Raw genomic sequence first — 57,092 nt, forward strand, 5'->3', positions numbered from 1 at the left:
AGTCGCGCCACTTGCACGACCCGCAAGCGGTGGCCGCCATCCGTGAGAGCCAGAACCGGGTGCAGGTCATGGCCCTGCTGCACCAGAAGCTCTACCAGGCCGACCACCTCGGCCGCGTGAACCTGGCTGACTACGCCCGCGAAATCGTCACGTACCTAGTCGAGTCCTTCGACCGCCAACGGTCAGTGCAGGTGCAGCTCGACCTGGCTCCCATTGAGCTGGAAACGACGGTGGCTACTCCCTTAGGGCTTATTATCAACGAAGCGGTGACCAACACCCTCAAGCACGCCTTTCCACCACCCCGGCGCGGCACGCTCACGGTCAGCCTGGTCAGCTTAGGTCCGCAACAATATCAGTTGACCATCACCGATGACGGAGTAGGCCTGCCACCAGGTTTCGAGCTGACGCGCAGCCGCAGCCTGGGTATGGTCATCATCAAGGGCTTGAGCCGGCAACTCGATGGGCAGCTGGCCGTCAGCACAGCCGGGGGCGTGCATATCAGTCTGCAGTTTGACATGACCAAGAAGCCCGTTCATGCCGAAGCTATGGCCTAGGTATTGGCTACTTAGGCTACTCTGCGCGGCTTTCTTTGCGCGTGGCGATGCCTAGCTTTTTCATGCGCGCTTCCAGCGTAGTGGCTTTTACGCCCAACAGCACGGCGGCCCCGCGCGGGCCCCGGATGCGGTAGTTCGTTTGGGTGAGAGCGGCCAGAATGGTATCGCGCATGGTATCCTCCATGGGTTTCACTTCGCTGCGTGGGGCAGGGCCTGCTACTAAGGGCTCGGCCAGCACCAGAGTTGGCGGCGCGGATAAGATGGCGGCGCGCTCCAACACGTTTTCCAGCTCCCGGATGTTGCCCGGCCAGGCATAGGCCTGAATCTGCTGCAGAGAGGTGTTAGCAATGCTGGTAAACGGCTTGCCTAGCTTCTGGCTGAGCTTACGCAGAAAATACGTGGCGAGCGGCAGCAGATCGTCGGGGCGGGTACGCAGCGGGGGCAGCACCAGCGGGAATACGTTAAGTCGGTAGTAGAGGTCGGCCCGAAACCGGCCCGCGGCCACTTCGGTGGCCAGTTCCCGATTAGTAGCCGCGATGATGCGCACATCTACTTTAAGCGGGCCTTTACCGCCTAAGCGCTCAATTTCTTTTTCCTGCAGCACGCGCAGCAGCTTGGCCTGCAGTTCCAGGGGCAGCTCCCCAATTTCATCCAGGAACAGGGTGCTGCCGTGGGCCAGCTCAAACTTGCCCACGCGCCGCTCGGTGGCCCCCGTGTAGCTGCCTTTTTCGTGGCCAAACAGCTCCGACTCCATCAGCTGCGGCGGCAAGGCGGCGCAGTTTACCTTGACCATCGTGCGCGCGGCCCGGCCTGAGCGGTTATGCACGGCGCGGGCAATCAACTCCTTGCCAGTGCCGGTTTCGCCCAGCAGCAGCACGGTGGCATCGGTGGGGGCTACCTGGCCTACCCCCCGCAGCACGGAGAGCAGCGCCGGACTCGTGCCAATGATTTCCTCAAAGTTGTGGCTGGTTTTCAGCTCCTCGCTGAGGTAGGTTTTCTCCTGTTCCAGTTGCTCACTCAGGCGGCGGATGCGCTCGTAGGCCAGTAGGTTTTCCAGGGACCCGGCCAACTGATTGGCCAGCTCCTGCAGCACCTGCAAATCCTTGCTGGTAAACGCATAAGCGGCTTTGCTGGCCACTACAAGCACGGCTACGGGCTGGGCTTTCAGCGTGATGGGCACGTACATGGACGACTTCAGCTGCAGCAGGTCGCGGTAGTAGCGGGTTACTGCGTTCAACTCACTGGCCTGAGTTGCCGCTTCACCCACATTCAGCGTGGGTTTGAGCAGGGCAGGTTCCATGGCGGCCACTGCCTGCTCCCGCTCGGCCGCGCTTTCGGGCAGCGGCAGGCTATCTAGGGGCAGCAGGTGAAACCGGCCGTCCTGCTTGCCAACGGTGGCATCCATAACGCTGGTTGAGCCCAGCACGCGCCCTACCCGGTAGAAGCTAAGCAGGTCGATGGGCAGCAGCTCGCTGATAACGGAGGCGACCTGAGGGGCTATATCGGCCATATCTCGCCCGTTGCGGAACGCACTAGCTACGGCTAGCTCGGCGGCCTTAAACTGCCGCTGGGTTTCTAAAGCTTCATACGCCAACAGGTTGTCCAGGGCCAGGGCAATTTGCGGCATGATGAGACTGATGGCGGCGTAGTCTTCTGCCGTAAACCCAGCGGCGGCCGTGGTGCCCAGTTGCAGACTGGTAAACGTGCGCTGCTGCAGCGCGACCGGAAAAAACGCCATGGATTGAATCCCGAAGGCCTCATTGATGGCCCGAGCCATGCTAAACTCTTGGCCTAGGACCTCAAATGCTGCCCCAGTGAAAATACCCTGGCGCTCCCCCGGATCGGCGGCCATGGGGTGGGCGAGCATACTCAGCCGCTCGGCGGGAGTATCGGGCCCCAGGAGCTGGGGCAGGCGCACCCGCTCAAATGTACCTTGAGGCGTGCGGCGCAGCAGAAGCCAATAAAAAATCTGCTCTTCGGGCTGGCTCAGACACAGGTTGAGCACGTCAATGGGTACAAACTGGTTGACCTGCGTAGCAATGGCGCGGCACAGCTGCTCGCGGTCGTGCAGCGAGGCAATGGCCTCGTTCACGGCCATCTGGGTTTGCTGCTGCTGGCGCAGCTTGGCCTCCTGGCTGTGGGCGTGGCGGTAGCGAGCAATTTCGAGGGCAGCCAGCACGTCCCGCTCTCGGAAGGGCTTGTTGAGAAAGCCATAAGGCTCCGTCACTTTCGCCGCGGCCAGTACGTCGTCGCTTAGGTTGGCAGACAGAAATACGAAGGGAATGCGCTGCTGATTGAGCCAGTGGGCTAGTTCAATACCCGTCTCTGCCCCTTTCAGAAATATATCCAGCAGTACTACGCTGGGCCGCGCTTCATTCACCAATGCCCGGGCCTGCGTGCCCGACTCAGCTAGGCCCACGACCCGGTAGCCCGCCCCTTCCAGAATATCCCCCAAGTCATTGGCAATTAGAAACTCGTCTTCTACAATGAGCACGAGGGCGGCGGATTCAGTGGGAGTAAGCATAGACGGCTGGTGAAGGTTTGCAACTCGCTACCTAGGTGCCGTTGAGGCAAATGACGCGGTTTGGCTGGGCTTGGGGGCGGCAGTCTCACCAGGGAAAGGTACGCCGCAAAGCTGCCAGTTAAGGAAGGTTTATCCAAAAAAAACTCCAATATATTGGATAATCCAATACACTGGGGATTTCTCCAATGACCTTAACGCTACGCAACTCGACACATAACATATTGATATAAAGATAATTAATTACCATACATGTTACATAATTAGTGCGTTGGCACCCATTTGGCAACCAATGGAGCAGCTATGATCCTTTCCGCTCTACGTCCACGCCATGCAAGCCTTACGCAACTATATTGACCACCTGACCCGCTCAACCATTTCTGATGCGGATTTCGCCTTGATTACGGCCGAGCTGTTGCCCTACAAGCTTTATAAGAAACAATATCTGCTACAAGCGGGGGAAGTCTGTCGATATCAGGCCTTCGTTGTGGAGGGAGCCCTTCGACTGTATACCCTGGATGCGCGAGGTAACAAGCAGGTTCACGTGCTGGGGGTGGAAAACATGTGGATTGGCGACCGGCAAAGTTGGTCGCAGCTGATGCCTTCGCGCTACTACATTGATGCCGTGGAGGATTCGCAGCTCCTACTCATCAATTGCCCCCAAGCCCAGGAGCTCGTGCGCCGGGTACCGCTGGTGGCCGAGTTGGTGCGCATTCAGGATGAGCGCAACGCCATTGCCGCCCAGCAGCGCCTGCACGATGCCATTGCCTGCACAGCTGAGGAACGTTACGCCGCCTTTGTCGCCCAATATCCTGGCTATGTGCAGCGGTTTTCGCAGCTCATGATTGCCTCTTACCTGGGTATTTCGCCCGAAACTCTGAGTCGCATTCGCACCAAGCTGCCGCACATTCATTCTCGGGCTGGTTCCTAAATCGAGCCGGAGTTCTGTGTCAGGCCTCAGCCTTCCTTTGCTACCTGCTCCGCTATGCAAGCTTTTCGCACCTACATCGATGCCAATATCTCCGCTCCTGTTTCCGACGCGGATTTCGCCCACATATGCGCAGCGTTTGCCCCAAAGAGACTCAAGAAAAGAAGCTTTTTGCTCCGGGCGGGCGAGGTGTGCAAGCACTTCGCCTTTGTGCTGAAGGGCGCACTCCGAATGTACAGCGTAGACAATAAGGGCATTGAGCACGTGCTCAGCCTGGGCGTCGAAAACTGGTGGGTGGGCGACCGAGAAAGCTGCGTGCTGCTCACCCCATCTCGCTACTACATTGATGCTCTAGAAGATGCCAGCTTACTGCTGATAACCCATACTCAAATGCAAGAGCTACTAAGGACCGTGCCAGCCATGGCCGAGCTGATGCGGGGGTTAGACCAGCGCCACGAAACTGCCACCCGGCGGCGCTTGGAGGCCGCCATATCCTGCACGGCCGAGGAGCGTTACGTAGCTTTTCTGGCGCAGCACCCTCGCTATGTGCAGCGGTTTCCGCAGCACCTGATTGCGTCTTACCTCGGCATTCTGCCTGAGACCCTGAGCCGCATTCGCACCAAACTGCACGCTAAGCACCAGTCAACTGAATTGCTTTCTTGATAAAAGTCAACGGAACCCCCTGGCCTAGGAGACCACCTTTGCAGTAGCAGCAGCCTAGCGAAGGCGCTGCCAACTAGTACGCACGCCATGACCAAATCCATCATCGCGCAAATTGGAGGCACCAACGCCACAGTAGGAAAGCTGCTCGTCAACCGACTGTTGCCCAGCCGGATGGTGGCCGCGGTGGGCCCGTTTGTTTTCCTGGACCACGTGTACCCCACCCACCTCGAGCCCCAAGTGCCGAAGGCCCCAACGGGCGAAACCGCCCACCCGCACCGAGGCATTGCCACCTTCACCTACGTGCTAAGCGGCGCCCTGGAACACTACGACAGCGCGGGCCACCACGGGGAGGTAGCAGCTGGCGGCGCGCAATGGATGAAGGCCGGCCGGGGCGTGCTGCACGATGAAAACCCCAGCCTAAATTTTCAAGCCACCGGCGGCGTGCTGCACGCTTTACAGTTCTGGATTAACCTGCCGGCCCGCTATAAAGCAGAAGCCCCCGCCTACCTAGCCCTGCAACCCACGGCCGTACCCGAGGTGCTGCTGCCCGAGTCGGCTGGCAGATTGCGGGTGCTACTCGGGGCCCTGGGCGATGCCGCTTCGCCGGTACCTACCAGCAGCCCCCAGTTCCTGTACCACTTACAGCTGAGCCCCAAGGCTTCCTTCTCCCTAGCTACCAAGGCCGGCTTGGACTACGCGGCTTTTGTGCCCGCTGAGATAGTGCAGATTAATGGCCAACCCTTCGGCCAGAGTGAGCTGGTGTTGTTTGGCCATGAAACCGGCCCTATCACCTTCACTAATCCCAGTATCGGGCCGGTGAGCGTGCTGGTTTTTGGCGGGGAGCCTTCCCCCGAGCCGATGGTGGCCCAAGGACCTTTCGTGATGAATAGCCACGCCGAAATAGCCACGGCCTACGAAGACTTTTTCGCCGGTGACTACGGCCAGATTTACTATGAGCCAGTCACCCTGCCCCAAGATCTAGCGCCTCGCACTACTCTCCTATGAACCCTACTTATCATCCCATCCCCCTCACCGATAACGCCTACGACCAGCAGTTTGAGCTGGCAGTTAACGGGGCTACGGCGCTGCTGCAATACCAACTTCATCACCAATACCTTAGCCTAATTCACACCGAAGTGCCTGCCGCCCTGCAGGGTCAGGGAGTTGGCAGCGCCCTGGTGGAAAAGGTGCTGCTGTGGGCGCAGGAGCGTCACCTGACCATCATTCCGCTGTGCCCGTTTGTGGCGCACTATATCCATCGGCACCCTGCCTGGTACCAACTGGTGGCCCCCGGCTACCGGCCCGCCGGCGCGGCGCAATAGCCCCTGTCTGGCGCCCCCTATTTGCTTGTTTCCATCCTTACATTTTACAACCCTATACTCCATGAAAATAGGAACCATCGGCGCGGGCAACATTGCCCAGGCGTTTGTTCGCCACGCCGCCCAAGCCGGCTTCGAGGTTGTCATCAGCAGCAAATCCGGGCCGGCGGCGCTCCTCGACCTGGCCGCTGCCCTCGGGCCAGGGGTTAGGGCGCGCACCGTAGAGGAAGCCGCGCAGGCTGACCTCGTGCTGCTGTCGGTGCCGTGGGATGCGGTAGCGGACGTCCTGGACCGCGTGCCGAGCTGGAACAACCAGATCCTCCTGGACACCACCAACGCCATCCAATTTCCCGACTTCAAACCCCGGGACCTGGGCGCCAAAACCTCGTCGGAAATCGTGGCCGAGCTAGCGCCCGGCGCGCGGGTCGTGAAGGGGTTCAACACCCTGGCCGCGGCCGTGCTGGCGGCCAGCCCGAGCGAAAGCGGCGGCCAGCGGGTCGTGGTGGTTTCCGGCGACGATGCCGCGGCCAAAGCCGACGTGCTGGCGCTAATCAACAAAATGGGCTTTGCGGGCCTCGACCTGGGCGGGCTCTCAACCGGGGGGCGGCTCCAGCAGTTCGGCGGGGCCTTTTCGGGCGTCAATCTGGTAAAGCTGCCGGCGTAGTAGCACGCCCTGCCCGCTGTTCAACTCGCATCACCACCATAACCACTTAACTCCTTTCCGTATGCAAGCACCTCCTTTTGCCACCGACCAGCACCTCGACCCGCAGGTCATCGAGTTCCTCAAAGCCCTGAATACCGGCGGCCCCGGCCTCGAAACCCTCCCCGTGCCCGACGCCCGCCAGGTGCTGGTCGGCGCGCAAGCCTCTGCTACCGTGGACCTCTCGGGCGTGGAAACCACCCAGCGCACCATCGAGGAAGATGGCTACACCGTGCCCCTGCACATCGTGCGCCCGACGGGCACCTCGGGTACGATACTGCCCGCGTTCATCTTCATTCACGGCGGCGGTTGGGTGCTGGGCGACTTCCCCACCCACCAGCGCATGGTGCGCGACTTAGTAGTAGAATCGGGCTTCGTGGCCGTGTTCGTGGACTACACGCCTAGCCCGGATGCGCAGTATCCGCAGGCCATCAACGAAATCTATGCCGCCACCAAGTGGGTAGCCGAGCACGGCGCGGAAATCAACGTGGACGGAAAAAACCTAGCGGTGGTGGGCAACAGCGTGGGTGGCAACATGACCACCGTAACCTGCCTACTGGCCAAGGAGCGAGGTGGCCCGCACATCAAGCTGCAAGTCCTGCTGTGGCCCGTGACCTCCGCCGCCTTTGATACCGAGTCGTTTGAGCTGTATGGCCAGGACCGGTTCCTGACTGCCCCGCTCATGAAGTGGATGTGGGACACCTACACCACCGACCTAACCAAGCGGAAGGAAATCCACGCGTCGCCCCTCAACGCCTCGCTGGAGCAGCTAGCCGGCCTCCCGCCGGCTCTGATTCAGGTGGCCGAAAACGACATCCTGCGCGACGAGGGCGAAGCCTACGGCCGCAAGCTCAGCGAGGCCGGCGTACCCGCCACCACCATCCGCTACAACGGCATGATTCACGACTTCGGCCTGCTCAATGCCCTGGCCGAGGTGCCGGCGGTCAAGTCGCTGTTTGTGCACGCGGCCGGCGAGCTCAAGAAGTACCTCGGCTAAACGCCTCGCTTTGCCGCCAATTCTTTCAGCCCCTGCTTTTTACCCGAGTTAGGGGGAAGGCAGGGGCTGTTGAGTGAAGAGCAGACCGCAACATAAGTACTTGAGCCTCTTTGCTGGGCTCTTCCTGTTAATCCATCAACTCCAACGCATGAACCAGTCTTTCTGGCTTTTGGGCACCCTCACGCGCATTCTGGCCGACCACGAAGCCACCGAAGGCCGCTACGACCTCATTGAGGGCACTTTCCAGCCCGGGGTAGTCACGCCGCTGCACCGGCACACCACCTATTCCGAGCACTTAGTTGTGCTGGAAGGCGAGTTTACCGTGCATACCAAAACCGAGGTAGTCGTGTTGAAACCAGGGCAGGACTTATTTATTCCGCTGGGTACTGCCCATGCCGTAGTGAGTGGCCCGGCGCGGACCCGGGGGCTGGTAGTAGCCTCACCTAGTGGCTTTGCCAGGCTCATTAAAGCGGCGGGTACCGCGGCCGACGCTACTGGCCTACCCCCCACCACGCCGCCCGACATGGAGGCGTTTGCCCGGGCTTCGGCCGAGATAGGTGATGAAATAGTGGGACCACCTCCAGCAGCAGGCCGCGAATAGGCTGGCCTTTCCCTGCCATTCGCTTAGGGCGCGCAGCAACTGGCTGCTTGCTTATACCCTCACCAAACGCTTCACTGATGACGCTATCCATGAAATCCTTGCCTTTGCTTTCATTCCTGGCTGCTACGCCCGTGGCGGTAGCGCAGGCGCAAACGCATGACCACCACGGCATGTCGGCGGTGAAAAGCAGCTCGCCGCACGCCAGTCCCGCCGTCGCTGGCCTGGCGCCGGGTACGCCCGCGGCGGCTTTTCATCGGCAGATGGATTCGGTGATGACGGTGATGGACCGCGGCATGCAGCAGATGGGAGGCGTGCCGCCCACCAATATCGACGCCAGCTTCGCGGCCATGATGGTGCCCCACCACCAGGGGGCGGTGGACATGGCCCGCCTGCAGCTGCTCTACGGCCAAGACCCGGCGCTGCGCCGCCTGGCCCAAAGTATTATCGCCGAGCAGCAAGTCGAGATTCAGCAGATGAACGCTTGGCTGCGCCAGCACGGGGCCGCCGCTAAACCCTCGTCCGCGCCGGCGCAGCACTGATTTTTCTTCCTAGCCCTTCCCTATGAAATACCTGCTTTTCGGCACCCTCCTATTATGGGGCCGGCCGGGCTACGCGCAAACCGTCAGCCACCGCGACCGGGTGTACACCGCCGACCAGATTTCTAACACCGTGTCCGTCATCGATCCGGTCGATAACAAGCTGCTGGGCCAGATAATCTTGGGCAAGCCGCAACCCGATATCCTGACGCCGCTTTACCGGGGTCAGGCGCTGGTGCACGGCCTAGGCCTGGCTCCCGACCACCGAACGCTGGCCGTGGTGTCGGTGGGCTCCAACAGCGTGACCTTCATTGACCCGGCCACCAATGCCATCAAGGGCAGCGTGTATGTGGGCCGGGCCCCGCACGAGCCCACCTTCCGGCCCGATGGTAAGGAGGTATGGGTAACGGTGCGGGGCGAGGACTACGTATCGGTGATTGACGTGGCCACGCTGCGCGAAACCCGCCGCATTCAGGTCGCCAACGGGCCCGGCATGGTGGCCTTCAGCCCCGACAACAAGCGGGCATTCGTGTGCTCCAGCTTTTCGCCCGAGCTGACGGTCGTGGATGCGGCCACCTATGCAGTTATCAAGCACGTACCGGTGGCGAGTCCGTTCTCCCCTAACATCTTCGCCACCAAGGATGGGAGCCAGGTCTGGTTTACGCACAAGGATGTAGGCAAAGTGTCAGTGCTGGATATAAAGACGTTGAGCATTGCGCAAGTGCTGGATACGGGGCCCATCACCAACCACGTCACCACCCTGGACACCAAGCTGGGCAAGGTGGCCTACGTGAGCGTGGGCGGCGAAAATGTGGTCAAGGTGTTTTCCCGCGAGCCGGGCTTTAGGCAGCTCGCTACCATTCCGGTGGGGGCGCTGCCGCACGGCATCTGGGCCTCCGGCGACGCCAGCCGCGTGTACGTGAACCTGGAAAACGCCGACTCGGTGGTGGCCATCAGCACCGCCACCAACCAGGTACTCGGGAAGGTGAAAGTCGGGCAGGCCCCCATGGCGCTCGTGTACGTACCAAACGCCGTGCCCGCCGGCGCCACGGGCCTCACCAACCTCGGCCGGCAACTCGTGGACCAGCCCACCGTGGTGCGCGAGCTGAAGGCCGTCGGGGGCGGGGCGGCCGCCGGTTCGCTGGTTTCGCGCTCCGAGGGGCTGGTTGACCTCGCCTCCTTCTCGCTGATGCACCTGCAGCCCGACACCGAATATGACATCTACCTAAGCCGGGCTACGCAGGCTCCTTACTCCCGCGACTACCCCCTGCTGACCGTGCGCACCGACGCTAAAGGCGGCGCCATGGCCCAAACCCTCGGCCCCGTGCAAGCGGTGCCGAACACCGACCAGGCTAGCGGGGGTAAGCCGTACCAACGCGTGGTAGTGGCACCCAAGGGGGCAGGCAGCGCCCCGGTGCTGGTGAGCTGGTAACCCACTGGTATTCGGGCCTCCTACAGTTTGTTGGAACTAGGTCAGTTAAAGGCCCGGGGCAGAGTTGGAGTAGCGCCGCACTCATGAAAAGGAACTACTCCCTAACAAGGGGCAGGTTTAGCCCTTGACAATTGTCAAGGGCTTTTCTTGATAATTATCAACGCGGGCGGGGGAGGAGTGATGAGACCTTTGTCCTATCAAACAGCCCGGATAAACAGGGACAACGCATCCTTTAACCCGCCGCAAGTCAAGCTGGAACCCTTGCGGCCCCTACCTTCTCATTGTATGAATCATATGAATCGCCTAGTAGATAAAATTGCTTTTGTAACGGGTGGCAGCCGCGGCATTGGGGCCGGTATTGTACGGCGCTTAGCTACGGAAGGAGCCGATGTGGCCTTCACTTACACGCACTCCGCAGCTCAGGCCGAAGCTATTGTGGCCGAGCTAGCCAGTACGGGTCGCCGGGCCTTAGCTATTCAAGCCGACAGCGGCGATACGGCCGCTATTCGGGCGGCCGTGGCCGAGACGGTGGCCCAGTTCGGACGCATTGATGTGCTGGTGAACAACGCGGGCTTGTTTATTACGGGTACCGTCGATGATGCCGCCGCCGACCTGGCCGCCTTCGACCGGCAGCTGGCCGTGAACGTGGCGGGCGTGGCGGCCACCGTGCGGGCCGCCGTGCCTTTTATCGGGGAGGGCGGGCGCATTATCTCCATTGGGTCTACGGGCGGCAGCCGGGCGCCCTTTCCCGGCATTGCCGACTACGTGGCCACCAAAGCAGCCGTAGCGGCCTATACCCGCGGCTGGGCCCGGGACCTAGGGCCCAAAGGCATCACCGTGAACGTGATACAGCCCGGCAACATCGACACGGACATGAACCCGGCCACGAGCGACTTTGCGCCGGCGCAAGCCGCTGGCACGGCACTCGGGCGCTACGGCCGGGTAGAGGAAATTGCCGCCACGGTGGCATTTCTCTCCAGCGCCGAAGCCTCCTACATCACCGGGGCCACCATCAATGTGGATGGCGGGCAAAGCGCCTAGCCGGCGCGTAGTTTAGTCTTCGCCTTCTTTCGCCAGTAGCTCTATGGAACCACTTTCATCCGCCGCCCCCGCCGGCGTCGTGTATATGCAAGCGCCCGGACCGCCTTCGGTCCTGGTGTATGGCCGGGAAAAAATTGGGGCACCCGGGCCGGGGCAGGTGCGGGTGCGCCAGGCAGCCATCGGCGTCAACTTCGTCGATACCTACTTCCGCAACGGCAGCTTCGCGGTGGCCTCCTTTCCCTTCGTGCCCGGCGTCGAGGCGGCGGGCACCATTGAGGCCGTCGGACCAGATGTGACCAGCTTCCGAGTCGGCGACCGGGTAGCGTATCACTTTGTGGTGGGGGCCTACGCCGAAGTACGGCTGATGCCCACTTCCGGCCTGGTGCGTATACCCGATGGAATCACCTTTGCCCAGGCGGCCGCCGTGACTACCAAGGGGCTGATGGCGTGGGCCCTGCTGCGGCGTATTTATCCGGTGCAGGCCGGCAGCGTGGTGCTGGTGCACGCCGCGGGCGGCGGCGTGGGCTCGCTCACGGCGCGCTGGGCCCGGGCGCTGGGTGCTACCGTTATCGGCACGGTGGGCACGGCCGCGAAGCTGGCCGCGGTACAGCCCTACCTGAACTATGCCATTGCCCTCGACCACGAAGACTTGGCGGCGCGCGTGCTGGAAATCACCGCCGGGCAAGGTGTTGATGTGGTGTATGATGGCGTTGGGCAAGCAACGTTTGGCGCCTCCGTGCCCGTGGTAAAGCCCGGCGGTACGCTCGTGCTCTACGGTTCGTCGTCGGGGCGGCCCCAACCGCCGGCGCCCGCCGTGCTCGCCCAACGGCAGCTTACCGTTGTTTCGCCCGTGCTGGGCACCTACCTGCCCACCCAAACTGCGCTGGAGCAAGCCGCGGCAGATGTTTACGCGGCCCTCCAACAAGGCTGGTTTGGGGAGCTCACGACGCAGACTTATCCCCTTGCCGACGCCGCCCGGGCCCACGCGGACTTGGAAGCCCGGCGCACCACGGGCTCGGTGCTCTTGCTGCCTTAGGGCCGCCTAGGTGGGCCGTTGTTCAACCAACAGCAGCGGAGGCTAGGATGGAGCCAAGCAAAAAGTCTTTCTTTTGCGCTTGGTACCATCCTAGCCTCCGTCCATGTTTGCCGTGTTTGAGCAGTATTTGCAGAGTAAAGCGTTCTTCACCCCGGCCGAAATCGAGCAGATACAAGCGGTAAGTGTCGTGCGTGCGCTGCGCAAGCGGCAGTACCTACTCCAGGCCGGCGACGTGTGGCAGGCCAATGCCTTCGTGGTCAGCGGCTGCCTGCGCACCTACTCGGTCGATGCCAAAGGCCTGGAGCACATCATCGGGTTTGCGGTTGAAAACTGGTGGGCCAGCGACCAGGAAAGCCTGCTTTCCGGGCAGCCCTCCCGCTATAATATCGAAGCCACGGAGGATTCGACCGTGATAGTGCTGAAAAACGACGACTTTGAGCGGCTGCGCCGCGAAGTACCGGCCTTCGACCAAGTAGTTAAGGCCTTGGTGCTCCGCAGCTTTATGGCCTCACAAAGTCGGGTGCACTCGGCGATTAGCTATTCGGCCGAGGAGAAGTACCGCGAGTTTCTGCAGAAGTATCCGGGCCTGGCTCAGCGCATTCCGCAGCACATGGTCGCCTCCTACTTAGGCCTCACGGCCGAAACGCTCAGCCGCATCCGCCGCCAAGCGTGAATACGCTTCTTTAAGGGGTCGACGTTCTGGCTTCCTGGAAAGAGCGCTTTGATGCCCCGGGCGCTGTCCATCGCCTGCAAACGAGCTCACTCCGCCGTCAGCGGCACTTGCGCGCAGGTAGTTTTCGAACGGCTCGTTTATGGAATAGGCTCTAATAGCCAGCAAAATCCGAGTACCGGCAGCGGGGGCCCAGGCGGCGGCTTTTGCCAATCTAGTGGTTTTAAACGGGGTCTTGCCTGATTAGTGACCCGGGAAGACCGGCTCTGTGGCCTCCGGGCGGTTGCTGGCCTGAGATGAGGCGCCTCCTAGTCTAACTGCCGCGGTGGGTGATGTGTAGTTTTCCCTGACTACCCCGGCAGAGGGCATACCTAGTGGCCTAGCCCTCTTATTGGCTTCGTTAGAGCAAGGGAGCAAGCGGCGCAGCTGGACTTAACCGTGATGGATTATTGACATAAGTCAATGCGGCGGCCTAGCCCGGAGCGCCACCTTTGTCGGAGGATTTGCTGCCCAACTCTATTCTCCAACCTCTACACGTTTGGTAACATGACAGCCACCCACTCACCCAAAACGGGCTCTGACGCGCTGCTGACTCCCCAAAATAGTTTGCTGCTATTGATTGATCATCAGCCGTTTCAGTTTGCCAACTTGCACAGCCACGAGCCGACCCTACTGGTCAACAACGTGGTAGGCTTGGCCAAAACGGCGAAGGTATTCGGCCTGCCCACCATTCTGACCACGGTGGTGGAAGAGCGCGGCGGCCTGCTGCTCAAAGGCATCCGCGATGTTTTCCCGGGACAGGAAATCATCAACCGCACCACGATCAACACCTGGGAAGACCCGCGCGTGGTAAAGCAGGTGGAGCAAGCGGGCCGCCGGAAGCTGATTATGGCGGGCTGGTGGACGGAAATCTGCCTGGCCATGCCCACCATTCAGGCGCTGGGCGAGGGCTACGAGGTGTATATCGTGACCGATGCCTCGGGCGGCGTGTCCACCGAATCCCACGAGCGGGCGGTGCAGCGCCTGGTGCAGGCCGGGGCTGTGCCCATGACCTGGATGGCGGTGCTCTCGGAGCTCCAGCGCGACTGGGCGCGCACCGAAACAACCGAAGGAGTAGCCGACATCTTATTCGAGCACGGCGGCGGCAGCGGCACGGCCCTGCAATGGGAACGACAGCTACTGGGCGTGGGGGCGGGAGCCTAACCGAGCCATGGTCCGGCGGTAGTGTTGAAGCAGAGAAACCCGGCCGCCCCGGCCTAGCCGGCGCGCATGTTATTAGTTGATCGCCTTATGCAACAGTTCCTAGATGTTTCGTACCGCCGCCAGGAAAATGTGCTGGTAGCGCGCTGGATTCAGCAAATGCGCACCGGTGCCGACTTTGAGGCTGGTTACCGCTACTTGCTGAAAATGGCGCAGCAGCACACCTGTCCGTTTTGGCTGCTGGACGTCCGGCGCTGCCCCCCCAACTGCGCGCAACAGGCGCGGTGGCTGAGGGAAGAGTTTTGTCCGCTGGTTGCCACGGCGTTCGGCACGATGGCCCCAATCTTCGGGGCTCACTTGGTGTATCCTTCTCATCTCGCCCATTATCAAAGCGTCGTGCTACCCATTCTCACGCAGGGCAGCACGAGCAGTTATCAGGTGGCCGCTTTCATCGACGAGGGTCCGACTATTGCGTGGCTTCACCGCCAGCAGCTCTCCTAAGCAGCCTCTAAGGCTTAAGCAAGCACTTATGTATCAGCATCGCATAACGAATTGCTGAGCAGCAGCAGCGGGGTTCGCGCCAGTGCAGCCCGTATTACAGCTCCCTGGTGGCCTTCTAATTCGTCGATAATCTTGACAAAAGTCAAGGCATTCGTGGCTGGCCGCCCATCACCTTTGCCCTGGCTCAAACCACGGGGTGGGCCGTTCGGCCGCCCGCTGTTGACCCGAGGTGCCCCAACGCTCACTTCACCCTTTCCTAAGACATTTTGTTTCCCCTACCTCCCTTACGGATGAAAACTACCATTAGTATTGCCGCGGAACACCGCGAAGTCGTGGCCCATCAACTCGCCACCTTGCTGGCCGACGAGTTTGTGCTTTCCACCAAAACGCTGCGCGCCCACTGGAACCTGGAAGGCCCCGACTTCCACAGCATGCACCGCTACTTCGAGGAGCTCTACCAGCAGGCCACCGACCGGGCCGACCAGGTAGCCGAGCGCATCCGCCAGCTAGGCCACTACGCACCGGCTTCGCTGAAAACCTTCCTGCAGCTCACCCACCTGACCGAGCAGGACGACGCCGGCAACGACAGCCTCAGCCTAATTCGGGTGTTGCTCCAGGACCACGAGAGCATCATCGAATTTATCCGGGGCACCCTCGGCGAAATGCAGAGTGCGCATAAAGATGCGGGCACGAGTGATTTTGTGACGGCCCTGCTCGAGCAGCACGAGAAAACAGCCTGGATGCTGCGCGCCCACCTCCAGTAGGGGCCGCGGAGTAGCTGGCGTGTCGCCCGCCGCGAGCTGAATAGCCCGGAGCAGGATGCCGGTCAGGTTAGGCCACGCTGCCGAGGTCAAGATCTTATCAAGCCGTTACTATTCAGCAGACTAGCACGCTGATTATCATTAAAGTATGATCTTCCAGGCCGGCTCCTCCCTGCACTCCCGACTACCAACCGGGACGCCGAACGTCGGACCCTAGGCCTCCTGGTCTTTCCAACTGGTTGTTTTCTCCTTTACTGTTCTCCCTCTATGAAAACCATTGCCCTCTATGGATTTGGCCGCATTGGGCGGCAGTTCCTGCGCGTCGCGCTGACCGAGCGCCTGTTCGTGCCGGTGTCGGTGTCCGACATTCGGGATGAGGCGACCCTGGCGGCCCTCTTCGCCGTGGACACCAACTATGGGCGCTGGCCTGAGCCCGTGGCGGGTACCCCGGGCCAGCTGCGAATCGGCGAGCGGGACATCCCCTACCTGAATTCAGCCACCGAAATTCCCGATTGGGCCGCGCTGGGCGTGGACTTAGTCGTAGACTGCACCGGCCGGGCAACCACCCGCGCCGGCGCGCAGGCCCATCTCGACCGCGGAGCCAAGTACGTGCTGGTAAGTGCGCCTAGCAAAACGCTGGCCGACTGCGACGCGGTGCTGCTCAAGGGCATCAACTTGGAAACGTTCGACCCGGACCAGCACCACCTTATCAGCATGGGCAGCTGCACCACCAATGCCCTAGCGGCGCCCATCAAGGTGATTCTAGAGAACTTCGGTATTCAGTACGGCCTGTTCTCGACGGTGCACTCCTACACCAACAGCCAGTCGCTGACCGACCAGCCCATGAAGGACCGGCGCGACTCGTGGGCCGCCGCCGAAAACATCATTCCCTCGTCGTCGGGGGCCGCGCGGGCCCTGCAGTTCATCTGGCCCGACCTGCACATCACCGGCAAAGCCTACCGCGTGCCCACCCGCACGGGCAGCATTGCGGAGCTGAACCTGGTGACGGAAAAGGAGTGTACCGTGGACGAAGTAAAGGCCGCCTTCCGGCGGGCGGCGCAGGAAGGACCGCTGCACGGCGTGCTCGACGTGCTGGAAGACGAGTGGGCGTCCTGCCGCATCGTGGCCGACCCGCACACGGCCCTCATCGACCTGCCGCTCACGGCCAAGCAGGGCCAGCTGCTGTCGGTGGCCTCGTGGTACGACAACGAGTGGGGCTTCTCGAACCGCCTGGCCGAAGTGGCGGCCTACCTGGCCGAGCGCATCTGAGCAGCTCGCCTTCTGCCCGGGCTTCTTATCACCCCTTTTCAACTTTCCCTATGTCCTCCGTTTGCTCTCACCTCGCGGCGCTCGATCCGGCGCACTTGAAAACTGCTCCGCAGCACGTCTGCCCCGAATGCGTGGCCCTGGGTGACACCTGGGTGCACCTGCGCACCTGCCAGGAGTGCGGCCACGTGGGCTGCTGCGACCAGTCCAAGAACACGCACGCCACCAAGCACTTCCGCGCCACGCAGCACCCGGTGGTGTCGTCGGCCGAGCCCGGCGAATACTGGGTGTATTGCTACCCCGACCAGGAGTTTGCCGAGTACTAGGCGCTTCGTCGGTCGTTCACTCGTATTTGCATGGCTCAGCTGCTGCCCGCCGACCCTACTGCCCTAGGCAGCATCCCCGCCTTTCAGGGCTTGCCGCCCAACGTACTGGCCTGGCTGCGGCAAGCAGGGGAGCTGCGCCAGTACGCCGACGGGGAAACCGTGGTGCTGGCCGGGGCCCCCGCCGATAAGCTGCTGGCCGTGGTGCGGGGCGGCACCTACACCCAACTGCCGGGCGATGCCAGCGCCCGCGGGTTCCGGCTGGCGGCCGGCGACGTGGGCGGCTTGATGCCGTATTCCCGGCTCCAGTTTTTTCCCGCGCAGGGCGTGGCCGTGGGCGACACGGTGCTATATGAGTTGCCTAGCCGCCACTTTCCAACCCTGGAGCAGGTCAGCCCCGAGCTGGTGCAGCGCTTGGTGGGCATCATGAACGACCGGGCCCGCGACCTGGTGCGCACGCAGGAGCGCGACGACAAGCTCCGGGCCCTGGGCAAGCTCTCGGCCGGCCTCTCGCACGAGTTGAACAACCCGGCGGCCGCCATCAGCCGGGCCGCGGCTGCGCTCACTACGGCGCTGCAAGTTATTCCGGCGCAACTGATTGAGCTGCTGGCCACCTGCCCACCCGCCGAAACCCTGACGGCCCTCACGGCCCTGGCCCTGCTGCCGGCGGAGCTGCCCCCGCCCGTATCGGCCTTGGAAGCTGCCGACCGCGAAGACGAGCTGGCCACCTGGCTGGAAACGCAAGGCTGCCCCGATGGCTATAGCTTGGCCGCGGGCTTGCTCGACGCGGATTTGGGGGTGGCGGCCCTCGCCCCGCTGGCCGGCCAATTGCCCGCCCACGCCCGGCCCGCCGCCTTTACCTGGCTGAGCGGGCACCTGACGGCCGCGCGCCTCACCCGCGACATCAGCGAGGCCTCCCGGCGCATCAGCACGCTGGTGGGCGACGTGCAAACCTACTCGCACATGGACCGCGCCACCGGCCCCGAAAAGCTGGCCGTAACCATCGGCCTCGACAGCACGCTCCACCTGTTTGCGCCCGCGCTGCGGGAGAAAAACGTGCTCCTCACCCGTGCCTACGCCCCCGACCTGCCGCTGATAACGGGCCAGGCCGCCAGCCTCAACCAGGTTTGGACCAACTTGATTGACAACGCCCTGGACGCGCTGCCCCTAACCGGCGGGAAACTGACGGTGCGCGTCGAGCAGCGCGAAAATTGCCTGTTGGTCAGCGTGCAGGATAACGGCACGGGCATCAACGCCGAGGTGCTGGCGCACTTGTTCGAGCCCTTCTACACCACCAAGCCCCTGGGCGAGGGCAGTGGCCTAGGGCTCGACATTGCCCGGCGCATTGTGCTGGAGCACGGCGGGCGGCTGGAAGTAACCTCCGAGCCGGGCCGCACGGAGTTCACGACCTGGCTACCCATTGGCTAGCCCTCCTACCCCTAAGGGCCGTCAACTCCCGCGTCAGCAGCATCCCCGGCGAGTCGTTGGCCCCGGGTTAGTCGCCCCACGCGCCATCGGTCTTGCAGTGGCTGATGGCCTGTAGGGCAGCTGAAATTAAGTTACCCATCCGCTAGTTACCTCCTACTTTTCTATATGCCGGATTCATCCGCCTTTGCCCCCGCCTACAGACCTACCCCGCAGCAGCCCCTAGGATCCGGTTTTACCGCGGCCAGCACCGCCGCCGACGTTATCCGGGGGCTCGACCTTACCGGCCAGGTGGCGCTGGTGACCGGGGGCTACGCCGGCCTCGGCCTGGAAACCGTGCGGGCGCTGCACGGCGCCGGGGCCCACGTACTCGTGCCGGCCCGCGACCCCGCCCGGGCGGCCGAGGCCATGCGGGACCTGGCCGGCGTCGAGCTGGAAACCCTGGATTTGCTCGACCCCGCGTCGATTGATGCCCTGGCCGCCCGGTTTCTGGCCAGCGGGCGGCCGCTGCACCTGCTGGTGCTTAGCGCGGGTATCATGGCCAACCCCCTCGCCCGCGACGCCCGCGGGTACGAGTCGCAGCTGGCGACCAATCACCTCGGGCACTTCCAGCTAACGGGCCGCCTCTGGCCGGCGCTGGTACAAGCGCAGGGCGCGCGGGTGGTGGCGGTGTCGTCGCGGGGACACCGGCTCTCGCCGGTTTTGTTTGACGACCCCAATTTCGAGCGCCGCCCCTACGACCCCTGGGTGGCCTACGGCCAGTCGAAGACCGCCAACGTGCTTTTTGCGCGGGGGCTGGACCAGCGCGGGCACGCCGCCGGCATCCGGGCCTTCTCGCTGCACCCGGGCAGCATTGCGGGCACGGGGCTGAGCAAGTACGTTACTCCGGAGCAGCTGCGGCAGATGGGCGCCGTGGATGAGGCCGGCAACATTGTGGTGGAGCCCGCCCGGGGCCTGAAAACCGTGGCCCAAGGCGCGGCCACCAGCGTGTGGTGCGCTACCAGCCCGCAGCTGGCGGGCCTGGGCGGGGTGTACTGCGAAGACAATGACGTGGCCACCACCTACTCCCCGGACAGTTCCCCTACTCCCCGCCCCATGACCGGGGTGATGCCCTACGCGGTGGCTGCCGCGAATGCTGACCGCCTGTGGGCCCTGAGCGAGCAGCTCACGGGCACTATCTACCCGCTAGGCCACCGTAGCCCGTCCGCCGACAGCCCTGTAGCCCTTAAGTGAACGATGAAAAAGCCCGCCATTCTGGTAGTTGACGACGACCCGCAGGTGCTCGCGGCCATCAGCCAAGACTTGCGCCGCGAGTTTCGGCAGGACTACCGCATTCTGAGCGCTAATTCTGGCCCGGAAGCGTTGACGACTCTCGCTGAGCTGCGCACGCGCGCCGAGCCCCTGGCCCTGGTGCTGGCCGACCAGCGCATGCCCGAGGTGGAGGGTGTGGAAGTACTAACCCGCGCCCTGGCCCTGTTTCCCGAGGCCAAGCGCGTGCTGCTGACCGCCTACGCCGATACCGCCGCGGCCATCCGGGCCGTCAACGCGGCCCAGCTCGACTACTACCTGCTCAAGCCCTGGGACCCGCCCGAGCAGCTGCTCTACCCCGTGCTGCACGACTTGCTGGCTAGCTGGCAGGCCACCTACCGGCCGGCGTTTGAGGGTCTGCGGCTGATTGGATTTCAATGGTCGCCGCTTTCGCACGAGCTCAAGGATTTCCTGAGCGGCTACCTAGTGGGCTACCAGTGGCTGGATATCGAGAAGGATGCCGAGGCAGCCCTGCTGCTGGCCACTACCAAGTTTACCGCCGACGACCTGCCGGTGGTTGTCTGCCCCGACGGACAAGCCCTTGCCCACCCCGACAAAGCCGACCTGGGCCGGCACCTGGGGTTGCTGGTGGCGGCGCAGCACGAGCTGTACGACGTTGTGATTATCGGGGCCGGGCCGGCGGGGCTGGCGGCGGCCGTGTACGGTGCCTCGGAGGGCCTGAAAACCCTGCTTATCGAGCGGCAAACGCCGGGCGGGCAGGCCGGAGCCTCCTCGCGCATCGAAAACTACTTGGGGTTTCCTACCGGCCTGAGCGGCAGCGAGCTGGCGCACCGCGCCTGGGCGCAGGCCACGCGCCTCGGGGCCGAGTTTATGGCCCCGCAGGAGGTGGTGAACCTTCAGGTGCAGGATGGCTACAAGCTGTTGACTTTGCGCGACCAGTCGGTTATCCGCACCAAAGCCGTGGTGCTGACGACCGGCGTCAGCTACCGCACCCTCGACGCGCCGGGCCTGGAGCGCCTGAGTGGGGCGGGCATCTACTACGGGGCGGCCCGCACCGAGGCGCGCAGTTGCCGCAACCAGCCGGTGTACATCGTCGGCGGGGGCAACTCGGCGGGGCAGGCGGCCATGTTTTTGTCTACGTACGCCTCGCGGGTGTTCATCGTGATTCGGGGCGAGCACCTGGCGGCCAGCATGTCGGCCTACCTTATCACTCAAATCGAGCAGACGCCGAACATCGAGATTCTGCCCCGCACCCAGCTGCGCGAAGCCTGCGGCGGCCAGTCGCTGGAAGCCGTGGTGGTGCAGCGCGACGGGCAAGCCCCCGAAAAGCACCCGGCCCGGGCCGTATTCATCTTCATTGGCGCCAAGCCCAGCACAGAATGGGTGTGCCACCTCGCCCTCTGTGATGCGAAGGGCTACGTGCTCACCGGCCGCGACCTGGTGGCTGACCCACGCTACGCCGCCCACTGGAAAGTAAACCGGGAGCCCTACCTGCTGGAAACCTGCGTGCCGGGCCTGTTCGCCGCCGGCGACGGCCGGGCGGGCGCTATGGCCCGCGTGGCCTCCGCAGTGGGCGAGGGCAGCATGGCCATCAAGTTCGTGCATCAATACTTAGCTGAGTAGAGACTTCCTTGCTTCTGAGCAAGGAAAACTACTCCCGAACGTCATGCTGAGCGGAGGCGCAGCCGAAGCATCTCGCTCGAATCGTTGCAATGGCAAAAGGGTGTACCACACTAGCGAGATGCTTCGGCTTCGTTACACTGCGCTCAGCATGACAGTTGGTTTGGCAACATCATCTGTCCAACGTTAGCAAGCGAGAGGCTTCGGCCAGCGGACGCCAGATCAAGCAGGACAGATGGTTTTCCAGACCATTAAACAGCTGGGTGGCCTAGCTTTTCTCCATCAGCTCCTTGAGCTTGCTCATTTCCTGCTCAATCAGCTCGACGGCTTTGTAGAACGGCTCGTCGGGCATAACCGCGGGCTTGGTGAAGCTCATCATGAAGTGGGCGCCTTCGCTGCCCGCCACCACCCGGCACGGCACCAGCCAGTTGCCTTCCACGGGGTCGTTGAACTCCTGGTCGAGGATACCAAGCTCTTTGTTCGACACCATTTTCACGTGCTGCGTGCCGCGGGGGCCTTCCATGAGCCAGTAGCCATCGGGGCCGGGCGTGGCGCTGAACACGTTATGAATGGCCCACTGCGGCCAGTTGGACAAGTCGTTGATGAACTCCCACACCCGCTCGGGGCTCGCCTGAATGTTGATGGTTTTGGTGACGGTATTAGCCATAGAAAGAAGAAGTTACGGCCGCCAGCTGGGATCAGCACGGCCAGGTGAAATTCAAATACCTTTATGCGCTAAGCCAGTGCTCGGGGCGTCATTGGGTGACGACCCGCTGCGTGGCCGGCCCACGCCAGCAGCGCCCCTACCTCCCGGGCTGCTAAGCCACAGGCGCCCACGGCAGAATGCCCTTGCTGGAGGCCGCCGCCCGGGGTACCTAGGGTCACGCCCCGGTGGGCAACTCAGCCCGCCTGGCCATTGGCCAACGACCCGGCTTCCGGCACCGCCGCGCTGGTAAGCGTGGAGCTATGCCGAAAGCCGGGGGCGGACAGCAGCACTTAGGCCCGAAGCCACGGGGCCACGCGCGTGCCCAGCAGCACAAGGGCCCGCAGGAGCTTGGCGTGGGGTAAAGTAGCCACGTCCAGCTGAAAGGTTACCCGCGTGATGCCGCCCAGCGCCTCGCTGTGGCGCAGAATCTTGGCGGCCACATCCTCGGGGCTACCCACCAACAGGGCTCCCAGCGGTCCTATCTGCGCGTTGAACTGGCCCCGGGTGACGGGCGCGCCGCCCCGCTCACGGGCTCGATTGGTGAAGGTGCGGGCGTAGCCGGGATAAAAGTCCTCCACGGCCTCGGCGGTGGTGTCGGCCACGTAGCCCAAGGAATGCAGCCCCACTTGCAGTTTCTCCGGATTATGCCCGGCCCGCTTTCCAGCTTCCCGGTAGAGATCTATCAGGGGCCGGAATTGCTGCGTTTCGCCCCCAATAATGGCTACCATCAGGGGGAGGCCCAGCGTGCCGGCCCGCACGAAGGACTGCGGCGTGCCTCCTACCCCCAGCCAGATGGGCAATACCGGCTGCTGGGGGCGCGGATAAATGCCCTGCCCCCGCAACTCGGGCCGGAATTTACCCTTCCAGTGCAACTGCTCGGTGCCCCGAATGGCGAGCAGCAACTCCAGCTTTTCCTTGAACAGGGCGTCGTAGTCATCGAGGGCAAACCCAAACAAGGGAAACGCCTCAACGGATGAGCCGCGCCCCACTACCATTTCGGCCCGACCCTGCGAAATCAAGTCCAGGGTGGCAAACTCCTGAAACACGCGCACCGGGTCGGCCGCTGACAGCACGGTCACCGCGCTGGTGAGACGAATGCGCCGAGTGCGGGCGGCCGCGGCCGCGAGAATGACGGCGGGGGCCGAATCCAGAAATTCGGCCTTGTGGTGCTCTCCAATGCCAAACACATCCAGCCCAACCTCATCGGCCAGGACGATCCGGTCGAGCAGTTGCGCCATGGCCTCGGCGCTGCTGGGCAGGCGGCCCGTGCCGTTGTCGAGCAGCGCGGCGGCGAAACTATCAATTCCAATTTCCATACAATCCTTGCTTGAGCATCCGGTGCCTTCATCGCTGGCCGGTTGGGCAAGGGCTGCTTGCTTGCTACCGGCCATGATCAGGGCACAGGCAAAGGTGTACCGCGGCAGCCCGCCATTGCCTTGATATTAATCAATAAAATGGGTGGGCTGGCGGCTGACCATACCGCTGTTCGGCCTTGGGGGTTACCCCAACGGCAAGGGGCCGGGTGCCAGCCAATAATCTCACCTCTCTGCTGGGAGCTGGTAGTGAAGGCAAACTGCTCGGTTGGCCGCACGGATACTACCTTGCACCAACTGGCAACCTGCCTTAACTAGCTCGGCTGGGCTGATTCGCTGCGCGCCGGCCGGCACCTGCTGCTAGCCCTGCTGGCTTCCGGTGGTGCGCCCGGGCGAATACCCGCTTGGCGGGGGTAGCTGCCGACCGATGATAACGTCCGCCGCAAGCGCGGGTTCCCTTCCTCCGGATGCTCCCCTCAGCCACCGCCCCTCGGATAAATGCCGCCCAACCACGGCCCTTGGCCCTGGGGCTAGCCGGCCCAGCTCGTGTATTATTACGAGGGCAAGGTGGGGATGTACACCCGGAACGTTGAGCCTACTCCCAGCTCACTTTGCACTTCCACCCGGCCCCCCAGATTCTCCACGATCTTCTTGACGGTATAGAGGCCTAGGCCGGAGCCCTCGACGTGGTTGTGGAAGCGGCGGAACAAAGCAAACAGGGAGGCCTGCTGGCTCGTATCGAGGCCTAGGCCATTATCCTGCACCGTCAGACACCAATACCCATCCACGGTGCGGCAGCTTAGGTAGACGTGCGGGGCCGGTCGGGATAGCGATACTTAATGGCGTTGCTCAGCAGGTTGTACAGCAGGGAGCGCAGGCTCTTGGCGGGCATGGCCACCAGGGGGCAGGCCGCCGCGTCAACCTCCAGTACCCCGCCCGTTTGCTGCAGGGCCGGCAGCAAGTCTTGGCGCAAGTCCTCCACCACGGCCGCCAACTCAATGGGGGGAGCGGTGGGTTCGTAGGCCTGGTGCAGCTGGAGCACGTCGTTGAGTTGGACCAGCGTCCGTTGGAAGCGCGCCACCGCGCCCTGCATCATCTCCAGCAGCGCCGCCGCGTCCGAGGGAGGCGGGGTTGGCAGCGCTTCGCCCAGGGCCTGCACCAGCCCTTCCAGGTTGTTGATGGGTCCTTTCAGATCGTGCGCGGCCATGTAGACAAAGCTGTCCAGGTCGGCATTGACGCGCGTCAGATGCCGGTTGGCCTGGTCCAGCTCTTGATTAAGCACCTGAACCTGCTCCCGGGCCTGTACCTGCGCGGTTACCTCGAAGGCAAATACATACACGGCGTCTACCCGCCGGTGTTCATCCAAGCGGGCCTGCAACGTGTAATTGAAATACGAGTCCTCCAGCCCTGCCTCCGCCCGGCGCAGCAACGGAATGCACATGTCCAGCTCTTGGTGGGTCTGGCCCGTGCGGAATACCTCCTGCAGTTGCTCCCAGACGGGCGTGCCCCGCATTTCGGGCAGCGCCTCCAGGAACGGTTTACCCAGCAACTCACGGTCAGGAAACAGCTGCTGGTAGCTGGGGTTGACCAACTCATAAACCATGTCGGCCCCCTGCAACAGGCAGATGGCGGCCGGGGCTTGCATCACGAGGTGGCTCAGGCGCCCCCGCTCCCGCTCGGCTTCGGCCAGGGCGTCGTGCTCCCGGCCCTGGGCTTGCACCATGGCCCGGCGTGCCCGCACCTCCTCCGTGACGTTGACCGAGCTGTGAATGATATAAGACAGGTTACCCTGCGCATCGAAGACGGGCGTATTCAATGGCTTCCAGTGGCGCTCAACAAAATGGCCCGGGCGGTCCGGGTCGAGCACATCGTAGTGCTGCAGGGCCATTTGGTGAGGCTGCCCCGTGGCAATAACTCGCTCCAGCGAAGCCCGCCAGTTTCGCACGGCATTGGCCTGCGGCGCGGCGGGGTTGTCGGGAAAGGCATCGAACAGGTAGCGGCCGATCAGCTCTTCGCGCCGTTTCAGGGTGTCGGCCAAGTACGCGTTGCTGGCCGTGAGAATGATGAATTCGGGCGATACGACGATGTACGAATCGGGTACGGTTTCGAGCGGTTTAAGCTGCTGAGCCAAGGGGGAGGTGGGTTCGGTAGCGTGCATACCTCACCGTAACGAGGCTGAGCAAAAAAAGCTGCACGACCATTCACCTCGCCCCAGCCCCACCCCGCAAGGGCCTTGGTGTCGCCGGCGAGGTATCCCAGGCCCGCAAAGACCCGGACATGTCCCCTTATCCCCTGCTTAGCTGAAGGCGGCTTCCTGGCACCTAATCGCCCACTGACCAGCCCGCTGCATCTCGGCAGCGTAGGCCAGGTCAGCCAGGTATCGTTCCGGCCACACTGCCGTGAGGATCCCCTGCCTTTACTGGCGTGTGTCAGGCGATACCCCAACCAGCCGGGCGGGGTTGTTCCGGGGAGCCATCCTGTACCCGGGCGGGCCCACCCCCACGGGTGGGTTCCACCCCACCGGCCCAAAATCAACTGTCCCCTCCCCTGCCTCCCCAGCACAACCTCGCCCGCCCGGAGGAAGCGGAACCATAACCTCCGCCGCATTTACCAGTACGTAGGCAAGTGAAACCACTGAAACAGGCCCTCGTCACCGAACTCACGGCCGCCCTCGCTGCCATTCTACCGCCGGCCGCCGGTACCCTCCCCAAAGGAGTTGCCCACGCCCTGGATGACTTAGCCGACAGCATCCTGCGCTGGCGGGCCAGCCAGCAGCGCCCCGCCCGCTCTTTCCCCGGCAAAACGGGCTCCTCCGAGTCCGACGCGCTGGCCCGGCTCATGGACAGCCGCCTGCACGAGGAGGAGGAGCCCGCTCTTGCCCCCGAAGCGCCGGTGGCCCTCCCCGAACGGTCGGGGCAGGAACGCAAGCGCCGTCCTCGCCTGGGCGCCGGGCGCTAGCCCGCTCGCAGGAGCTCACCAGCCCAGCAATTGCCGGTGACAGAAGTTGCCCGGCAGACCGGACCCGTCGGGAGGAGTAAGGTTATCCGACGACGGGGCCGCGAAAGCAAACCGCCGGCTTCCCCTACTCGACCGGGAGCACCGACCTGGGTCGATCGGCGGCGGCCACGCCCCAGGTAGGGCTCGGTGCAGGCCCCATTTCGAAGATAAGGTTGCCGCCCTGCAGCAGCTCCCGGTGCGTGATGTAGGACTTGGTGTAGGCTCGGCCGTTGAGCGTAACCGCCTGGATATACTTGTTGGTGGAGCTGTTGTTTCTGGCTTCCAGGGTCAGCGTTTTGCCGGCGGGCAGCCGGATGGTAGCGTGCTGCACGGCCGGGCTGCCGAACACGTAGGCCCCATTGGCCGGGTTAAGGGGGTAAAAGCCCAGGGTGGAGAAGACGTGCCACGCCGACATCTGCCCGACATCCTCATTGCCGATGATGCCGTCGGGCCGGGCGGTGTAGAAGTTGTCCGTGATGAACCGGACTTTGTCGGCAGTCTTCCAGGGCTGGCCCACGTAGGTATACAGGTAGGCAATGTGGTGGCTGGGCTCGTTGCCGTGCGCGTACATGCCAATGAGCCCCGAAATGTCGTTGGAGGCTTCGGCCCCCATGTCACCCCGCGCGGTGAACAGGGAGTCCAGCTTCTGGCTGAACCGCTTCTCGCCGCCGAGCAGGCGGATGAGGCCCTCCACGTCCTGGGGCACGAGCCAGGTGTACTGCCAGGGGTTGCCCTCCGTGAAGTCGCTTTTCATGTGCACCGACGTAAACGGGTTGAAGGGCGTGCGCCACTCCGTCTGGCTCAGGCGGCCGCGCATGAACCCAACCCGCTTGTCGAAGTAGTTTTCGTAGTTTTTGGCGCGCTTGCTGAAGTAGGCGTAGTCGTCGGCCTTGCCCAGCTGCCGGGCCATTTGGGCAATACACCAATCATCAATGGCGTATTCCAACCCTTTGGATACGCTTTCCACCTCGCCGCCCGCGGGAATGAAGCCCAGCTCCTTCACGGCCTTTAGCCCCAGCTCGTCGCGCATAGCCGTGGCGCGAACCGCCTCGTAGGCCAGGGCGGCGTCGAACCCCCGGAAGCCCTTCAGGTAGGCATCCACCACCACGGGCACGGCGCTGTAGCCCACCATGCAGTTGGTTTCGTTGCCCATCAGGTGCCACACCGGCAGCTTGCCCTGCTGCTGGTAGATGGCCAGCATGGAGCTGACCATGTCGTTTACCCGCTCGGGCTGCAGGATGGTGAACAGGGGGTGGGCCGCCCGGTAGGTGTCCCAGAGGGAGAACGTGGTGAGGTTGGTGAAGCCCGCGTGCGGGTGCACCTGCTGGTCGGTGCCCCGGTAGTCGCCGTTGTGGTCGTTGAAGATGGAGGGCGCAATCATGGTGTGGTAGAGAGCCGTGTAGAAAGTTTTCAGGCGGGTTTCGTCGGCCTGAATCCGTACTTTCTGCAGCTCCTGGTTCCAGGCCGCATCGGCTTTCGCCACCACTTTGTCAAAGTTCCAGTGCGGAATCTCGGCCCGGATGTTGGCCAGGGCTCCCTGGGAGCTGACGGGGGAGATGCCCACCTTCAGCCGTACCTTTTCCCCCGCTTGGGTTGCGAAGGTGATGACGCCCTTGAGGCGGGTGCCCGTGGCCGCGGGCGCGGTGGTGCCGAGCGTATCCAGCACCTGCACGCTGCGGAAGCTACGGATGGGCTTGGAGAGCACCGCCGCGAAGTAGAGCCGCTGGTCCGCGGCCCAGCCCTTGGAGTTGCGGTAGCCAATCAGGGTGCTGTCGTTGAGCTGCTCGATATGGGTGTCCGTGGCCAGGTCCCAGCCAATGCCCTGCTGCAAATCGAACACCAGGTGCGCCGCGCGGGACTTGGGGAAGGTATACTGGTGGAAGCCCACCCGCTCGGTGGCGGTGAGCTCCGCCTTGATATCGTAGCGCTTCAGGCGCACGGCGTAGTAGCCGGGGCGGGCTTGCTCTTCCTGGTGGGAGAACAGCGACACCAGGCCGCGCGCGGGGTTCTTCACCCGCCCTTCCGTTACCCGCACCTCCCCGGTGGTGGGCATCACCGTCACATCGCCCAAATCCCCGATGCCCGTCCCGCTCAGGTGGGTGTGGGCAAAGCCGACGATGGTGGAATCGGAATAGTGATACCCCGAGCACCAGTCCCAGCCCTCGGTGATGTTTACCGGCCCGAGCTGCACGGCCCCAAACGGCACGTTGGCCCCCAGGAAAACGTGCCCGTGGAAGCCCGTGCCGATGTAAGGGTCCACGTAGCGGGTGAGGCTGGCGGCCTGCGCCCCCCCCGCCGGCGCCGGCCGGGAACTGGCGCAGGCCGCCAGCAAAACGGCGCCGCAGGTGAGGGTGGCGGCGGGTAGGATAAATTGACGGTAGATGGGCTTCATCAAATGATTTTCTAGTACCGGGAAAAGGAGTAACCCATGGCCCTACTGCCGGGCCTAGGGTGAGGAGGATTGGCCTACCACTGATCTGGCGGGGCGAGGCCGGTAGTTAATGCACCACAGTTTCATCGGCAAACAGCCGGGGGTCGGGTTGCTGGGCTCCGGCCGGCGGGGCATTTTTCACCGTGATTCAAACAAATCGGGCCGGGGTGGGCTCCGCGTCAACCCGGCGACTTCCACGCGGGCCGGCAGCCGAATTCCGGAACCCGCGGCCTGCAGAAACGTGCTTTTCACCGAGTTGATGGTGGCAACCGGCTCCAGGTCGAGCGTCGCCAGCAGGTCGGGGCAAAAAAAGCCCAGCCACTGCTCATCGGTGTGGCTGGGGGCGCCCTGCTGCCCAGCCACCAGGGGGCGGGGCCCCGCCCCCCGGTAGGTTTTGTGGGCTGCCTTAGCCAGCTCCCGGGGCCGGGCAAAGCCTATGTGCAGGGTCAGGTGCCGCGGCGGCCGAATAATCGATTTAGCACTGCGGAATTGGGGCAGTTGCTGGGCGGTGGCTGGCACCCAGGCCCAGCTACCACCCCTGCCCAGGCCTAGCGCCAGCCCGAATGATACCCGGAGGTTTTTTTTCACAAGGAAGACGCGGGATAAGGATTAGTAAGCTGCTCCTGCTTCATGTGGCACAGGGCCGCGGCCCCCAGGACGGCCGCATTGTCAATCGTCGAGGGGGCAATAACCAGCTGCTCAACGACCCCAGGGAACGGGAACTCCCGCAAGCTTTCGTGCAGGCCTTCCCGGAAATACTCGAAGCACTTGCTGACCGAGCCGCCCAGGAAAATGGCCTGGGGCGCCACCGTAAACAAAATGATTTTGATGGCGTTGCCCAGGTGGCGCCCGAATTCCCTCAAGACGGCCTGCGCCGGGGCATGGCCCTGCTGGGCCAGCGCGTGCCACTCCGCGCCGGGCCGGTCGGTTTGCTGGGTGAAGAACTTGCCGCTGCAGTACTCCTCCAGGGTTTTGTCGCGGTACGGCACGCCGCCAAACTCCCCGGCCCCGGAGAGGGCCCCCGCGTACAGGGCGTGGTTGAGGATGAGGCCCGCGCCCACGCCGGTGCCCAGGATCAGGCCTACTAGGTGGGCAAAGGGCCGCCCCTGCCCGTACATTTTCTCGCCCACGGCGAAGGCATTGGCGTCGTTGGCCAGGTACACGGGCTTGCCAAAGCGACGGGTGAGGTACTGCTTCAGGGGCACCTGCCGCCAGGAGGGGATGTTCTGCACGTTGTAGACGATGCCATTTTCCTCATCCAGCAGGCCCGGCACCCCGATGCCGATGCCGGCCACGTCCTCGTCCACCACGGATTCGAGGTGAGCCGCCAGCTCCGCCAGAATCTGCTCCTGCGGGGCCGTGGCGGCCGTTTCAAACCGCTTTTCCCAGATGATAGACCCGTGCTGCACCACCCCAATGTGGATTTTGGTGCCCCCGATATCTACCCCAATGTACGTGGTGTTGCGCATGCAGTGCTGGCGCCGGCCCGTGGTTTTACTGGCGCTTGGAGCCTCAAAGTACTGATTAAGGCCCGGGGCGCCGCTAAAATATTTTTGCCAGCGCCCTGGGCTGGCAGCGCAACCCAGCCCTCGCCCCTAGGCCCGGCCCGGCCCGGCAAGCTAGGGGGAGGGTCAGCCGGCAAGGCCTGCCGGGTAGCCCCGCGCCCACCTACGGGCGGCCGCTAAAGCTCCGGCGCGGCCCGCTATGCCGACCTACCGCCCGGCCGCCGGCCGCGTACTGGCTCCCGTCACGGTAAACTGCCCTCGCAACCGGATGTCCTCCGATGAGGCGCCCACCAGCACCGTGAAAACTCCCGGCTCCACGGCCCACTCCAGCTGCTGGTTGAGCAGCTGCACATCCTCCGCGCCGAGTTCAAACACCACTTCCTGCTGCTGGCCCGCCGGCAGGTGGAACCGCCGGAATTTCTTGAGCTGCTTCAGGGGCGTAACCACGGAGCTCACCTCGTCGCGGAGGTAGAGCTGCGCCACTTCGTCGCCGGCGCGGGCGCTGGTGTTTTTCACCTTGAAGCGCACCTCCACTTTCAGGGGGCCGGTGCTTTCCCGGGTTGTAACCTGCAAGTCGGAATACGCAAACTGGGCGTAGCTCAGGCCGTGGCCGAAGCAGTACAGGGGGCGGGCATCCATTTCCACGTACTCCTGCCGGGCGGGACGCGGGGCGTTGTAGTACACCGGCAGCTGGCCCACGTGCTTGGGCACCGAAATGGGCAGGCGCCCGGCGGGGTTATAGTCGCCGAACAGCACATCCGCCAGGGCGTGCCCCCCCTCCTGACCGGGGTACCAGGCGTCGAGCAGCGCCGGGACGTGGGCCTGCATCCAGCTTAAATTCAGGGGCCGGCCCTTGATGAGCACTACCACTACCGGCGTCCCGGTTTTCACCACGGCCTGCAGCAGCTCCTGCTGCTTGCCCAGCAAATCCAGGGTGGCGCGGTCGTACCCTTCGCCGCTTTCCATGTCGCTGATGGCCGTACCCCCGGCCGGGGGTACGGTTGCCGCGCCGGTGCTCTGGTACTCGGTTCTAAAGTCGCGGGCGCTGGAGCCCCCCAGCACCACGACGGCCACCTGGGCTTGCCGGGCGGCGGCCACGGCCCCGGCAATGTCGGCGCTGGTGGTATCGCGAATGGCGCAGCCCCGCACGTACGTGACCTTCGTGGCCGCCGACACCTTGCCTTTGATGCCCTCCAACACCGTGACGATGCGGCCGGCGGGCTGGGGCGCGGTGTAGTCGCCGAGCTGGTTGTAGATGTTGTCGGCGTTGGGGCCAATAACCGCAATGCTGGTCAGGGACTTGGCCAGCGGCAGCAGGTTGTGCTCGTTCTTGAGCAGCACCAGCGACTCCTGCGCCACCTGGCGGGCCAGCTGCACGTGGGCCGGGCTGTTCACCTGGCGGGCGCCCTGGCGGGCATTGACGTAGGGGTTTTCGAACAACCCCATCTCCACTTTCAGGCGCAGTACCCGCCCCACGGCCCGGTCCAGCCCCGGCCCGGAAACGAGCCCCTGCTGCACGGCCTGCAGGAGCGCCTGGTCGTAGCCGTAGCCGCTCAGATCGTCGTCCAGCCCGGCGTTGAGGGCCAGGGCCGCCGCCTCGGCCGGGGTGGCCGCCACGTGGTGACTCGTAACCAGGCCGCTGATGCTGCCCAGGTCGGACACGGTGAAGCCCTGAAAGCCCCATTGCGTGCGCAGCACGTCGGTCAGCAGCCCCTGGTTTGCCGAGGAGGGCACCCCGTCAATGGAATTGTAGGAGGTCATGACGGACTGGGCCCCGGCCCGCACCGCGGCCCGCATTGGGGGCAGGTAGCTCTGGTGCAGCTCCCGGTAGCCCGGGCTGCTGCTGCCGCCATTATGCCCGCCCTCGGGCACCCCGTAAGCGGCAAAGTGCTTGAGGGTGGAAATCACGTTGACGCCGCTTTTCAGGCTGCTGCCCTGCAAGCCCTTGACCATGGCCACGCCCAGCTCACTGGTGAGGACGGGGTCTTCGCCGTAGGTTTCCTCAACCCGGGACCAGCGCGGCTCGCGGGCCAGGTCCAGCACCGGGCCGTAGCCAATGTGGCCGCCCTGCCCCCGCACTTCCAGGGCAATAGCCGCGGCCATGCGCTGCAGCAGGGCGGGGTTCCAGGTGCTGCCCTGGCCGATGGCCGTGGGAAACACCGTCGTGCCGATGGCCATGTGGCCGTGCGGGCATTCCTCCGCCAGAAACAGGGGGATGCCCAGCCGGGTATGCTCCACGGCGTACTTCTGCAGGGCGTTGGCGGCGTGGGCCGCTTGCCCGGGGTGTAGGCCAGTGGTCAGGGTTTTCTTGGTCCAGGGGTCGGCGCGCAGCGTGGCCCAGAGGGCGCCGATGTGGCGCTCGTCGACTGCTTTCCGGTAGGCCGCACTGGTGGTAATCCGCGCCCCCTTTTTCTCGTACATCTCCCAGCCCAGCACCGTCGAGAGCTGGCCGACCTTCTCCTCCACCGTCATGCGGGCAAGCAAATCCCGAACGCGCTCTTCCGTCGGGGCCTGGGGGTCTTGGTAGACTGGCCTGGCCGTTTGAGCCCGGGCGGCCGCCCCCATCAAATACAGGCCGAGGATAAGGTATGCGCGCATGGAATACAGGAAGGAGAGGACGACGTATTGGGCTAACTTGGGCAAGCGGCGGGCCACTGGCTGAGCCCGGGACTACCCAGGCGGCTGTGGCCTTAGTTCGCCGTAAAGGCAAATGCCAGGGCCGGGTAGGAGCCGGCTTGCTGGGTGAGGGAAGCGGGCAGCGTAACCCGCACCTTGTCGCCCTGCCGGGTCCAGGGCACGCGCCGGCCCGTTTGCAGCAGGGTCATTGCGCTTCCCTGCCTGGGGATATTGCCCGTCCACTCGATGACGGCGGGCGCGGCTTCGTTCTCGGGCAGGCAGGCAATGGCGTAGCGCACATTTCGGGGGCCCTGCGTGAAGTAGGTGCGCCCATCCTGGTAGTGCGCGGTGGGGCGGGTGTTGTAAATGGCCGCCCCGTTTACTTTCAGCCACTGGCCAATTGTCAGGAGCCGCGTCACGGCTTCGTCGGCCAGGGTGCCATCGGGCTTCGGCCCCACGCCCAGCAGCAGGCTGCCGCCCTTGGCAACGACTTCCACCAGCGCGTGGACGATGCGAGTGGGAGACTTGTACTGGTCGTGCGGCACGTAGCCCCAGTTGTTGGCCAGGGTCAGGCAGCTCTCCCAGGGGGTGCTGAGCTGGTGGTCGGGCACGCGCTGTTCGGGCGTTTGGTAGTTTTCGTAGGGGCCGTGCACGGTGCGGTCAACCAGGAGCAGGCCCGGCTGGGCCTGCCGGGCCATGGCAGCAATGCGGGGCATGTTAACGTCCTGGCTGAACTCAGGAATTGGCGCCCCCCAGGCGCGCACCTCGGCATTCACCGTTTCGCGGGGGCGCACCCAGCCCCCATCCAGCCACAGAATGTCAAGGGGCCCGTACTCGTGCATCAGCTCGCTGATCTGGTTGTAGGTGAACTCCTGGTACTGACGCCAGCGCCCCGGGTACTTGCGGATGTCGTAGTTCACGTTGCGGTCGGGGGTGGCGTACTTGGGCCACCAGAAGCTCGGCGAGTGCCAATCGGGCTTGGAGAAGTAGGCCCCCACCATGAAGCCCTCCCGGCGGAAGGCCTCGAACACGTGCTTGGCCACGTTGGCCTGCGGGTGGTCTTGGAAGGGGCCGTTGGTGATTTTGAAGTCGGTCTGCTTCGTGTCGAACAGGTTGAAGCCGTCGTGGTGCTTGGTGGTAAACACCACGTAGCGCATGCCCGCCCTTCGGGCCACCCCCGCCCACTGCGCCGGGTTGAACTGCACGGGGTTGAACTCCCTGCTCAGGCCCCAGTACCACTTCTTGTAGTCCTCGTAGGCCAGGGTGCTGTCCCGCTCAATCCAGCTTTCCGAGCACAGCTGCCACGACTCAATAATGCCCGGCACCGCGTACAAGCCCCAGTGCAGGATCAGCCCGAACTTCTGGTCGCGCCACTTCTCCAGCTTTTGCCTGACCAGCGGATCGGTGGGCACCTCGTACTGGGTGGACTGCGGGTGCAGGCCCGGCTCCTGGGCCCGCAAAGGCCTCGCGAAAGCGGCCACCAGCAGGCCTAGGCAAAGGGTTGCGTGACGGAACATCATAGCCGTGAAAGAGAGGGAACGTCAAGAGGCCGGCGGCACGGCCGCGCCCCGGTCAGCTCCGGGGCGGGTACGGGGAGCGGGCCGGAGCTCACCCTAGGGACCGGAGCCGCCCGACCAGGTCCTGCACAATGGTTGGGTCGGTTTCCCAGCGGGGCGCATCAAACTCCGTGGCTTTTGCCGCGGGCAAACCCGGAAGCCTTCGTTTCGCGCTGGCGTGAAACTCGTGGGCCCCCGTGCGCTGCGCCAGCCCCTGAATTGTGGCGGGCGTTACGCCCGAGCCCGGCATAATGCTGAGGCGGCCGGCCGCCTGCCGGACCAGCGCCGCCAGCTGCGCTTGTCCCGCTTCGGCCGTGGGCTGCCCCCCGGAGGTCAGCAGGCGCTGGCACCCGAGGTGGATAACGTCTTCCAGGGCCTGCTCCTGGTCGGGGCAGGCATCAAAGGCCCGGTGAAACGTAACCGACAGCGGCCCGGCCGCTTCCACCAGCGGCCGGCAAGCCGCCAGGTCTACGCGGCCCGCCTCGGTTAGCGCCCCGAGCACAACTCCCGCGCACCCGAGCGCGCGGCACTGCCGGATGTCGGCGGCCATAATGGCTTGCTCCTCCGCATCGTAGCAGAAGTGGCCCGGCCGCGGCCGAATCAGCACAAACACGGGGATGGTCAGCTGGGCCAGCACCCATTGGATGGTGCCGAACGAAGGGGTAGTGCCCCCTTGCTCCAGCTGCTGGCACAGCTCAACCCGGTCGGCGCCCCCCACCTGGGCCGCGACGGCCGAGTGTCCCGACCCCGCGCAGATTTCCAGCACCCGCGTCCTCATTTCAGCAGGTAGTCGGCTTGCAGGAGCTGCTGCTGATTCTGGGCGTTGCACACGGCGTAGCTGAAGCCCTTCTGCAGGGCGAAGGCCCCGTACTGGCCCTGGTTGTTAAGGGCAATAAAGCACACCTGAATGTCGCGGGCCTTGGCTCCCTTGATGCGGGCTACGCGCTCCACGGCGGCTTTGCAGGCCGCGGTGGGGGAAAGGCCCTGGCGCATGAGCTCCACCACCGTGTGGGAGCCGGCAATGCGAATCACGTCCTCGCCCTGCCCCGTAGCGGCGGCGGCCCCCACGGCGTTATCCACGAACAAGCCCGCGCCAATGAGGGGGGAGTCGCCGAGGCGGCCGCGCATTTTAAAGCCCATGCCGCTGGTGGTGCAGCTGCCGCTGAGGTTGCCCTGCGCGTCCTGGGCCAGCATGGCAATGGTATCGTGGTTGTTGGCGCCCCCCACCGGTCCCACGGGCTTTTTGTTGCCGGAGTTCTCGATATTGACAATGGGCTGGTACTGGCTGGTCTTGAGCCACTCCCGGTAGGCCTTCGCCGCATCGGGGCTGAGCTGCTGGGGCTCCAGGGCAAAGCCCTGAGCCACGGCAAACTGCTGGGCCCCCTCCCCCACCAGCATCACGTGGGGGGTGCGCTCCATGATGCGCCGGGCTACGCTCACGGGGTGCTTGATGCGCTCCAGCGCGGCCACGCTGCCGCAGTTGAACTGCTCATCCATGATGCAGGCATCCAGCGTCACGATGCCGTCGCGGTCGGGGTTGCCGCCCAAACCCACGCAGCAGTTCTGGGAGGCTTCCGTCACCATGACCCCGGCCTCCACCGCATCCAGCGCCCGGCCGCCCTGGCTGAGGACTTTCCAGGCCCCCAGGTTGGCGGCCAGCCCGTCGTTCCAGGTGGAAATAACCAGCGGCTTACTGGCCAGGGGCGGCGGGGGCAGCGCCAGCGCGTCGGCAACCGGGCTCGTGGCCAAGGCCGCCAGGCCAGCGGCGGAGGAGGAAAGAAACTTGCGGCGAGTAGGCATAGAAACAGAATACGAGGTGGACTTCGGCAATGAGACTGCTAGACTACTGAAAAGTAGGGGTAATTGAGGTATGGTTTCGCAAAGTATGCGCAGCCAACGGTTTCGGGCGCGCCGAAACCCTGAGTAGCACCGCTTCGGCCGCGGCGCCGGGGCGGGGCTACTCAGGGGCCCGGGAGCGGCCGTTCCGGGAGGAGAAGGCAGCGAGCGAAACCCCGGTTCTGACGGACTAGGTCGGGGACGCGGCGCCCGGGGACGAGGTAATGGCTACTTTTGGCCCGGTATTCTACTCCTGAGGGCCCTTGCTTGGTCTTCAAATTCTTAGCCTACATCCTTGAACCATCCCATTGAGGTCACCGCCCCCGGCCGCCGGAACACCTGCTCCCTGGTCGTGGTGTCAACCCTGAGCCTGCTTACGGCCCTGAGTCTGACGCCCGCCCGGGCCCAAACCCGCGTTACGCTGAGCGGCACCGTCAGGGATACTAAAACGGCGGAAATCCTGAGTGGCGCCACCCTGCGCGTGGTAGAGCTGCCGGGCGTGGGCACCAGCGCCGACGCCCAGGGGCACTTCACGCTCACGGTTCCCGCGGGCCAGTACACCCTCGAAGCCAGCTTCTTGGGCTACCAGACGAGTAGGCGCCCGGTGCCGGCCACCAGCAGCCAGCTCCTGGACCTGCGGTTGGCCGCGGACGGCCAGCAGCTGCGCGAAGTAGTCGTGACGGCGCGCCGCCAGGAGGCCACGATCAGCCGGGCCCAGGCCGGGGTGGAAACCCTTGACACCCGCCAGATTGCCAAGGTGCCGGTACTGTTCGGGGAGAAGGACGTCATCAAGACCCTCACCCTGCTGCCGGGCGTGAAACCGGCCGGGGAAGGCAGCAGCGGCTTCTCCGTGCGCGGGGGCAACGTGGACCAGAACCTGGTGCTGCTGGACGAGGCCCCCATCTACAACGCCTCCCACCTGCTGGGCTTCTTCTCCACCTTCAACTCCGACGCCGTGCGCGACCTGACCATCTACAAGGGGGGCATGCCGGCCCAGTACGGCGGGCGCCTTTCCTCCGTGGTCGACGTGCAGCTCAAGGACGGCAACGCGCAGCAGCTGCACGGCAGCGGCGGCATCGGCCTGATTGCCTCCCGGCTGGCGCTGGAAGGGCCCCTGGTCCGGGACCAGGGCTCCTTTATCGTTACCGGGCGCCGCACCTACGCTGACGTGTTTCTCAAGGCCTCCCCCAACGAGGACCTGCGGGATGCCCGCCTGAACTTCTACGACTTCACGGCCAAGGCCAACTACCGGCTGGGCGAACGCACCCGCCTGTACTTTTCGGGCTACCTGGGCCACGACGTCATGGGCACCAGCGGCTTCGGCTTCAGCTACGGCAACACCACCGGCACGCTGCGCCTGCAGCACCAGCTCAGCGGCAAACTCGCCTCCAACACGGCCCTGATCTACAGCAAGTACAACTACCAGATTGAGCTTAACTCCGAGACGGTCGCTTTCGCCATTGCCTCCCGGATTCAGGACTGGAACCTGAAGCAGGACTTTGAGTGGGACCCCGCGGCCGGCCAGAAGCTGCGCTTTGGTGCCAACCTGATTTACCACACCATCACCCCGGGCCGGGTGGAGGCCGACGCCGACGCGGCGATTAACGCCACGGCCGACAAAACCAGCTACGCCCTGGAGCCGGCCGTGTACGCTTCCCACGAGTGGGCCGCCACCCCGCGCCTGGACCTGACCACCGGCCTGCGCTTTTCCGGCTTTAGCCTGCTGGGGCCCGGGCAGTACGCGCGCTTCGACGCGGCGGGCCGCCCCCTGACCACGAGGAATTATGGCGCGGGCGAGGTGGTCAGAACCTACCTGAACCTGGAGCCACGCCTGGCCGCCAGCTACCAGCTCACGCCCAGCAGTACGGTGAAGGCCGGCTACGCCCGCAACGTGCAAAACCTGCACCTGCTCAGCAACTCCCTGGCCTCCTCGCCCACGGACCGCTACATCCCAACTTCGCCCACCGTCAAGCCCGAGCTGGCGGATCAGGTGTCAGCCGGCTACTTCCGCAGCCTGGGTTCCAGCCGGGCCTACACCTTGTCGGCGGAAGTCTACTACAAGTCGCTGCGCCACCAGATTGACTACCGCGACGGGGCCGCGCTCAACCCGACCGGCGACGTGGAAGGCGACCTGCTCTCGGGGCGGGGCCGCACCTACGGGCTGGAGCTGCTGGTGCGCAAGGAAACCGGCCGCCTAACCGGCTGGGTGGCCTACACCCTGAGTAAGTCGGAGCGGCAGTTCGCGCAGATAAACCGCGGGGCCTGGTTTAATGCCCGCCAGGACCGGCCGCACGATGTGTCCGTGGTAGGGGTGTACCAGCTCACGCCGCAGTGGAGCATCTCGGGCACGTTCGTGACCAGCAGCGGCTCCCCGGTTACGTACCCGGTGGGCAAATACGAAACCATGGGGCAGGTGGTCAGCCTCTACGGCCCACGCAACGCCGAGCGCCTGCCGGTGTACCGGCGCCTAGACCTGGGGGCCACTTTCGAAAAGCAGCGCCCACCGGGTCAGCGCTTTCACAGCAGCTGGAACTTCTCGCTCTATAACGCCCTGGGCCGGGAGAACCCCTACAGCATCAACTTCCAGACGGTGGAGGACGACCCGACCCGCACGGAAGCCGTGCAGACGGCCCTGTTTCGCTGGATTCCCTCGGCCACCTACAACTTCAACTTCTAAGGCACTCCTAGCCCGCTGGCTCATGCGTCCCCCGTTTCCCAAATTTGCGTTTGCGCGTTTCACCCTAGGCCTCGCCGCCGCACTGCTGGCCACCGCCTGCACCAAAGTCGTGGACCTCGACCTGCAGGATGCGGCGCCGCGCCTGCTGATTGAGGGTCAGCTGGCCAACGACGGCCGCCCCTGCACCGTGCAGCTCTCGCGCAGCACCAGCTACCAAAACCCCAACGTCTTCCCGCCCGTGGTGGGCGCCGTCATTACGCTCAGCGACGCCGGCGGCGGCCTGGAAACCCTGCGGGAAACCAGCCCCGGTCAGTACCGGGGAAGCACGATTACCGGCCAGCCCGGCCACCGCTACACGCTGCGGGTGGAGACCGAGGGCCAGAGCTACGTGGCCCAGTCCACCATGCCCGCCGTCGTGGAGCTGACCGGCCTGCGCGTGGAAAAAGGCTTCTTCGGCGACCTCCTCTCGTGGTGCCGCAGTTTCTGGACCCGGCCGGGGAGCGCAACTACTATGTATTCCGCCAGTACCGCAACGGACGGCTGAACCCGAGCCTGTTTCTGCGCGATGATGAGCTGACGGACGGTAAACCAAACGCGCGGCCCCTGGTCGGGGGCGGCGGCCGGGAGGAAGACCAACTCGTTGCCGGCGACAGCGTGCGCGTGGAGATGCAAACCATTGACGCGGGAGTGCACGAGTACGTGCGCACCCTCAACGAGGTGCTCGGCGGCAACAGCGCGGCCCCGGCCAACCCCACATCCAACTTCTCCGGGGAGGTGCTGGGCTACTTCAGCGCGTACACCTTGCAGCGGCGTAGTCAGCGCCTGCCGTAGCTTCGGTTTCAGCGGCCAAGTAGGCTAGGCCTGCTCCCGGGGTGGGCCAGCCTATTTGGCCGCCGGGTACCAGTTGCGCAGCCGAACGTCTATTTTCTGGTTGGCCGCGCGGACGGCTTTTTTAAAGCCCTCCACGTCACTCAGGCCGTTCTGCCCCCGGTAGTGGTACGGGTACACGATGCCCGGCTTGAAGGCCAGCACGGCCTGGGCGGCCTGCTGGGTGTCCATGGTGTAGGGCAGGTTCATGCACACGAATGCCACGTCGATGTTTTTCAGGGCGCGCATTTCGGCAGTGTCTTCCGTGTCGCCGGAGAAGTAAACGTTTTTGCCGCCCAGGTGCAGGACGTAGCCATTGCCCCGCCCCTTCGGGTGCATGGCATCGGCCGCCTCGGGCAGGTTGTACATCGGGATGGCCGTAATGCCCAGGCCGAGGGTGTCGAGCCGCTGGCCGTTGCGCAGCACGCGCACGCGGGCTTTATATTCCGCCGGCAGCTTCGCCGCTACCGCGCTGGGCACTACCAGCAGGGCCTTGCCAAGGGAGAGGCCCGCGAGCGTTTTCGGGTCCAGGTGGTCGCCGTGAATGTCCGTAATCAAGACCACGTCGGGCGCGGCCAGCCCGGCGTAGGCCTCCGCCCCGCCGTAAGGGTCCACGTAGATGGTCTTCCCGCTTCCCGTGAGCACCACGCTGCCGTGGGTGATGGGCTGGACCGTGAGGGAACCGGTGGGGGTCGTAATCTGGTCAGCGGCGGCGCGCGGGGTAGCGGCGGTTTGGGCCTGCGCCTGAACCGCCAACGCCGTCAGCGCGGCCGTGAGAAGGAAGGTAGCGTTCATCTGATTCAGCCGGTGAGGGAGTGATAGTCGTGGGTTTTGGCAGGAGGTGGCGCCCGAAGAAGGAGCCCGCCTGCCAGGTGGGACAATAACGAGCTTTCTGCGCGCAAGTTGGGGGCGCCAACCCCCGCGGCCCGCGCGGGTCCCGGCCGCCTAGGCCTCCTCCGGGCTGAGTCCCTGAGCTTGTTGCGCAGGAAGCTTCCGGCCCCAGCGAGCCCCGGGCCCCGGCCGGGTACTGGCGGCCCCAACTGGTACTGGTAACCAGAGTAGGCCGGCAAGCGCCTATAGAGCTTTATTTCAGGGGTGTCCCGTTTCTGTCCAGCAGGGTGATGTTGCCGTTGGCAAACTTTTTTACTTCCTCGTACTGGGTGGCTTTGTCGCCCACGACCACGTAAACCAGCTCTTTTTCCGGCATGTATTTGCCGATGGTGGCCTGGAAATCCGTCACTCCCATCTGCAGCAGCTTCTGCTGGTCGTCCTCCAGGAATTTCGGTGACCTGTTGAACTTGCTGATGCGGCGCAGAATGCCCAGCTTGGCGCCCTGGCTTTCGTACACCAGGGTGTTGCCCTTCAGGATCTTGCTTTTGGCAATTTCCACGTCGGCGGGGCTGAAGGTGGGCCCGTAGTCGGTCAGCAGCTGGCGGATAAGCTGCAACGAAGCGCCGGTGGCATTGGCGCGCACGCTGGTGGTAACTACGAAGGGCGCCATTTCCTTGAGCTCCAGCACCGACGAATTTGCGCCGTAGGTGTAGCCCTTCTGGATGCGCAGCAGCTGAGTCAGGCGCCCGCTGGCGCCGCTGCCCAGCACGGCATTGGCAAACGTGGCCTTGCTCAGGTCGGGGTCGGTGCCGGTCAGGGCCAGCTTACCGATGTAGAGCACCGACTGCTTGGCGTCGGGCACATCAACGAAGTACACGTGGCCCCCCCGCGTTTGGGCGGGAAGCTCCTGCTTGGGCTGGCTGACGGCTTTCGCCGCCCAGCTCGCGCCCAGCGGCTGCAGGGCCGCGGCTACCGTACTCTGGTCAATGGCGCCCACCACGTGCACCGCCGCCCCGGCCGGCGAAATGTTCGTGTTGTAGTACGCCTTCACGTCATCCAGGGTGATGCCGGCCGTGGTTTCCAGCGTGCCGATGCTCGGGGTGCTCAGAATATGGTTCGGCCCGTATAGCAATTTGAAAAAGGTGAGGCTGGCTACCGACGCCGCATTCGCCTCCTGCCCCTTCAGGTTGGTGGCCAAGGAGCTTTTCAGGCGCGCAAACTCGACGGCATCCCACCGGGGCTGCAGCAGCATTTCCTGCACCAGCGCCAGCGTGGGCCCGAAGTTACGGGCCAGGCAGCGGGCCTGCACCCGGATTTCTTCATTGGTGCTGGTAACCGCAATGGAGGCCCCCAGCAAGTCAATGGCTTCCTCAAGCTGGGCCGGGGTTTTCTGGGCCGTGCCCTGCGTGAGCATCTGGGCCAGCAACGAAGCGGTGCCGGCTTTGCTGAGGGGGTCCAGGGAATGGCCCCCGGGAATGGTTACATCAAAGGATACCAGCGGAATTTCGCGGTTGTCGATGCCGTACACTCTCAGGCCATTGGCCAGCGAGGCATTCCAGATAGTGGGCACCTTAAACAGCGGCGTTTGCAGAAAGGGTGGTTCGGAACGGTCGTATTTGGTGACGGTTTTCTCAAACACGGCCTCCTTGCCCTGCCCTACATCCTCGTTCTGCACCCCGGCAACGACTTTTTCCTGGTACACGGTGGCTAGCTGCGCCCCCTGCACCACCAGGTTTTGCTGGCCCTTGGGCACCACGCTGGTCATCACGTAGGGCTTGCCCTTGAGGTAGTGGTTGTACACCCGCATCACGTCGGCCCGCGTCACGGCCTGGGCCAGCTTCGCGGCTTTGGTGAGGTGCGCCGGGTCGCCGGCAAACTCGTTGTCGCGGCCCATCTGCAGGGCTTTGCTCAGCACCGATTCCACGCCCGAGTACAGGTCGGTTTCAATTTTGGCCCGGATGCGGGCCAGCTCCGTGTCGGAAAAGCCCTGGGTTTCAAACCGCTTCAGGCCCTCCTGAATGGCCCCGTGCACCTGCTGCAGGCTCGTGTTGGGGTTGGCCCGCACCTGAATGATAAACTCGCCCGCCAGCTCACTGCTGTATTGGTAGGCCCCAACCGCGGGCGCCAGCTTCTGCTCTTCCACAATCACCTTGTAGAGGGGCGACGTGCGGTTGCCCGCCAGCAGCTGGCCCAGCACCTCCAGGGCGTAGGTGTCGCGGTGGTACTCCTGAATGCTGGGAAACACCAGCTGCAGCTGCGGGAGGCGGGCGAAGTTGTCTTCCAGGTAGAGCGACTTGGTCTGGGTCAGGCCCGCGGGCCGGGGGGCGAGGGGCTTAACGGGCGGCCCCTTCTTGATCTCGCCAAACCAGCGCTGCACCTTGGCCTTGGTTTCGGCGATGTTGATGTCGCCGGCAATAACCAGCGTGGCGTTGTTGGGCCCGTAGTACTGGTGGTAAAATTCCTGCACGTCGGCCAGGGTGGCGGCCTGCAAGTCCGGCAGCGAGCCAATCACCGTCCAGTTGTAGGGGTGGTCGGCCGGGTACAGGTTTTTGCGCAGCACCTCGCTGGTGGAGCCGTAGGCCACGTTGTCGTAGTTCTGGCGCTTCTCGTTCTTTACCACCTGAATCTCCCGGGCCAGCGCTTCCGTGGTCACCGTCTTGATCATGTAGCCGAGGCGGTCAGAGTCAATCCACATGATTTTGTCGAAGGCATCCTTGGGCACCACTTCGTAGTACTGGGTGCCGTCGTTCCAGGTGCTGCCATTGCGCTGCCCGCCCCACTCTTCAATGAGCTTGCGGTTGGCGCCCACCGGAGCATTTTCCGAGTCATTGAACGACATGTGCTCGAAGAAGTGCGCAAAACCGGTTTTGCCGGGCTTTTCGCGGTTAGAGCCCACGTGCATGATGGTGGCGAAGGCCACAATCGGGTCCGAATGATCTTCGTGCAGCACCACTTCCAGCCCATTCTCCAGCACGAACTTTTCGTAGGGCAAGGCGAAGGCGCTGGCCTTGGCCGCGGAAGGTTTCGGCGCAGTTTGGGCGGGGGCCGGGGTACCCCAGCAGGTCGCGGCCAGCAGAAGGGCCGCTAGAATATTCGGGTGATAACGCATCGGGCCGAGCAGGTAGTGGATAAGAAAAGTAATAGTAGCTCTTAATTCGAAGAATGCCGCATAACCATAAGGCGGCAACGGGTGAACCGTGCCTTCCGAGACGAGGCAGCAGACTCGTTCCCGGGCGGGGGTAGCCCAGCTTAGGAAGTTGGTGCCTCTTGCGGGCCAGCCCGGAGGGCGAGCCCACCCACCGGAGCGGGCAATGGCATCTGCTCGCCTTCCTAACTCGGTTCCCATTACGTGGCTCAAGCAGCCCCACTGCGCCACCTGGGCAGGGCAAACGCTTAGTTCAGGCAGTGGGCGCGGTACGCGGGGCGGCGTCAGGCCGACGACCTTTTTGAAGAGCCGCGTAAAGTAGGGTGGGTTGTCGAAGCCGAGCTGGTAGGCCGTCTGCGCAACGGTGTTGTCGGTGCTGATAAGCCAGTTTTTTGCTTCGCCCAGCAGGAAAAAGTGGCCGTGGTCGAGCGCCGTTTGGCCGGTTTCCTGCTTAAGCAAATCGGTGGGGTAGCGGGGGGCGTGCCGGGCGGGGCCTGCAAGCTAGTCTTCGTGAAGGCAGTTGCGCCCCCCGCCGCCGCGGCATCAGCTAGCCAACCTGCGGCAGGTTCACGAGTGGGGCCACTGCCGCCAGCAGCTGATCCCGCAGCTGGTGCCAGGGCAGGGCTTCCATGTACTCGCTCAAGCTGCACAGCTCTTCGTAGGTGCGGCGCAAGGCCTGCTGCTGGCAGGAGGGCAGGGACGGATCGATGGCGTGGCCTAGGTAGAAAATCCACACGGGCAGGCAGATGGAGAGCGTGATGACTTCCACTTCGCTGCCGGTTGAGAACCGGCGAATCTGGAGGGCTTGGGCCTGAATTGCTCTTACCTCCCTAAATAGGCTTACAAACACAAGGAAACTGCGCTATATCTAATTGCACTGCAAAGTAGCTAAAGCCCTTTAGACAAACTATATACTATATATTTATTGTGTTTTACACTGACTGGTGGGTGCTACCCCGGGCTGCCTGCCCGGGGTAGTAGCCCCCAGACCGGGCAGGGGCGCCCTCGGGTGGTGGCAAGAGCGGGGCGGGTGTAGCTCCGGGCGCCGCAACATCAGTTGGCCCGGAACTTCGTATGGGTAGTAATGAGACAAGTTCCCTTTGCTACGCCTTCCGCCGACGTTGCCAACGAGGTAGCGCTCGAGCTGTTAAGTCAAACCTTCCTGGCCTGGGACGCGCCGCTGTTGGATCTGGGTGCGGGCAGCAGCTCGTTTGTGCCCGCGCTGCTGAGCGAGGGCTACTCCAATGTAGTGGCCGTGGATGTCAGCCCCGGGGCGCTGGAAGCCCAGGCCCAGCAGCTTACGCCCCAGCAGCGCGACCAGGTGCTGTGGGTGGTGGACGACGTTACCCAGGCCCAGCACCTGCCCTGGCTGGACCCGATCCTGTTCTGGCACGACCGGGCCATGCTGCCGGTGCTGACTCACCCCGCCCACCAGCGCGCCTACCAGGCCCTGCTGACACAAATGGTGCTGCCCCGCCTCGGCTGGGTGCTGCTGCAGGTCGACCGGCCCGGGGGAGGCGGCCAGCGCGGCGATATGCGCACCCAACCCTACACCATCCAGCAGCTGCAGTCCTTCGTGGGGCCCGAGTTTGCGCTGCAGGCGTACCGCGAGTACGTGGCGCAGGAGGAAGCGCCGCAGCCCCGCCTGTACGCCTTGTTCCGGCGCCTCGCCGATGCCGCCGGCCAATTTCGCAGCGCGTAGGGTCCGGCGGTAACGGCCGAGGCCGGGTGGGCTGCTTACGCCCCAAGTCGCAAGAAGCAGTTGCCCGTCACCGCCCGGCCCGGCTCAGCTGGCGCTTACCCCCTCCGGTTGGTTCTCCCGCTAGCCGTGCGGAAAACGACGTGGAGTCCGGAGCGTGACTTTGGGGCCCGGGCCCGCTCCCGGGACGGTCGCTCCCAATCTAGCCAGCCGGTCTCTTCCGCCGAAAGCGCAAAACCTCGGCGGCGCTTTCCGGCGGAGCCGCCGCTGGCTGCCAGGGGGCCGGGCGGGCGGGACTATGCGCCAGGCCCCCTGGTTCGTTTGGCAGTTCCTTCCACTAGAGCCGGCGGCTGGCCGGGAAGCTAGCATCATCTTTGTATTGCGCTGTTTCTATCTCGTCTATACCCCTAGCGCCTATGCCGGACTCTTTATTCGAACTACACCCCGCGGGCTGCCTCGCACTTTCGGCCCAGGGCGTGGTGATGCTGACCGTGGAGCCCGGCGCGGTAGAGCTGCGGGCCGCGCAGGACCTATTCGAGCGGGCGCTCCTGCTGCTCAGGCGCAGCCAGCGGCCCAAGCTGCTGCTGGATCTGCGCTACTGGGCCAGCGACGAGCCCCCGCTGATAAGCTGGCTGCTGCTGGACTGGGGGCCGCGGGCCATGGCTAGTGGCTACCTGCGGCAGGTGGCCGTGCTGCCCTCCGCCATGCCCCTGGTTCGCCTGCAGGCCACCCAGTTTTGCCTGGAGGCCCGGCGGCACTACGGCTTAATCAGTCGGATCTTTTGCGCGCACCCGCCCACGGCAGCCCTCGAGTGGCTGGCGTGAAAGCCAGCCGCCGGCGCCAGGATTCACCGAGAAGCTATTACCAACCCCGACGGAAAAGTTTGGGCGCGCAAGCTTCCCCTAAAGGCGGGTAGGGCCCGGTAATGAGGGCCCCTTGTTGCCGGGCTACTTCCTACTTTAGGGCGGTTTCCGGTTCCGCCCACCACCTGTTCCCGCATGTCGACAGCCCCGCCTTTTGCTTCCTCCCGGCCAGTCCTGCTGCCCTACCAGCCCCGGTGGGCCCGGGAGTTTGCGGCCTTGGCGCAGCGGCTGGCTCCCCTGGTGGGCAGCTCGCTGCTGCGCATCGACCACATCGGCTCCACGGCCGTACCGGGCCTGCAAGCCAAGGACGTGCTGGACGTGCAGCTCACCGTGGCCGACCTCACCCAGACCGCGGAGCTCACGCGCGGGCTGACCCAGGCGGGCTTTCAGCTGCGCGCCGGGTTCCGCTACGACGAGTTCGGGCAGCTGCCGGCCCACTGCCCTGACTTGCGCAAGCTCTACTGGCGCGAGCCGGCCGGGGAGCGCCGCCTGCACCTGCACGTGCGGGAAGCCGGGCGGTTCAACACCCGCTTTGCCCTGCTGATGCGCGATTACCTGCGCGCCCAGCCCGCGGCCAGCCAGGCCTACGGCCGGCTGAAGCAGCGGGCGGCCACGCTGTTTCCCTCCAGCATCGAGGGCTACCTCTACATCAAAGCGCCGGTCTTCGAGTTGCTGTACCACGCGGCCGCGGGCTGGGCCGCGCAGACGGGCTGGGAGCCCCCGGCCGGAGCCGCTTAGCTCGCCGCTCAACACCCTGACTACTTAGTATTTAGGCCAAAATACACTCCCTTCCCGCCAGCTCTATGTGGCCACTCGCCTAAAAAGCCACCGATTGTTCTGTCGAACCGGCCTTGGAAAGGACGGCATCGTGCTCGTCAGGGGCGCCAGCTAAGCCAAAGAACCCTTGAGCGGCCTGGTAGGCCTGCCCGAGGGTTGCGCTGACCCGGTTTTTCTCCCGCTGACCAATTTACCCGGAGCCAGCGGGAGCCGTTTCTACTGCCGGGCAGCCCAGGAACGACCACGCCTATTGTGTTTAATATTTTTTATATAAATATTGCCATCTATCTACCGCTGCCTGCGCGCTAAGCCGATGAATGCTCGAGGTTTGTTTCAGTCCCTGCTGTCCAGATGGTGGCGCCACCGGGCCTACGCCAAGGTGCCCTACCCTTACCAGAGCTGGACCCAACTGGCCGCCACCGGCGATAAGGCAAACTTCTACCCGGACTTCTTGCGGGCAGCAGTTGCCCGGGAACGCGCCGCCCGGCTTGCTAAAATGCGAAAAGCCGCCTGACCCGGCCCGGGAGCCCCCGGGCTAGTGCCGAGCCTGCTTCCCAGCGCCGCTGCCGCCGCCGTGGGCGACGGAATGAAACGACTCCCGAGCTGATCAAAAAGCCGGCAAGCTGTCCCCCGGCCGTACGGCAACCCGCCTGCTCGCCGTCCTAGCCAGCCAGGATGGGGGTAAGCTCACCGACGTACGTGAGCGTGAGTTGATGCATCGCCCGGGTGCAGGCTACGTACAGCATGCTTCGGTCAACCTCCGTGGTGTAGGTCTGAGCGGAGGCAAAGGGCACCACCACCGCATCGAATTCCAACCCCTTGGCCAAGTGAGCAGTAGTGATAATGACTCCCTCCTTAAAGGCAGTTGACTCCTCCGTGAGCAAATAAACGCCCGGGGCCTGCAGTGCCTCCTGCGCGTGTTCGGCTTGCGCGAGAGTTTTGCAAATGAGGCCCAGGGAATGCTGACCCGAGCTTTTAAAGTCCGCAATCAGCTGGCGGAGCGCCGTTAGCTCCTCACCCGGGCTGTTGTAACCCACCACGGCCGGCGCCGGGCCGTGCCGGTCCAGGGGAATGAGGTGGGGATTGGGGGTGATGCGCTGCGCGAAGGCCGTAATCTCGACGGTTGAGCGGTAGCTGCGGTAGAGCTTGACCACCTCGGCTTGCGGGAATACGCGTTCGATGGTTTCGGCGGAGGAAGCGCTGTAGGGGTTCACCGTCTGGCTGACATCGCCCAGGATGGTTTTGCGGCAGTGAAACAAGCGCGACAAGACGGCATACTGCACCGGGGTGTAGTCCTGCATCTCGTCCACGAGCAAGTGCTTGACGTGATCGTAGGAAGCCAGTCCTTCCAGCCGCAGGTGCAAATAAATCAAGGCAAACACATCGGCGTACTCCAACTGTAGCGGGTGGTCCAGCCGCAGGAGCCTGGGCTGCCCCACCCAGCGGTAAAAGTCCCGGTAGAAGTCCAGCACCTGATTGAACTTCAGCATACGGGGTATTCCTTCCCCAATGGCGGCCTTCTCGCGCCCGGTCAGCTTGCGGCGGACCGCGTCTCGCACGAAGGCCCGCACATCATCGGCAATCAGGGCGAAGCGCTTCAAGATTGGCACCCGGTGGTAGGCCTTAAACTTGTCCAGCAGCAGTTGCCGGGGCACCACCGTGCCGCCCACCCGCAGCTCGGCAGCGGTGAAGTAGTGGTTCTCCACGTGAAGCAGGTACTGGTTCAGCTTGCTGAGAAACTCCGCCGATGACTTGAACCGGATGCGCTCGATAAACGCGGGGTCGGGCCGCTCCAGCAGGGCCGACACCTGCTCGAAAAAGGTTTGAAACCGGTAGCGGTTGCCCAGCAGGTCGGCCGCCAGCTCCTCCATGCCCAGCTCGGGGATGTGTTCTTCGCCCAGCTCGGGCAGCACGTTGGAGATGTAGTCGGCGAAAACTTTATTCGGGGAGATGATCAGCACGTCCTTGGCCCGGATCGTCTCCCGGTAGCGGTACAGCAGAAAGGCGATGCGGTGCAGGGCGATGGAGGTTTTGCCCGAGCCGGCCACGCCCTGAATGATCATCACCGGCGCCGTCTCATTGCGGATGACCGCGTTCTGGTCGCGCTGAATGGTGGCGACGATATTTTTCATTTTATCGTCGGAGGACTTGGCCAGCTCCTGCTGCAGCACGTCGTCGTGAATATTCACGGCGCTGTCGAGCAGAAACTCCAGGCGGCCGTCCCGAATCTTGTATTGCCGCTTGCGCTCGATGGTGCCCTCGATGGTACCGGAAGGGGTGGTGTAGGCGGCCGCTCCCAGCTCGAAGTCGTAAAACATGGAGGAAATCGGGGCCCGCCAGTCGTAAATCAGGTTCTGGCGCTGCTGCTCCTCAAAGAAGGAGTACACGCCAATGTACACCGGCGTGCTCCCCTGCCCGGGGGGGGCGAAGTCCAGGCGGCCGAAGTAGGGCGACTGTCCCAGCTTCAGCAGCCGTCGTTTCCGGGCCACGGCGCCTTCGCCCGTAAAGGCCATCCGGTTGATGGACTGCCCGGCCGCAACCATGTCGGCCTCGTCCATGCCCGACTGGTGCTCGTGGATATACTGCTTTTTCTGCCGGAGCTCATCGGAAAACTGCTTGACGGCGTCATCCACCCGCCGAATGGCGAGCGTCAGCTTCTCCTTGATCTCTTCCAGGTATTCTCGTTCTTCTGATTCGGTGGCGTTTATCACGGGCAGCTCCTGAAAAAATAGCCCCAAAGGTGGGCGCAAAATCTGGAAGCCTGAAGGGGGGCGCCTTTTTACTTCAGCACCCGACCTCAGAAAAAACGGGCGCGGGCGGCGGGGGCGGCAGCAGGCCGGGGCCGTCGGCTAGCTTATTTCAGCGTGGGGTACAGGCCCGGAAATTCCGTTTTCAGTAAGTTGATGGCGACTCCCCCCAGGTTGTCAAAAACCTTGTTGCCGGCTTCGAAATCGCGTAGGAGCGGGTGGCTGACTTTCATGAGCTTGGCGATTTTCGCCTCGTCGTCGCCCATGAAGTTGAGCACGTGCTGAATCTGCGCCTCGGTCATCTTGAGCTTGTGCAGGCGCGTAACGATGCGCTGGTGCAGCGTGGGCAGCTCCGCGGTCAGGGCCAGGCTCATCTGCTTTTCCGCGGGGCGGGTCTTGCTCGTGGTTTTAATTGGCACGCTGGCCAGGTCCTGCTCCCCGAGCAGGGCCTGGGGCTTGGGGATAGTGAAGCGCACGGCTTGCACCTTTTTGCCTTCCTTGATGGGCTCGTAGGTTACCATCCACCCCAGGGAGTGCAGTTCCCGCAGGGCCGGCTCGAGCGCATAGCGCTTGAAGTCGTAAAAGAGCGTGTACGTGACGTCGTTGTCGTCCCCCAGAATCTGCTTGCGCAGGGTGCCGAAATCCACCTCCCACAGGCCCACGTCGTCCCAGGACTTGAGCAGCCAGTACAGCCGGTGCGCGTGGGCCGACTTGAGCGTGAGCAGAGTTTCAATTTCCACGTGCGTGTACTGCTCGGCCAGCTGGAGCAGGAAGGGCTTGATTTCCGGGGCGAAATTGCCCGTCAAAAAGCCCGTGCCCTCGTTTAAATCGATGTAGCTGATGATGGAGTAAGCCGTAAAGCGTTTTTTGTTGCCCGTCTGCGACTCAATGCTGACCACCTTGGACATCAGGCTCTTGCAAGCGTCGCGGATGGTTTCGTACACGCTGCCGCCCTTCTTCTGGGTCATCACCCGGCTCAGGGGAATGGAGATACCCGGCAGCTCCGTCTGGTCCTGGTGAATGCAGCCCAGGGCCAGGGCAAAGATGCGGGCTTCCACGTGGGTGAGCTTCAGGGGAGCACGGACCAGGGCGTTGGCTTGGTAGGCCCGGGGGTAAAGCGTAGCGGCGGCGGGAACCGTGGGCATAGGAACGGCGAAAGTGGAGATTCCACTAATATACGTACCGGCGTGAAAATTCATCGAAGTTCACGCAAATGAAAGCCGGGAGTGCCATTTTTCACGTAGATCGGGACCAGGCTGCGCGGTGCCATTTTTCACGTAGTTGGCCGGGCCAGCCCGGAAAAAGTGCCTGTTTTCACGCAGATGGTGCCATTTTTCACGTAGTGGTGCCACTTCTCACGCAGCAGAGTGCCGTTTTTCGCGCAGATGGTGCCATTTTTCACGCAAATGGGTGCCATTTTTCACGCAGCAGAGTGCCATTTTTCACGCAGGAAACCGGTATTACAACTTGAAAATCAATTAGTTATGGCTTCCTGAATAAAGAATATAATTAAGAAAAGCTTTAGAATACAGAAGAGGTTCTGATTTTTTTGAAAAAGTTGAAAAGGATCAGCTCTACTCCTGGGGGCGGCTTTCCCACCAAAGTCGGCCCGCAGAAGGCGCTGTCCGGATTTTAAGGCGCCTGCGGGGGAGAAAATTCAATAGCACAGGCACATAGCATCTCTCCGAGTGACTGCGTGAAAAATGGCACTCTCCGCCCGGCCCCCGCCCCCGTCGGGCGGCCCCACCATCTACGTGAAAAATGGCACCGTTCCCCGGGTTGAGAGGACCGCTGCTCCTCAGCCGCTGGCGGCCCGGTGCAACGGCCATGACTTACCTGGGGGAATCAACCACGATTGGCTCACCGGGGCCTGACTACTTTACGCCCGGCAAACACGGCAGATACTGCCCGGCACCCAGCGGCGGGGGAACTTAACTGCCTCAGCGGCCATCTATAGCTAAACGAAGGAAGCGGCGCGCCTACAGGTGGTGTGCTGCCGATGTCCCGGCGGCCCGCCGCGGCGCCTCGCTCGTTGCTGGCAGCCACCTTGGGCCTACCCGGGCGGAAGCTCGCAGGTGGGCTCCCTAGGCCTCCCCGCTCCGCGGGAAAGTCCTTACCTTGCTTAGCTACGCTGCAGGGGCAACCCAAGCCGGGCTGCCGCCCTAGTGAATGGTCTGGTAGCTCTGGCCTAGCCCCGGGCGCTAAGTGCCAAGTCGAGGTCGGAGCAGGGGCGGCCGGCCGGCCCGCCATGATGTGCCCGCGCTTCGTTATCTTCTACTTTGCTCAAGAATTTCTATTCTCGCTGCTGATATGTCCTCTTTCCCCGTAGATGGCACGGCTAGTCTAGCGGACCAACTCGCCCAGTGCCAGCTGGCACTAACCGCCGCCCAAGCGCAAATTGCTGCCCTGCAGCAGGAAGCCGATGGCTCCGATCAGCCCGGGGCGACGGCCTTCGTGCAGCAGCTGCCCACGGCGGGGTGGCTGCTGAGCGCGGATGGCCGAACCCAAGCTCTTAACCAGGCTTTCCGCACCCTGCTGGGTTGCGCCGCGGAGCCCCCCCTCCCCCGGGGCCCCCAGCCGGCCGGAGCCGATACCAGCTTTATTGCCGAGGCTTTTGAGGATCCGGCCGCCTTCCGGGCGTGGCTGCGAACAACCCACCGCGCCGGAACAACATCGCTGCACCAGGCCTTTGCCCTGGCCGACGGCCGGGTGGTGGAGCTGGACTACCTGGTGTTAGAGTCGACGAGCGGGGAGCACCTGATTGTGGGGCGCGACATTACCGAGCGCCACCAGCACCTGGCGCAGCTGCGGACCCGCGCCCACCTGCTTGAGCAGCACCCGCAGCCCGTAGTGCAGCTTTCTTCCCGGGGCGAAGTGCGCTACGCTAACCGCGCCGCCGCCGCCCTGCTCGCCGCCGCGCCGGACGCTTTGCAGCGCGAGGCGGGGCCCCGCCTGCTGCGCGTGGGGCGGCGGGCCTGGCACTCGGGCCAGCCCCAGGAGCTTATCCTGGCAGGCCACTCCTACCGGGTGGCCGCCGTGGCCGGGCCGGAGGAGGAAGCCCTGGCGGTGTATCTCACGGCGGCCCCCCGGCAGCAGAGCCAGGAGGAGAACTTTTACGAATCCATTCTGGCTCACGTGCCCGCCGGCGTCATTGCCTTCGACGCGCAACACCGCTATCTGTACGCCAACCCCGTCGTGGAGCCCGACCCGGCCCTGCGGGCCTGGCTGATCGGCAAGAACAACTTTGAATCGTGCGCCCGGCGCGGGCGACCCCGGGCCATGGCGGAGCGCCGACAGGCGCTGTTCGAGCAGGCCCTGCGGGAGCGGCAGGAAGTTACCTGGGAGGAAACTCTGTGGTACCCCCAGTTGGGGAAGCGCCACCACCTGCGGCGCTTCCGGCCCCTGTTCGCCGCCGACGGCTCGCTACGCATGGTGCTGAGCCTGGGCATTGACATTACCGAGCGGCAGCAGGCCGAAGCGGCCCTGCGGGAGCACCAGTACCTGGTCCAGCAGATTGTGGATACCATCCCTAACCTGCTCTGCGTCATAAATCCCGCCAACGAAGTGGTGTTTGCCAACGCGGCCTTTCGGCAGTTCTTCCAGAGCCGGGGCTTCAACCGGCCCAAGCACCCCGACCACCAGCGGGACTTCGATCAGTTCTGCGCGTGGAACCGGCAGGTGCTCGAAACCGGGCAGGTCTTTCGGCGCGAGATTTCGCTTACGGCCGAGGACGGGGAGGTGCGCTACTTCCAGACCGACAAACGCCCCCTGCAGCGAGCGGATGGCCGGCTGGAAGTGCTCACGCTGCACACCGACATCACCGCCCGGGTGGCGGCCGAACAGGAGGCCCAGCAGGCCAAGCAGCAAGCGGAAGAAAACGCCCAGGCCAAGGAAATGTTTCTCTCCCGCATGAGTCACGAGATCCGGACGCCCCTTAACGGGGTGTTGGGGATGGCGTTGCTGCTGGAAAAGACCTCCCTGACGGCCCAGCAGCAGGGCTACCTGACCACCATGCAGCAGGCCGGTCACCAGCTGTTGTTGCTCATCAACGATGTGCTGGACTTAACCAAAATCACCTCCCGGCCCCTCCCCCTGGCCCAGGCGCCCTTCGACGTGCTCAGCACCCTGCGGGGGGCGCAGCAAACGGTAGGGGCCCTGGCCACGCTCAAAGGGCTCCCCGTAACGATAGAGGCCGACGCGCTCAGCGGGCTCTCGCTGGTCGGCGACGCCGCCCGCCTCCATCAGGTGCTGCTCAACCTGCTGGGAAACGCCATTAAGTTTACCGAGCAGGGCGGCATTCAGCTGGGCGCGACGGTGGTGCGGGGGGCCCCCGAGGACGTGACCATCCGCTTCTGGGTGCAGGATACGGGCATTGGCATCGCTGCGGAGGAGCAGGAAGCCATCTTCGAGGCCTTCAGCCAAGTTAACGCCGTGCCATTCTCGGCCCTGGGGGGGACGGGCTTGGGCCTGGCCATCAGCGACCAGTTAGTCCGGCAGATGGGAAGCGTGCTCCGGCTCAGCAGCACCCCGGGGGAGGGCTCCACCTTTTTCTTTGGGCTGACGCTACCGCGAAGCGAGCCGACGGCGGCCCCCCTGCCGGCTGAACCACCCCGAGCAAGCTACGAGGAACTGCGGGGCCTGCACATTTTGCTGGCCGAGGACAATCTGGTGAACCAGTGGATTACCCGGGTGATTCTGGAGCAGCGGGGAGTGGTCGTGGACGTGGTAGCCCACGGGGTAGCGGCCCTGGAGGCCCTGGAGGCGCAGCCCTACGACGCGGCGGTGCTGGATATCCAGATGCCGGGCCTGAGCGGGCTGGAAGTAACCCGGGCCTTCCGGCAGCGGCGCAGCCTGCCCCACGTCAACCTGCCCATTATCGCCTTGACGGCCAACGCCTTCGAGGCCGACCAGGCGACGTATCTAGCCGCGGGGATGAATGGCTGCGTGACCAAACCCTTTGCGGAAGAGGAGCTTTGCCAGCTGCTGCTGCGGCTAACCAGGCCCCAGCCGGCCGCCGAGTAGACCTCCGCTGGGGCACCCGGGGCTGGGGCCGTTCCCAGGGATGGCTGCCGGCGGGCCTACTGGGCCGAGGGCGGCGGGGTCTGGCTACCCCAGGCTTTGTTGGGCTGGGGGCCCATGGTAAACACCAGCCGGCCCCCGCGCATCAGCTCATCCCGGTAAAGCCAGCAGTTGGTGAGGGGCTTGCCATTCAACTCCGCCGCCTGCACGTACACGTTCTGCTTGGCCGTGTTTTTGGCTTCAATTACCAGCTTGTTCTGGTTGCCCAGCTGGATGGTGGCCTTGCTGAACAGCGGGCTGCCCAGCTCAATGATGGGGCGGGCATCGGTGAAGCCCTTTACGTCGAACAAACCCAGGGCCGTGATGACGTACCAGGAGCCCAGCTGGCCCTGGTCCTCATCCTGGCCGTAGCCGTAGCCGTGGATGGGCTCGGTGCCGTAAAACTCGTCGCAAATCTGGCGGGTCCACTTCTGCGTCAGCCAGGGCTGGCCCGAGAAGTTGAACAGCCAGCTGATGTGCAGGCAGGGTTGGTTGCCGTGGTTGTAGATGGCATTGACGCCGGCGAAGGCATCTATTTCCTTACCGCCCCCGAAGCCGGTTTTGGCCGAGGCCGTGAAGATGCTGTCCAGGCGGCTGTTGAACTTATCGCGCCCTATGGCCGCGATGAGGCCGGCGGGGTTTTGCGGCACGTAGAAGGTGTACTGCATGGCATTGCCCTCCTGGAAGCCGCGCCACGGCTCAAAGGGCTTGAAGTTGCCGGCGAAGGTGCCATCCGCCAGCTTGGGCTGCATGAGCTGGCTCTGCGGGTTCAGAATGGCTTGCCAGCCGTTAGAAAGCTTGATGAGCTGCGCGTAATCTTCCTTTTTGCCCAGGGCTTTGGCCATTTGCGCGGCGGCAAAGGCGCTGTAGCTGTACTCCAGGGTGTGGGAGTTGGAGAAATAGGCGCCGGTGGAGTCGGTTTTGTACCACACGCCCTGGTCCTGCTTGTAGCCTTCCTTGAAGGGCACGTAGCCGTACTGGGTGAAGGCCTTCACGTCCATCTTGCCCGAGCCGAACGGGCGGTTACGCCAGTTTAGCTCATTGGCGCGCACGGCCTGGTAGGCCAGGTTCACGTCGTAGTTGCGGATGCCTACCTGGTAGGCGGCGGCCACGGCCAGGCCCACGAAATTGGTGCCCACCCCGGAGATGTACTCGCTGTTGGCCAGGCCGTCGCCAAACCAGCCTTTGTCGCGGTAGACTTGGAGCTGGGTGTTCACGTAGTTGCCGTACCACTCGGGGTACGACAGTGCCCACAGCTGGGTCAGGTTCCAGTAGCCGCCCCAGATGGCGTCCGTGTTGATAAACTCGGGCCGCGGGGCGGGGCCGCTGGCCGCCAGCTGGCCTACCTGGCCCGCGTGCTTGGGGTAAGCGCCGTTCACGTCGCTGGCAATGCCGCGGCCGAGCAGGGCATGAAACAGGCCCGTGTAAAACTTGGTCTTGTTCTGCTCATCGGGGCCTTCCACCGCAATTTTACTTAGCTCCCGCTGCCAGGTGGCCTGGGCAGCAGTGCGGGCCTGGTCGAAGGTGAGGCGGCGGGCCTCGGCTTGCAAGTTGGCTTTGGCGTTGGCAATGGAGGTGTACGAGAGGCCTACCTTCAGCTCAATCTTTTCCTGCGCGGCGGTCTTGTAGTTGAGGAACAACCCTGCGCCCTTGCCTGTAGCCGAGTTCGTATTGGGCTGTGTGCCGGCGGCCGTGAAGGCGCCTACGCTGGCCGGTGCTTTGCTGACTTCCCCGAAGAAGTACATGTTCACCTTGCCCGTGGGGTCGTAGGTTTTCACGTACTTGGGGTAGGTGCTCACGAAGCCCTCCACGTGCGTGGCGTCCACCATCCGAATGCTGGCGTCGGTCACGTCGCTGCTTTCGCCCTGCTTGTTGCCGATGTCGAGAATGATATGCGCCTGCTCATTCTTGGGGAAGGTGTAGCGGTGAAAGCCCACCCGCTTGGTGGCCGTCAGCTCGGCCGTGATGCCGTAGTCATCGAGCAGCACCCGGTAGTAGCCGGGCTCGGCCACCTGGTTTTTGCGGTCGAAGCGGGAGCGGTAGCCCGTCGCCGGGCCGTCAAGGTCGCCGGGCTTCACGCGCAGCTCGCCGGTGGTCGGCATGAA

50 protein-coding genes and 1 pseudogene (1 of these 51 running past the window's edge) are annotated in these 57,092 nt (G+C 64.0%); 31 read left to right on the plus strand and 20 right to left on the minus strand.

Translation table 11 applies throughout. The features are described 5' to 3' along the window. Positions 1 to 554: sensor histidine kinase (locus EU557_RS22425; protein WP_245326362.1), on the plus strand; the 554-nt coding region annotated here is incomplete at its 5' end. A gap of 16 nt (positions 555 to 570) precedes the next feature. Here the strand turns inward: EU557_RS22425 and EU557_RS22430 are convergent. Further along, positions 571 to 3,078, minus strand: a complete 2,508-nt coding sequence (locus EU557_RS22430; RefSeq protein WP_135532725.1) for a sigma 54-interacting transcriptional regulator — start codon at positions 3,076 to 3,078, stop codon at positions 571 to 573. A 328-nt stretch (positions 3,079 to 3,406) separates the two neighbouring features. Here EU557_RS22430 and EU557_RS22435 point away from each other — a divergent pair, with 328 nt between their 5' ends. The 20 genes from EU557_RS22435 (at position 3,407) to EU557_RS22530 (ending at position 21,366) form a co-directional block, all read left to right on the plus strand. Beyond that, positions 3,407 to 4,006: a Crp/Fnr family transcriptional regulator gene (locus tag EU557_RS22435; RefSeq protein WP_135532726.1), complete on the plus strand. Its 600-nt coding sequence runs from the start codon at positions 3,407 to 3,409 to the stop codon at positions 4,004 to 4,006. A 54-nt stretch (positions 4,007 to 4,060) separates the two neighbouring features. Next, positions 4,061 to 4,666, plus strand: coding sequence for a Crp/Fnr family transcriptional regulator (locus EU557_RS22440; protein ID WP_135532727.1), 606 nt, complete (start codon positions 4,061 to 4,063; stop codon positions 4,664 to 4,666). A gap of 87 nt (positions 4,667 to 4,753) precedes the next feature. Beyond that, positions 4,754 to 5,671 carry a pirin family protein gene (locus tag EU557_RS22445; RefSeq protein WP_135532728.1) on the plus strand — a complete coding sequence of 306 codons (918 nt, stop codon included), beginning with the start codon at positions 4,754 to 4,756 and terminating at the stop codon, positions 5,669 to 5,671. After that, entirely contained in the window at positions 5,668 to 5,988 is a 321-nt protein-coding gene (locus EU557_RS22450) for a GNAT family N-acetyltransferase (protein ID WP_135532729.1), read from the plus strand. The genes EU557_RS22445 and EU557_RS22450 overlap by 4 nt, the downstream gene beginning before the upstream one ends. 61 nt (positions 5,989 to 6,049) lie before the next feature. Next, positions 6,050 to 6,649 carry an NADPH-dependent F420 reductase gene (locus EU557_RS22455; protein ID WP_135532730.1) on the plus strand — a complete coding sequence of 200 codons (600 nt, stop codon included), beginning with the start codon at positions 6,050 to 6,052 and terminating at the stop codon, positions 6,647 to 6,649. Between the two features lie 61 nt (positions 6,650 to 6,710). Beyond that, positions 6,711 to 7,682 carry an alpha/beta hydrolase gene (locus EU557_RS22460; protein WP_135532731.1) on the plus strand — a complete coding sequence of 324 codons (972 nt, stop codon included), beginning with the start codon at positions 6,711 to 6,713 and terminating at the stop codon, positions 7,680 to 7,682. 148 nt (positions 7,683 to 7,830) lie between these two features. Then, on the plus strand, positions 7,831 to 8,283 hold the full coding sequence (locus EU557_RS22465; protein WP_135532732.1) for a cupin domain-containing protein: 453 nt from the start codon (positions 7,831 to 7,833) through the stop codon (positions 8,281 to 8,283). Positions 8,284 to 8,372: 89 nt separating this feature from the next. After that, positions 8,373 to 8,822, plus strand: a complete 450-nt coding sequence (locus tag EU557_RS22470; RefSeq protein WP_135532733.1) for a DUF305 domain-containing protein — start codon at positions 8,373 to 8,375, stop codon at positions 8,820 to 8,822. A gap of 22 nt (positions 8,823 to 8,844) precedes the next feature. Beyond that, positions 8,845 to 10,251, plus strand: coding sequence for a YncE family protein (locus EU557_RS22475; RefSeq protein WP_135532734.1), 1,407 nt, complete (start codon positions 8,845 to 8,847; stop codon positions 10,249 to 10,251). Between the two features lie 285 nt (positions 10,252 to 10,536). Further along, a complete protein-coding gene (locus tag EU557_RS22480; protein WP_135532735.1) occupies positions 10,537 to 11,292 on the plus strand; it encodes an SDR family NAD(P)-dependent oxidoreductase in 756 nt (251 codons plus the stop codon). 43 nt (positions 11,293 to 11,335) lie between these two features. Next, complete coding sequence (locus EU557_RS22485; protein ID WP_135532736.1) at positions 11,336 to 12,328, plus strand: quinone oxidoreductase family protein; 993 nt, start codon at positions 11,336 to 11,338, stop codon at positions 12,326 to 12,328. A gap of 103 nt (positions 12,329 to 12,431) precedes the next feature. Beyond that, complete coding sequence (locus EU557_RS22490; protein WP_135532737.1) at positions 12,432 to 13,001, plus strand: Crp/Fnr family transcriptional regulator; 570 nt, start codon at positions 12,432 to 12,434, stop codon at positions 12,999 to 13,001. Positions 13,002 to 13,544: 543 nt separating this feature from the next. Then, entirely contained in the window at positions 13,545 to 14,201 is a 657-nt protein-coding gene (locus tag EU557_RS22495; RefSeq protein ID WP_135532738.1) for a hydrolase, read from the plus strand. A gap of 87 nt (positions 14,202 to 14,288) precedes the next feature. Further along, positions 14,289 to 14,699 carry a hypothetical protein gene (locus EU557_RS22500; RefSeq protein ID WP_135532739.1) on the plus strand — a complete coding sequence of 137 codons (411 nt, stop codon included), beginning with the start codon at positions 14,289 to 14,291 and terminating at the stop codon, positions 14,697 to 14,699. 290 nt (positions 14,700 to 14,989) lie between these two features. After that, positions 14,990 to 15,463, plus strand: a complete 474-nt coding sequence (locus tag EU557_RS22505; protein ID WP_135532740.1) for a Dps family protein — start codon at positions 14,990 to 14,992, stop codon at positions 15,461 to 15,463. 264 nt (positions 15,464 to 15,727) lie between these two features. Next, positions 15,728 to 16,729, plus strand: a complete 1,002-nt coding sequence (locus tag EU557_RS22510) for a type I glyceraldehyde-3-phosphate dehydrogenase (protein WP_135532741.1) — start codon at positions 15,728 to 15,730, stop codon at positions 16,727 to 16,729. A 50-nt stretch (positions 16,730 to 16,779) separates the two neighbouring features. After that, positions 16,780 to 17,052, plus strand: a complete 273-nt coding sequence (locus EU557_RS22515) for a UBP-type zinc finger domain-containing protein (RefSeq protein WP_135532742.1) — start codon at positions 16,780 to 16,782, stop codon at positions 17,050 to 17,052. A 30-nt stretch (positions 17,053 to 17,082) separates the two neighbouring features. Continuing rightward, positions 17,083 to 18,477 (plus strand): sensor histidine kinase, encoded by a 1,395-nt coding sequence (locus EU557_RS22520; protein ID WP_135532743.1) that lies wholly within the window; start codon positions 17,083 to 17,085, stop codon positions 18,475 to 18,477. A gap of 165 nt (positions 18,478 to 18,642) precedes the next feature. Then, positions 18,643 to 19,707, plus strand: coding sequence for an oxidoreductase (locus tag EU557_RS22525; RefSeq protein ID WP_135532744.1), 1,065 nt, complete (start codon positions 18,643 to 18,645; stop codon positions 19,705 to 19,707). A 3-nt stretch (positions 19,708 to 19,710) separates the two neighbouring features. Beyond that, a complete protein-coding gene (locus EU557_RS22530; RefSeq protein ID WP_135532745.1) occupies positions 19,711 to 21,366 on the plus strand; it encodes an NAD(P)/FAD-dependent oxidoreductase in 1,656 nt (551 codons plus the stop codon). Positions 21,367 to 21,631: 265 nt separating this feature from the next. Here EU557_RS22530 and EU557_RS22535 read toward each other — a convergent pair whose 3' ends face one another. The 4 genes from EU557_RS22535 to EU557_RS22550 form a co-directional block, all read right to left on the minus strand. Beyond that, complete coding sequence (locus EU557_RS22535) at positions 21,632 to 22,030, minus strand: SRPBCC family protein (protein ID WP_135532746.1); 399 nt, start codon at positions 22,028 to 22,030, stop codon at positions 21,632 to 21,634. A 329-nt stretch (positions 22,031 to 22,359) separates the two neighbouring features. Continuing rightward, positions 22,360 to 23,385: an Atu2307/SP_0267 family LLM class monooxygenase gene (locus tag EU557_RS22540; protein ID WP_135532747.1), complete on the minus strand. Its 1,026-nt coding sequence runs from the start codon at positions 23,383 to 23,385 to the stop codon at positions 22,360 to 22,362. A gap of 551 nt (positions 23,386 to 23,936) precedes the next feature. Beyond that, entirely contained in the window at positions 23,937 to 24,170 is a 234-nt protein-coding gene (locus tag EU557_RS22545) for an ATP-binding protein (protein WP_135532748.1), read from the minus strand. Positions 24,171 to 24,181: 11 nt separating this feature from the next. Then, the gene (locus EU557_RS22550) at positions 24,182 to 25,540 is read right to left on the minus strand and encodes a sensor histidine kinase (protein ID WP_135532749.1); all 1,359 of its coding nucleotides are present in this window, start codon (positions 25,538 to 25,540) and stop codon (positions 24,182 to 24,184) included. Positions 25,541 to 26,007: 467 nt separating this feature from the next. Here EU557_RS22550 and EU557_RS22555 point away from each other — a divergent pair, with 467 nt between their 5' ends. Beyond that, on the plus strand, positions 26,008 to 26,340 hold the full coding sequence (locus tag EU557_RS22555; protein ID WP_135532750.1) for a hypothetical protein: 333 nt from the start codon (positions 26,008 to 26,010) through the stop codon (positions 26,338 to 26,340). A 124-nt stretch (positions 26,341 to 26,464) separates the two neighbouring features. Here EU557_RS22555 and EU557_RS22560 read toward each other — a convergent pair whose 3' ends face one another. The 7 genes from EU557_RS22560 to EU557_RS22590 all read right to left on the minus strand — a co-directional run bounded on the left by EU557_RS22560 (position 26,465) and on the right by EU557_RS22590 (position 36,287). Beyond that, positions 26,465 to 28,771, minus strand: coding sequence for a GH92 family glycosyl hydrolase (locus tag EU557_RS22560; protein ID WP_135532751.1), 2,307 nt, complete (start codon positions 28,769 to 28,771; stop codon positions 26,465 to 26,467). A 177-nt stretch (positions 28,772 to 28,948) separates the two neighbouring features. Beyond that, the gene (locus EU557_RS22565) at positions 28,949 to 29,398 is read right to left on the minus strand and encodes a hypothetical protein (RefSeq protein ID WP_135532752.1); all 450 of its coding nucleotides are present in this window, start codon (positions 29,396 to 29,398) and stop codon (positions 28,949 to 28,951) included. Beyond that, positions 29,395 to 30,279 (minus strand): ROK family protein, encoded by an 885-nt coding sequence (locus EU557_RS22570; RefSeq protein ID WP_135532753.1) that lies wholly within the window; start codon positions 30,277 to 30,279, stop codon positions 29,395 to 29,397. The genes EU557_RS22565 and EU557_RS22570 overlap by 4 nt, the downstream gene beginning before the upstream one ends. Positions 30,280 to 30,522: 243 nt before the next feature. Then, positions 30,523 to 32,913 (minus strand): glycoside hydrolase family 3 N-terminal domain-containing protein, encoded by a 2,391-nt coding sequence (locus EU557_RS22575; protein WP_135532754.1) that lies wholly within the window; start codon positions 32,911 to 32,913, stop codon positions 30,523 to 30,525. 92 nt (positions 32,914 to 33,005) lie between these two features. Next, entirely contained in the window at positions 33,006 to 34,451 is a 1,446-nt protein-coding gene (locus EU557_RS22580) for an alpha-L-fucosidase (RefSeq protein WP_245326363.1), read from the minus strand. An 88-nt stretch (positions 34,452 to 34,539) separates the two neighbouring features. Further along, the gene (locus tag EU557_RS22585; RefSeq protein ID WP_135532755.1) at positions 34,540 to 35,265 is read right to left on the minus strand and encodes a copper homeostasis protein CutC; all 726 of its coding nucleotides are present in this window, start codon (positions 35,263 to 35,265) and stop codon (positions 34,540 to 34,542) included. Beyond that, on the minus strand, positions 35,262 to 36,287 hold the full coding sequence (locus tag EU557_RS22590; protein WP_135532756.1) for a glycosylasparaginase: 1,026 nt from the start codon (positions 36,285 to 36,287) through the stop codon (positions 35,262 to 35,264). Before EU557_RS22590 ends, EU557_RS22585 begins: the two co-directional genes overlap by 4 nt. 331 nt (positions 36,288 to 36,618) lie before the next feature. Here EU557_RS22590 and EU557_RS22595 point away from each other — a divergent pair, with 331 nt between their 5' ends. From EU557_RS22595 to EU557_RS22605, 3 genes are read left to right on the plus strand one after another with little or no spacing between them, the layout of a single operon-like run. Beyond that, positions 36,619 to 39,000, plus strand: a complete 2,382-nt coding sequence (locus tag EU557_RS22595) for a TonB-dependent receptor (RefSeq protein WP_245326364.1) — start codon at positions 36,619 to 36,621, stop codon at positions 38,998 to 39,000. A 22-nt stretch (positions 39,001 to 39,022) separates the two neighbouring features. Next, a complete protein-coding gene (locus tag EU557_RS22600; protein WP_135532757.1) occupies positions 39,023 to 39,544 on the plus strand; it encodes a DUF4249 family protein in 522 nt (173 codons plus the stop codon). Further along, positions 39,472 to 39,831, plus strand: a complete 360-nt coding sequence (locus EU557_RS22605) for a DUF4249 family protein (RefSeq protein ID WP_135532758.1) — start codon at positions 39,472 to 39,474, stop codon at positions 39,829 to 39,831. The genes EU557_RS22600 and EU557_RS22605 overlap by 73 nt, the downstream gene beginning before the upstream one ends. 51 nt (positions 39,832 to 39,882) lie before the next feature. Here the strand turns inward: EU557_RS22605 and EU557_RS22610 are convergent, their stop codons facing one another. The 4 genes and pseudogenes from EU557_RS22610 to EU557_RS22620 all read right to left on the minus strand — a co-directional run bounded on the left by EU557_RS22610 (position 39,883) and on the right by EU557_RS22620 (position 44,693). Next, positions 39,883 to 40,662, minus strand: coding sequence for an MBL fold metallo-hydrolase (locus EU557_RS22610; RefSeq protein ID WP_135532759.1), 780 nt, complete (start codon positions 40,660 to 40,662; stop codon positions 39,883 to 39,885). A 289-nt stretch (positions 40,663 to 40,951) separates the two neighbouring features. Continuing rightward, entirely contained in the window at positions 40,952 to 44,044 is a 3,093-nt protein-coding gene (locus EU557_RS22615) for a M16 family metallopeptidase (RefSeq protein ID WP_342588277.1), read from the minus strand. A gap of 90 nt (positions 44,045 to 44,134) precedes the next feature. Next, positions 44,135 to 44,308 (minus strand): annotated as a pseudogene (locus EU557_RS25980) (helix-turn-helix domain-containing protein); the annotation flags it as partial. A gap of 82 nt (positions 44,309 to 44,390) precedes the next feature. Beyond that, positions 44,391 to 44,693, minus strand: coding sequence for a hypothetical protein (locus tag EU557_RS22620; RefSeq protein WP_135532761.1), 303 nt, complete (start codon positions 44,691 to 44,693; stop codon positions 44,391 to 44,393). 234 nt (positions 44,694 to 44,927) lie between these two features. On the opposite strand from EU557_RS22620, the gene EU557_RS22625 reads away from it, so the two are divergent. The 4 genes from EU557_RS22625 (at position 44,928) to EU557_RS22640 (ending at position 47,696) form a co-directional block, all read left to right on the plus strand. Further along, positions 44,928 to 45,545, plus strand: a complete 618-nt coding sequence (locus EU557_RS22625) for a class I SAM-dependent methyltransferase (RefSeq protein ID WP_135532762.1) — start codon at positions 44,928 to 44,930, stop codon at positions 45,543 to 45,545. A 413-nt stretch (positions 45,546 to 45,958) separates the two neighbouring features. After that, entirely contained in the window at positions 45,959 to 46,366 is a 408-nt protein-coding gene (locus EU557_RS22630; RefSeq protein ID WP_135532763.1) for a hypothetical protein, read from the plus strand. A gap of 174 nt (positions 46,367 to 46,540) precedes the next feature. Continuing rightward, positions 46,541 to 47,143, plus strand: a complete 603-nt coding sequence (locus EU557_RS22635) for a GrpB family protein (protein ID WP_135532764.1) — start codon at positions 46,541 to 46,543, stop codon at positions 47,141 to 47,143. 352 nt (positions 47,144 to 47,495) lie between these two features. Beyond that, positions 47,496 to 47,696, plus strand: coding sequence for a hypothetical protein (locus EU557_RS22640; protein WP_135532765.1), 201 nt, complete (start codon positions 47,496 to 47,498; stop codon positions 47,694 to 47,696). Positions 47,697 to 47,844: 148 nt separating this feature from the next. Here EU557_RS22640 and EU557_RS22645 read toward each other — a convergent pair whose 3' ends face one another. The 3 genes from EU557_RS22645 to EU557_RS25580 form a co-directional block, all read right to left on the minus strand. Next, positions 47,845 to 49,920 (minus strand): HelD family protein, encoded by a 2,076-nt coding sequence (locus tag EU557_RS22645; RefSeq protein WP_245326365.1) that lies wholly within the window; start codon positions 49,918 to 49,920, stop codon positions 47,845 to 47,847. A 116-nt stretch (positions 49,921 to 50,036) separates the two neighbouring features. Beyond that, entirely contained in the window at positions 50,037 to 51,074 is a 1,038-nt protein-coding gene (locus tag EU557_RS22650) for a replication initiation protein (RefSeq protein WP_167855312.1), read from the minus strand. 128 nt (positions 51,075 to 51,202) lie between these two features. Continuing rightward, the gene (locus EU557_RS25580) at positions 51,203 to 51,346 is read right to left on the minus strand and encodes a hypothetical protein (RefSeq protein WP_167855313.1); all 144 of its coding nucleotides are present in this window, start codon (positions 51,344 to 51,346) and stop codon (positions 51,203 to 51,205) included. A gap of 286 nt (positions 51,347 to 51,632) precedes the next feature. Between EU557_RS25580 and EU557_RS25585 the strand changes: the two genes are divergently transcribed. Together EU557_RS25585 and EU557_RS22655 are read left to right on the plus strand one after the other, a co-directional pair. Then, positions 51,633 to 51,803 (plus strand): hypothetical protein, encoded by a 171-nt coding sequence (locus EU557_RS25585; RefSeq protein WP_167855314.1) that lies wholly within the window; start codon positions 51,633 to 51,635, stop codon positions 51,801 to 51,803. 436 nt (positions 51,804 to 52,239) lie between these two features. Further along, positions 52,240 to 54,951 carry a PAS domain-containing hybrid sensor histidine kinase/response regulator gene (locus tag EU557_RS22655; RefSeq protein WP_135532767.1) on the plus strand — a complete coding sequence of 904 codons (2,712 nt, stop codon included), beginning with the start codon at positions 52,240 to 52,242 and terminating at the stop codon, positions 54,949 to 54,951. A 56-nt stretch (positions 54,952 to 55,007) separates the two neighbouring features. Here the strand turns inward: EU557_RS22655 and EU557_RS22660 are convergent, their stop codons facing one another. Next, positions 55,008 to 57,092 carry the 3' portion of a GH92 family glycosyl hydrolase gene (locus EU557_RS22660; protein ID WP_135532768.1) on the minus strand. 291 nt of this gene lie beyond the right edge of the window, so the window shows 2,085 of its 2,376 coding nt (coding positions 292-2,376); the start codon falls outside the window, past its right edge; it ends in the stop codon at positions 55,008 to 55,010.

This window comes from Hymenobacter wooponensis, assembly GCF_004745865.1.
Taxonomy (GTDB): domain Bacteria; phylum Bacteroidota; class Bacteroidia; order Cytophagales; family Hymenobacteraceae; genus Hymenobacter; species Hymenobacter wooponensis.

Excerpts from the sequence above, each read along its gene's own strand:
- EU557_RS22480 (WP_135532735.1), top strand. The coding sequence starts at position 10,537 with ATGAATCATATGAATCGCCTAGTAGATAAAATTGCTTTTGTAACGGGT.
- EU557_RS22610 (WP_135532759.1), bottom strand. The coding sequence starts at position 40,662 with ATGAACGCTACCTTCCTTCTCACGGCCGCGCTGACGGCGTTGGCGGTT.
- EU557_RS22515 (WP_135532742.1), top strand. The coding sequence starts at position 16,780 with ATGTCCTCCGTTTGCTCTCACCTCGCGGCGCTCGATCCGGCGCACTTG.
- EU557_RS22580 (WP_245326363.1), bottom strand. The coding sequence starts at position 34,451 with ATGATGTTCCGTCACGCAACCCTTTGCCTAGGCCTGCTGGTGGCCGCT.
- EU557_RS22625 (WP_135532762.1), top strand. The coding sequence starts at position 44,928 with ATGAGACAAGTTCCCTTTGCTACGCCTTCCGCCGACGTTGCCAACGAG.
- EU557_RS22460 (WP_135532731.1), top strand. The coding sequence starts at position 6,711 with ATGCAAGCACCTCCTTTTGCCACCGACCAGCACCTCGACCCGCAGGTC.
- EU557_RS22490 (WP_135532737.1), top strand. The coding sequence starts at position 12,432 with ATGTTTGCCGTGTTTGAGCAGTATTTGCAGAGTAAAGCGTTCTTCACC.
- EU557_RS22615 (WP_342588277.1), bottom strand. The coding sequence starts at position 44,044 with ATGGGAACCGAGTTAGGAAGGCGAGCAGATGCCATTGCCCGCTCCGGT.
- EU557_RS22635 (WP_135532764.1), top strand. The coding sequence starts at position 46,541 with ATGTCGACAGCCCCGCCTTTTGCTTCCTCCCGGCCAGTCCTGCTGCCC.
- EU557_RS22435 (WP_135532726.1), top strand. The coding sequence starts at position 3,407 with ATGCAAGCCTTACGCAACTATATTGACCACCTGACCCGCTCAACCATT.
- EU557_RS22655 (WP_135532767.1), top strand. The coding sequence starts at position 52,240 with ATGTCCTCTTTCCCCGTAGATGGCACGGCTAGTCTAGCGGACCAACTC.
- EU557_RS22585 (WP_135532755.1), bottom strand. The coding sequence starts at position 35,265 with ATGAGGACGCGGGTGCTGGAAATCTGCGCGGGGTCGGGACACTCGGCC.
- EU557_RS22530 (WP_135532745.1), top strand. The coding sequence starts at position 19,711 with ATGAAAAAGCCCGCCATTCTGGTAGTTGACGACGACCCGCAGGTGCTC.
- EU557_RS22550 (WP_135532749.1), bottom strand. The coding sequence starts at position 25,540 with ATGCACGCTACCGAACCCACCTCCCCCTTGGCTCAGCAGCTTAAACCG.
- EU557_RS22560 (WP_135532751.1), bottom strand. The coding sequence starts at position 28,771 with ATGAAGCCCATCTACCGTCAATTTATCCTACCCGCCGCCACCCTCACC.
- EU557_RS22535 (WP_135532746.1), bottom strand. The coding sequence starts at position 22,030 with ATGGCTAATACCGTCACCAAAACCATCAACATTCAGGCGAGCCCCGAG.
- EU557_RS22450 (WP_135532729.1), top strand. The coding sequence starts at position 5,668 with ATGAACCCTACTTATCATCCCATCCCCCTCACCGATAACGCCTACGAC.
- EU557_RS22525 (WP_135532744.1), top strand. The coding sequence starts at position 18,643 with ATGCCGGATTCATCCGCCTTTGCCCCCGCCTACAGACCTACCCCGCAG.
- EU557_RS22505 (WP_135532740.1), top strand. The coding sequence starts at position 14,990 with ATGAAAACTACCATTAGTATTGCCGCGGAACACCGCGAAGTCGTGGCC.
- EU557_RS25585 (WP_167855314.1), top strand. The coding sequence starts at position 51,633 with ATGGCACTCTCCGCCCGGCCCCCGCCCCCGTCGGGCGGCCCCACCATC.
- EU557_RS22640 (WP_135532765.1), top strand. The coding sequence starts at position 47,496 with ATGAATGCTCGAGGTTTGTTTCAGTCCCTGCTGTCCAGATGGTGGCGC.
- EU557_RS25580 (WP_167855313.1), bottom strand. The coding sequence starts at position 51,346 with ATGGCACCCATTTGCGTGAAAAATGGCACCATCTGCGCGAAAAACGGC.
- EU557_RS22465 (WP_135532732.1), top strand. The coding sequence starts at position 7,831 with ATGAACCAGTCTTTCTGGCTTTTGGGCACCCTCACGCGCATTCTGGCC.
- EU557_RS22495 (WP_135532738.1), top strand. The coding sequence starts at position 13,545 with ATGACAGCCACCCACTCACCCAAAACGGGCTCTGACGCGCTGCTGACT.
- EU557_RS22470 (WP_135532733.1), top strand. The coding sequence starts at position 8,373 with ATGAAATCCTTGCCTTTGCTTTCATTCCTGGCTGCTACGCCCGTGGCG.
- EU557_RS22430 (WP_135532725.1), bottom strand. The coding sequence starts at position 3,078 with ATGCTTACTCCCACTGAATCCGCCGCCCTCGTGCTCATTGTAGAAGAC.
- EU557_RS22520 (WP_135532743.1), top strand. The coding sequence starts at position 17,083 with ATGGCTCAGCTGCTGCCCGCCGACCCTACTGCCCTAGGCAGCATCCCC.
- EU557_RS22650 (WP_167855312.1), bottom strand. The coding sequence starts at position 51,074 with ATGCCCACGGTTCCCGCCGCCGCTACGCTTTACCCCCGGGCCTACCAA.
- EU557_RS22500 (WP_135532739.1), top strand. The coding sequence starts at position 14,289 with ATGCAACAGTTCCTAGATGTTTCGTACCGCCGCCAGGAAAATGTGCTG.
- EU557_RS22485 (WP_135532736.1), top strand. The coding sequence starts at position 11,336 with ATGGAACCACTTTCATCCGCCGCCCCCGCCGGCGTCGTGTATATGCAA.
- EU557_RS22630 (WP_135532763.1), top strand. The coding sequence starts at position 45,959 with ATGCCGGACTCTTTATTCGAACTACACCCCGCGGGCTGCCTCGCACTT.
- EU557_RS22440 (WP_135532727.1), top strand. The coding sequence starts at position 4,061 with ATGCAAGCTTTTCGCACCTACATCGATGCCAATATCTCCGCTCCTGTT.
- EU557_RS22600 (WP_135532757.1), top strand. The coding sequence starts at position 39,023 with ATGCGTCCCCCGTTTCCCAAATTTGCGTTTGCGCGTTTCACCCTAGGC.
- EU557_RS22510 (WP_135532741.1), top strand. The coding sequence starts at position 15,728 with ATGAAAACCATTGCCCTCTATGGATTTGGCCGCATTGGGCGGCAGTTC.
- EU557_RS22575 (WP_135532754.1), bottom strand. The coding sequence starts at position 32,913 with ATGCGCGCATACCTTATCCTCGGCCTGTATTTGATGGGGGCGGCCGCC.
- EU557_RS22540 (WP_135532747.1), bottom strand. The coding sequence starts at position 23,385 with ATGGAAATTGGAATTGATAGTTTCGCCGCCGCGCTGCTCGACAACGGC.
- EU557_RS22455 (WP_135532730.1), top strand. The coding sequence starts at position 6,050 with ATGAAAATAGGAACCATCGGCGCGGGCAACATTGCCCAGGCGTTTGTT.
- EU557_RS22475 (WP_135532734.1), top strand. The coding sequence starts at position 8,845 with ATGAAATACCTGCTTTTCGGCACCCTCCTATTATGGGGCCGGCCGGGC.
- EU557_RS22445 (WP_135532728.1), top strand. The coding sequence starts at position 4,754 with ATGACCAAATCCATCATCGCGCAAATTGGAGGCACCAACGCCACAGTA.
- EU557_RS22570 (WP_135532753.1), bottom strand. The coding sequence starts at position 30,279 with ATGCGCAACACCACGTACATTGGGGTAGATATCGGGGGCACCAAAATC.
- EU557_RS22590 (WP_135532756.1), bottom strand. The coding sequence starts at position 36,287 with ATGCCTACTCGCCGCAAGTTTCTTTCCTCCTCCGCCGCTGGCCTGGCG.